The sequence below is a fragment of the Hyphomicrobium sp. genome, assembly GCF_019753045.1.
Taxonomy (GTDB): Bacteria; Pseudomonadota; Alphaproteobacteria; order Rhizobiales; family Hyphomicrobiaceae; genus Hyphomicrobium_B.
This window is the reverse complement of record NZ_JAIELN010000002.1, coordinates 288,358-346,028: the sequence shown is the minus strand read 5'-3', so window position 1 is coordinate 346,028 and position 57,671 is coordinate 288,358. Positions and strand designations below refer to the sequence as shown.

Below are 57,671 nucleotides of genomic sequence, written 5' to 3'. Positions count from 1 at the left end.
CGACGAGAATGACGCCCGAACAGCCGACCGCATCCGCCGTGCGAATGATCGTGCCGAGGTTGCCCGGATCGCGCACTTCTTCGAGCGCGAGCCACGTCTCCTGGCCAAGCTTGGCGGGATCGGGAGGTTCGACAAAACGCTGACGGTAGACGCCGAGCAGCGTTTGCGGATTGTCCTTCGACGCAAGCTTGCCGAGCACGGCTTCGGAAACTTCGAGCACTTCAGCGCCCGCATCGAGCGCATGCCGGACAAGGCCGCGCGCGATGCCGCTCGCTGCGGTGCCCGATTGATAGACGAGCGTTTCCGGCACGAAGCCGTTGTCGCGAGCCGTCACCAGCAGCGACGTGCCTTCGGCGACGAAGAGCCCCGTCTCCTTGCGAACCTTGCGCATGTCGAGCGCGCGGATGGCTTTGATCCGGTCGTTCGTCAGGCTGGTGATGATCTTCGGCTCGTTCATGCGTTCTGTTTCCAGCGCACGAAGAGCGACGTCGGCACGAGCGGGCCGGCCTCTGAGCGGATCGCCAATTCACCGCTGTCGAATTCGCCCTTCCGTCCGTTCAATCGTTCGCGCATCAGCTGATCGAAGGCGAGCGACGATGCGCGGATGGCGTAGATCGTCAGCACCATCGCGGCATTCTGAGGCGCGAGGAGCTTCGCAAGATCACCGAGCAGCGCCGGCAGGTTCTGGAAGAGATCCCAGATTTCGCCTTCGGGGCCGCGCCCGAACTTCGGAGGGTCGACGATGATCATGTGGTAGGTCTTGCCGCGACGGACATCGCGCGCGGCGAACTTCGCGGCGTCATCAAGGAGCCAGCGAATTTTCGCGGCGCCGAGCTTCGACGCTTCCTGGTTTTCCTTGCCCCACTGGATGGCTTTTTTCGACGCGTCGACATGAGTGACCTCGGCTCCGGCTTCGGCGGCGAGGAGCGAAGCTGCGCCCGTATAGCCGAAGAGGTTGAGGACGCGGGGCGTCTCGCCCTTCACGCTCGCCAGGTGATCGAGCATCCAGCGCCAATGCGGCTCCTGCTCGGGGAAGAGCCCAAGGTGCCAAAGGCCTGCGAGCTTGCACAGCATCGTTACGCCGTGCGTTCCGCCTTTGGCGTTGTCCGATTTCGGCGAGCGCGGCAATGCGAGTCTGACAGGCCAAGCGTCGGGCACGGGCTTGTCGATCCGCCATTTGCCTTTCTCGTCGTCCTCGCCGGATGCGGAAAAGACGGCGTTCGCCTTGGCCCACTCAGATTTCCCGCGCTTGGGCTGCCAGAGCGCCTGCGGCTCCGGACGATCGACGACGATTTTTCCGAAGCGTTCGAGCTTCCGCCCCAGCCCGCTATCGAGCAGCGCGTAATCGGGAAATCCGTCGGACGTGATGAGGTGCAGGTTATGGAGCGGTGACATCGGGGGCGGTTTTCGAAGGAAACATCGGACCGCGCTTTAACACGAATGTCGCTTATGTCGAGAAATCAAACCAGGGTCAGGCGGAGATCGCTCGTATCTCCGCCCTTTGAGTTCATCATGCCGCGAGGCCGGCGATGGTCGATTGGGCGGCCTCGATGGACTTGGCGCGCTGGTCGGGACCAAGGGCAATGCCTTCGGCGCGAATGAAGGTCACGTCCGTGATCCCGAAGAAGCCGAAGATATTGCGCAGGTAGGTTTCCTGGTGATCGAGGAACGCAATCGGCGTCTGCGGGCCGTAGAATCCGCCGCGCGACGAAGCGATGATCACTTTCTTGCCCCCTGCCAGGCCTTCAGAGCCCTTGTCGGTGTAGCGGAAGGTTTTGCCCGCGACCGCAAGGCGGTCGATCCAGGCTTTCAGCTGGCTCGGAATGGCGAAGTTGTACATCGGAGCGCCAACTACGACGATGTCGGCCGCCAGGAACTCTTCGAGGGCCGCTTGACCGGCCGCGACGTCCTGACGAAGCGGCTGAGCTTCCGGGACAGCACCCTGGCCGGCAGCAAGATGGGCGCCCGAGAGATGCCCGACCGGCTCGCGTCCCAGGTCACGGTAGACGACTTCAAGGCCCTGATGCAGCCGGCTCTCGGCGGCGACGATCTCTGCCGAGAGCTGGCGGCTTACCGAGCCCGGGCCGAGAATGCTCGAATCGACATGCAAAAGCTTCATGTGTTGGATCTCCATCCTGCGGTTTGACGGAGACTGGGAGCGATGGTTGACACGCGCCTCAGCCAGTCACATTTTGTGACCAACGCTAAAATGTTCACTGGCGAAAGCCGCGCAAGGAGGCACTTTTTTGGAAGCCGGTATCAAAGAAGGAACCGAAAACTGCCGCGCCGTCGCGGACGTCCTGGCGCGGATCGGCGACAAATGGACGGTCTACGTGGTCGGCCTCTTGTCGAACGGGCCGATGCGTTTCAACGAGATCCGCCGGTCCGTCGGAAGTATTTCGCAGCGGATGCTGACGCTGACGCTTCGGGGCCTCGAACGCGATGGCCTCGTCACACGCACCGTCTATCCGACCATTCCGCCGCGCGTTGATTACGAATTGACCGACCTCGGCCGGACCCTCATCTGCATTCTCGGGCCGCTCAGTCAGTGGGCCATTGAAAATCGGGGGACAGTCGAGCAGGCACGAGCCGAATTCGATGCTCGGGCCGAGAACGGCAGCGCGACAAAGACCGCGATCAAACGACGGCTGCCGGGTCTTTGGCGCAGCGCATCCTGAAGATGCGCCTACGCATGACGTATGCATCGGTTAGTGTAGTACTGATGCAACACCGTTTCAAAAACAACAAGTTGGCCTAGATCCCTCCGCAAATTGCAGATAGCCGGAAACACTAGGGTGCGCGTCACGTGACGATGCTGGAGGGTTCTTAATGCGATTTGATCGAGGTATTGCGGCCGCGGTCTTTCTGTCGATGATCTTGTCCGCCGCCGGAGCGCAAGCTTTCGAAACGACGTCGATCGGCGGAACGAATGCTGATGGCTCAGCACGGTATCAGGATCCGGACGAGGCGTCCGCGCTGCTGTCTCCGTTCGCCTCCGGCTCCACTCAATCCAGCACTGATCCCAGTTCAAACTGGCGGGGCTCTCTCGGTGCTGGCGTCGGCTCTGGGTCTGCTTTTAATTTCTCGTCGTCGCAGAACTCGTCGAACGAGCCGGCCACACCTTTCAACACGCCGCTCCTTCGCGAACGCAACTAAGAGCTGAAACGCGCGACCCATCGACGAGTAGCCGCACCGGACGTTAGCGGCTACTCGAGATCTTCGACTGTGACAGCTTCTCCGCCGCCCTTGATGCGCTGCGAGAGAGCCGCCTCAATGAAGGGATCGATATCGCCGTCGAGAACTTCGTCCGGGTTCGTCGACTGGGCGCCGGTCCGCAAGTCCTTCACAAGCTGATACGGCTGCAGGACGTACGACCGGATCTGATGGCCCCAACCGATATCCGTCTTCGCGGCCTGCTCGGCGTTTGCCTTCGCTTCACGTCTCTTCAGCTCCATTTCGTACAGGCGAGCCTTGAGGCGCTTGAACGCGATATCCTTGTTCTGGTGCTGCGAACGCTGTTCCTGGGCAAAGATGACGATGCCCGACGGCTTATGGACGAGGCGGACGGCAGATTCCGTTCTGTTGACGTGCTGACCGCCGGCGCCGGACGAACGCGCGAATGAAATGTCGACGTCCGCCGGATTGACCTCAATGTCGATCGTGTCGTCGATCACCGGATAGACGGTGACGGAAGCAAAGCTCGTATGCCGGCGCGCGTTCGAGTCAAACGGCGAGATGCGCACAAGGCGATGGACGCCCGCTTCCGTCTTCAGCCAGCCGTAGGCGTTTTCGCCTTCGATCTCGAACGTTGCGGACTTGATGCCCGCTTCTTCACCGGGGCTCTCGTCGATCAGCTTCACCTTGTATCCGCGCCGTTCGGCCCAGCGGACGTACATGCGTGCGAGCATCGACGCCCAGTCTTGGCTTTCGGTGCCGCCCGCACCGGCGTGAACTTCGATGTAGGTATTCATCGCGTCGGCTTCGCCCGACAGCATCGCCTCGATCGACCGGCGCTGCGCCTCGTGATCGATGCGCTTCAACGCAGTTTCGCCTTCGCGCACGCTGTCTTCGTCGTTCTCGGTCTCTCCGAGCTCGATCAGAAACAGCGCATCTTCATAGTCGCGCTGGAGGCGCTTGAACTCAGTTACAGCGCGCTCGAGCGATTGCCGCTGGCGCATGACCTTCTGAGCGTTCTTCGCGTCAGTCCAGAGATTGGGGTCTTCAGCTTTCGCGTTCAGCGAGGCGAGACGGTCTTCGGCCGTCTCCCAGTCAAAGAGACCTCCTCAGGAGGGCAAACGCCTCCTCGATGCCATCGGAAAGTTTTTGCGCTTCAGCGCGCATAGCGGCCTCCGGGACCGGCTCGCGCCGGCGAAAAGTGATGGATCGAAAAACAGGTGCGGACCTATAGAGATGTGCGGCGGCGCTGTAAACGATGGCGGACGCTGCGCGGCAATCGGCGCAACGTTTAACTACCACATTCCATTCGGGGAAAGCGTTCCGCTATCCGGCCGGGAGGGAGACGGTGCGGGGCGCGCCATCCGATCCCCGAAAGGCGGCGGCGGAGCCGGCGGGGGCGAAGCGTCGGCAGTTGCATTCGCAATCCCGATCATAGCGTAAGCGTCGTCCGGCTCTTCGTCGGGCTTGAACGCTTCCATGATGGAACTTGGGTCGTCGGCCGAGGCTCGCAGTCCGGTTTTCGGATTGATGCGCACGAACTTGATGCCGGGCGGCACGCGGAACGGTGCGGCCGGGGTCGCCCCCAGCGCATCCTGCACGAACTCGCCGAACATCGGGGCCGCAATGGCACCGCCCGTGTTGCCTTTTCCGAGCGGCTTCGGTGTGTCGTAACCAACGAAAACGCCGACGACCATCGTCGGCGTATAGCCAAGGAACCACACATCCTTTTCTTCGTTGGTCGTGCCGGTCTTGCCGGCGATCGGACGATTGAGAGACTTCAGAACCGTTGCCGTGCCGCGCTGAACGACGCCTTCGAGGATGCTGGTCATTTGATACGCAGTGTGCGGATCGATGATCTGACGACGGCCATCGACCAGTTCCGGTTCGGGCTGTCCGGCCCACCGATCAGCCATGCAGCCCATGCACTGGCGCTCGTCATGCCGCCAAATCGTGCGGCCATAGCGATCCTGAATTCGGTCGATGAGGGTCGAGGTGACTTCCTTGCCGCCGTTCGCCAGCATGCAATAGGCCGTCGCCATGCGAAGGAGCGTGGTCTCGCCCGCGCCGAGCGACATGGAGAGCACCGGCAGAAGATCGTCGTAGATGCCGAAGCGTCTCGCGTATTCGGTGATGACGGGCATGCCGAGGTCTTGTGCGAGACGCGCGGTCATCTGGTTGCGCGAATGCTCGATACCGAAGCGAAGCGTTTCGGGGCCCGTTGTCGCGTTCGTCTCGTAGTTCTTCGGCCGCCAGACATCCTGGCCGGGGCCCTGATCGATTTCGATCGGCGCGTCCAGAATGATCGACGTCGGCTTATATCCGTTGTCAATTGCCGAGGCATAGACGAAGGGCTTGAACGACGATCCAGGCTGACGCTTCGCCTGAATGACCCGGTCGAACTGGCTCATGTCGTAGGAGAAGCCGCCCGCCACTGCGAGGACGCGTCCGGTGTAGGGGTCCATTGCGACGAGGCCGCCGCCGACCTCCGGAATTTGCATCAGCGACCAGGCGCCCTGGATGTTGTTGGGATCCTTTGGCGCAACATAGACGACGTCGCCGAGTTTCAAGATGTCGGCGGTTGATTTGGCGTCGATCTTCTTGGCGCCCGGACGCTTGGCCGCCCATTTCATCTCGTCCAGCGAGACTTCAACCGCCTCGCGGTCTTTGACGAGCGTCGCATCCTGCTGGCGCGCCGGCTTGAAGCCGATGATAGCCTTCGTCTTTTGCGTTTCCAGCACGACGCCGAGACGCCACGGCTGAATGTCGGACGGGCTCGGGATCTTGCCGAGCGCGACACCCCAGTCACCAGAGATATCGATCTTCGAGACGGGTCCGCGATAACCTTGAGTCCGGTCGAACTTCACGAGACCGTTGATCAGCGCCTTCTTGGCATATTGCTGCAGTTGCGGATCGAGCGTCGTGCGGACGGACAAGCCGCCACCGTAAAGCTTGTCCTCGCCGTACTTTGCGAGAAGCGAACGGCGCACTTCCTCGGCGAAGAATTCGGCCGTCGAGATATGCACCGCGTTCGGGCGCAGGTTGACGACGAGCGGCTTCTTTCGGGCAGCTTCGGCTTCTTCCTTGGTGATGTAGCCGTTCTCGGCCATCTGCCCGATGATCCAATTCCGCCGCTCGGTCGCCTTTTCCTTCTGGCGGAACGGGTGGTAATTGTTCGGGGCCTTGGGAAGCGCTGCGAGGTAGGCGGCTTCCTCGATATCGAGGTCTTTCAGCTCTTTGTTGAAATAGGTGAGCGCGGCGGCGCCGACGCCGTACGAGTTCATTCCGAGGAAGATCTCGTTCAGATAAAGTTCGAGAATGCGATCCTTCGAATAGGCGCCCTCGATGCGGACCGCGAGGATCGCCTCTTTGATTTTGCGCTCGATCGACCGCTCGTTGGTCAGCAGGAAGTTCTTTGCGACCTGCTGGGTGATCGTGGATGCGCCCTGGGCTCGCTTGTTGGAGCCGTGGACCTTGGATTCGATGGCCGCGTAGACCGCGCGCAGAATGCCCTGAAGGTCGACGCCGCCATGCTCATAGAAGCGGCGGTCCTCGGCCGAGAGGAAAGCACCCAGGACGCGCTTCGGGACGGTGTTGATCGGGACGAAGATGCGCCGCTCGCGGGCAAACTCCGATATCAGCGATCCGTCATGGGCGTGGATGCGCGTCATGACCGGGGGCTCGTACTTCGACAAGCTCTCGTAATCGGGCAGATCGCGCGAGGCTTGCCAAATCAAGAAGCCGGCACCTGCTGAGCCCGCCACGAATATCAGGACGAAGGTTCCAAATGCGAACCCAAGGAAGTTGAGCAGCAGGCTCCGCCGCCGCTTCTTTCTTCTCTTAGGCGCTGTTGGTGGCGGCAGCGTTGGCGCACGCATCAAATTCGTAATTCCGTCAGTCTGGCGCTGGCTTAGTTTTATCGATGGGTCGGGGGCTACGTCTATTGCCGCACCGCAACAATGACAATACCCTCAGAGGCTGCGCACATTAGCACGGAATGTGGCAGCACGTCGTCCGTTCCCCCGTCCCGGCGGCCTGTTGCCTCACGGCTTTGATGCCGTTCTCTTGTTGAAGTAAATTTGCACCGCGTCGGTGATGGCCACGGCCACCTTCGATTGCCATTCAGCCGTCAACATCTGCTGCTCATCCGTCTGGTTGCTGAGGTAGCCCAATTCCACAAGCACCGAGGGCGCGTGCGTTTGCTTCAGCACCTTGAACGCCGCGGACCGCCGGGGAATGCGCGACATCGCAATCGCCTTGCCCAACCGCTTCGCCAGGACGTGCGAAAAATCTGCCGAAAAGTTCGATGTCTCTCTCTTGAGCAGATCTATCAGGATGTTCTTGACCTGATCGCCGCCGCCACGATCGATGTTTTCAATGCCGGCGATGAGATCGGACGCGTTCTCTTTTTCGGCCATGATGCGCGCCTGCTCGTCGGACGCCTGGCTCGACAGCGTGTAAATTGTCGCGCCGCGGATCGTGTCCTTGGCGGTTTTTTCCTCGATTGAATCCGCGTGAAGCGAAATGAACAGGTCGGCGGCGTTATCTGAGGAAAACTTCAGCCGGTGATCGAGCGAGATGAAGACGTCGTCGGCGCGGGTCATTTTAACATCGTAAAGGCCCGATTTCGTGATTGCTTCCTTCAACTGAACCGCGACGGCGAGCACGATGGTCTTTTCGGTCACGTTGTTCGCGCCGATGGCGCCGGGATCGATGCCGCCATGTCCGGGGTCGATCACGATCACGGGCTTGCTGTGAGGTTTGCGCTTCGCTTCGGACTCGTCGGGCGTGGCAGGCTCGGCATCCGGCTCGTAGGCCGCAGAATGGGTCATCGCTCCCGTCCCCGCGCCGAATGTTTGGGCATCAATCGGCATCAGCGCGACCGCGAGCTTCACAGCGGACGTGCCCTTAAGCCTCGTCATGGTGGCGGAGTTGATCTTCACCGGCCCCTTGGTGTCGATGACGATCCGCGATTTGCTCTGAGCGAACTGGCCGTAGCGGAATGCGGAAACGAGCCCCGCCCCTTTTTGGCCGACCGATGGATCGAGGCGGAACGAAAGGTCCGGGAGATCGAGGACGACGCGGTAGGGATTGGCGAGGGTGAAGACTTCAGCGGTCAGCCCCTCGCTCATCGTCAATTCGAAGATCGTAGACCGCCCCGTAACGGTCAGATGCGCATCCAGCGCCTCGGCCGCGTACGCCGACACGCCGGCGAGCGTCCACAGTACGGCTAGTGCCGCCGCGAGGGCGTTCCGCAAAAGTTCTGCCGGGTGGCGCATCGCCGAATTGCTCTCCCTCGTCACCCCAATCGCCTCGTCCCCGGAGTATCGTTAAATCTTTGTTTTCATTCGTATTATAAAATGCTCATCGACACTACTCGGGGACGTTTCGGCTCTAGGTTTATAGCACTTGCCAGGGCGGGGGCGACCTCGTACAGTTTGAATTGTATTCGGTGGCGTTCGAGACACACGCCTAGATTGGTGTTTGTCGAATGGGCGCTTGCGATACCTGATCGGCCTGCTGCGGAGACAAAAAACTCTGCTTTCCCAGGTAATTAGGTGAGCACGGATGACACCTGCTTGAGGCTAGCGTACGGAAGTATCACGTCGCTCAGCAGGTTGTACGGCCTCGGCTTCGGGACCCCCGGCGGTCTCTTTGACGGGGCGTTAAGACTTTGTGCCGGTCGCCCCGATTTGTCAGTCGGGTAAAAGCGCGGATTGCCGGGCGACCATTGTTGATCCATCGCGATGCCGGAAGGCGTCGAATTTTTTCACCCGGTTGGCCGTCCCCCAATTCTGGACATGCAGCCGGGCAATACACGACAGGCCATGACGACAGCTTGCATCATCCACCACGGCGCTGCCCAACGGACCTCGGTCCACACGGCGCCCCTATGCGTTCCCGCGCGCGCTTCGCGCAGTGGCGGGACCGGGATGATGCAGAAAGCGGCGCGGTCCCCAATCACGTTTTCAGCGCCATCAACCAAAAGCACGCGCCGCCGCGCGAATCTCGCAATCCGCTCCGTTATTTGCGGTTCGAGATGCGAGCCGCCGCCCCGGCGCGCCAAGGAACATAAGCAATGTCCAACACGAAAATGCTCATCGATGCCACCCACCCCGAGGAGACTCGGGTCGTGGTTCAACGGAATGGCCGGGTAGAGGAATTCGACTTCGAAAGTGCAGCCCGCAAGCTGCTTCGCGGAAATATCTATCTCGCAAAGGTGACGCGCGTTGAGCCGTCGCTTCAGGCTGCATTCGTAGACTACGGCGGGAACCGTCACGGTTTTCTCGCCTTCAACGAAATCCATCCTGACTACTATCAGATCCCGGTTGCCGACCGGCAGGCGCTTCTCGACGAGGAAGCAGCTGCCGAAGCCGAACTCGAAGCTGCCGCCGACCGGCGCGCAGAAGCGCTTGCGCGGCGATCGGCATCGCGCGGCGGCTCGGAAGCCACCCGCGGGAGCGAAGGCGAGCCAAACGGCGACGAGGAATTCGGCGACAACGGCTCGGATGAATCCGGCGCCGAGACAGCGCATATCGTCGACGTCGAAGAAGACGAGCACATCGAAGAGATCGGCGGCGACGAAGACGAGGAACCGGTCACCACTGTTGCCGCGTCCGTCCAGACCTCAGAAGACGACGTTCGCTCCGAGCTTCCTGCCAAGGAACGCCAGGACGCGCCGCCTGCTGCCCGCAACGACAACGATGCCGACGATGCCCCGGCTGGCGCGAGCGAAAACGCTCATCAGGATGAGGCGTCCGGCGACGAGGACGATCAGCCCGATCATGACGAGAGCGACGCTGGCAGCGACGCCGACGACGAAGACCATATCGAGCACCATCATCACTCGGACCACGATCACTCCGACCACGACCATTCCGAGCAGCACGCCTTGCGCGACGAGCGCGGCGGAGACGCAGAGGAAGGCGGCTCGGGCCGGGAATATCGCGAGGAAGCTCCTCAGCGCCAGCGCCGCCGCCCGCGGAGCTACAAGATCCAGGAAGTCATCAAGCGCCGCCAGATCATCCTCGTCCAGGTCGTCAAGGAAGAGCGCGGCAACAAGGGCGCCGCTCTCACCACCTATCTGTCGCTTGCCGGCCGCTACACCGTTCTGATGCCGAACACTGCCCGTGGCGGCGGCATCTCGCGCAAGATCACCAACCCGCAGGATCGCCGCAGGCTCAAAGCCATCGCCCAGGAACTCGAGGTTCCGGAGGGCATGGGGCTCATCATCCGCACGGCGGGTGCTGCGCGGACGAAGCAAGAGATCAAGCGCGACTTCGAATATCTGCTCAGGCTCTGGGAAAGCGTTCGCGAACTGACGCTGCAGTCCACTGCCCCGAGCCTCGTTTATGAAGAAGGCGATCTGATCAAACGGTCGATCCGCGATCTTTATAACAAGGACGTGGAGGAGATCGTCGTCGCCGGTGAAGCGGGGCATCAGGAAGCCGCCGACTTCATGAAGATGCTGATGCCGAGCCACGCGAAGAATGTCGTTCCCTACCGGGACCCGACGCCCCTCTTCACGCGCTACGGTGTCGAGCGCCAGCTCAACGCCATGTTCCAGCCGCAGGTGACGTTGCGCTCCGGCGGGTACATCGTCATCAATCAGACGGAAGCGCTGGTCGCCATCGACGTCAACTCCGGTAAATCGACCCGCGAGTTCTCGATCGAAGAGACGGCACTCGCGACGAACCTCGAAGCCGCCGATGAAATCGCCCGGCAGTTGAAGCTCCGCGACCTTGCGGGCCTCATCGTCATCGACTTCATCGACATGGAAGAAAAGCGCAACAACCGCGCTGTAGAGCGACGCCTGAAGGACGCTCTTCGGTTCGATCGCGCGCGCATTCAGCTCGGCCGCATCTCGCACTTCGGGCTCATGGAAATGTCGCGGCAGCGGCTCCGAACGGGCGTGCTTGAGGGCTCGACCTCGCAGTGCCCGCATTGCCAAGGCACCGGCATCATCCGTTCGACTGAGAGCATCGCGCTTGCGGTGCTCCGCGGTCTCGAAGACGCAATTACTGCGGGAGCGACCGGACCGCTGACGGCAACAACGACGCCGGCCGTCGCGCTCTACATCCTGAACAGCAAACGTGCCTACGTCACCGATATGGAAGTCCGTCACGGCCACACGATCACCGTGCTCGGCAGCGACCGCGTCCAGGGCGCGAACTTCACGGTCGAACGTGGCGGCGCAGCTGCACCTGTGCGGCGCGTCGAGCGCGCGGCCGTCAATATGGATTGGGGCTTCGACGGCGAAGAAGATGCGCCATCCTTCGAGGGTGGCGAGATTGAAATTGCGCCCAGCGCCGATGACGGCGACGAAGAAGCCACCGGCCGCGAAGGCAGCGGCCGTGGTGAGGGCGACGAAAGTGGCGGACGGCGCGGCCGTCGCCGCCGTCGTCGTGGACGTGGCGGACGGGATCGCGGCGAAGGCCGTGAGCGCGAGTCTTTCGAGCCACGCGGCGGAGATGCCGAAGGTGCAATCGCTGCCGAGCCTCATTCCCGTGCGCAGCCCCATCCGCAGGGCGACGACGATGTCGATGCAGGTGGCGGCGACGACGAAGATCAAGATGGCCAGCCGTCGGTGGACGGCGCGAGCTTCGGAGAGCAAGGGAACGGCGACAAGCCGGGCCGGCGCCGTCGCAGAGGCCGCCGCGGTGGCCGTCGCGGCAGAGAACGTGGTCGCGAGGGCTCAAGCCCAAGGACCGAGGACAGCGAAGCCGTCGGCTACGGTGGAGAGCAGCCTGACATCGTCGATGTCGAGTCGTTCGAAGCTGACGTTGAGGACGGTACTGAGGCCGGCGAACCCGCTGAGGCAAGACAAGCCCCTCGCAGAGCAGAGGGCAGGACTGCCGGTTCGGGCGACAGATCCAGCGGTGGAGGCCATCGGCCGCGCCGTATCTGGGACGTTGCAGACCAGCCCTCGGGCGAAGGAGAAGGAGAACCGGTGGAAGCCGCGGCTTCTGCTCCGGCTGTCGCAGCGCCTGAGGTCATTGCTCCGGCTGTAGAAACGAAGATCGAGGCGCCTGTTGTCGAAGCTCCACGCGTCGCCGAAGAGAGCGCGCCCGCTGCTCCCGTGACTTCGCTGCGGCGCCGTCACGAAGTCGGATCGAGCGAGCCGCGCATCGAGCGCGTTGTCGTTCGGCCGGACCAAGAGACAGAGGGCACGGCTGCCGAAGCTCAAGCTGTTCCGCAGCGCAAGGGCTGGTGGCAGAGAAAGCTCAGCGGCGAATAATGATCGGGAGAGGTTGAAGCAGATGCTTCAGCCTCTTTCCTCATGCCGAGCGTCACTCTTGAGCGTCAGAGATCGATGGCTCTGAAAGCGTTGGATAATGTCCATTCGGGTTTCGCTATTCTCACTTGTCACGCGAATGCCCTAAAGTGATGACTGATGCGGTAATCGTTTGCGTCGTATTTGACCCCGCCGGGCTTGCTGCATAGTTTGACCGCGCGTGGCGTCTCGACAGGTTCATCGAGATCGGGGCACATCCAATGCCTGAACTTCCGAGGACATTTGTGGCGTTCTCGGCCGCCAAAGGCGGCTTGCTCATGGCTGCCGTGTTTTTCGGCTCGCTCCTGACGTCTACTGTGGGCGTTCGCGCTCAAGGCCTTCCGCTCATCCGCGACGCGGAGATCGAAGCCCTATTGCAGGACTATGCCAAACCCATTTTCCAAGCCGCAGGTTTCGGTGGCGGCCGAGTGACGGTCCGCATCGTCAACAACGATGCGTTCAACGCGTTCGTCCTCGATGGCGGCAACGTGTTCGTACACACGGGAACACTGATGCAGGCGAACACTCCGAACGAGGTCATCGGAGTTATCGCGCATGAAAGCGGTCATATCGCCGGCGGTCACATGGCGGCGCTCAGGGCGCGCATCGCGAAGGATCAGACGCGCGCGTTGCTCACGCAGGTTCTCGGCATCGGTGCCATGGTCGCGGGCGGCGTGTCAGGCGGTACCGGCGGCCGCGAGACAATGCAGGGCGGCCAAGCGCTGCTGCAGGGCGGCACCAGCGTCATCATGAAGGGACTGTTGGCGGAGCGCCGATCGCAAGAGTCGGCTGCGGACCAAGCCGGCATTCAATACCTCACGGCGACGAAGCAATCCGGTAAGGGGATGCTCGACACGTTCGAGCGATTCAAGGAACAGGAATATCTAACGGATCAGTTTCAGGATCCGTTCGTGCGATCTCACCCGCTTTCCGTCGACCGCTTGGCACGATTGAACCAACTCGCGACGACGAGCCCTTACTTCGCTCAGAAGGATCCGCCCTCTCTGCAGCTCCGCCATGATCTCATGCGGGCGAAGCTTTCGGGCTATCTCGAAAACCCTCAGACCGTGTTCAACCGATACCCCGAGAGCAACACGACGCTTCCGGCCCGCTATGCGCGGGCGATCGGGAAATTCTTCAAAGGTGGTCCTGGCGCTCTCGAAGCCGCTTTACAGGACACCGAAGCGATGATCCGCGAGAATCCGTCGTATCCCTATTTCCATGAGCTCAAGGCAGACTTCCTGATGAGGACTGGAAAAATGACCGCGGCGATCCCAAGTCTGCGACAATCTCTCAAGCTGGCGCCGAACAGCCCATTAATTCGCGTCGAACTCGCAACCGCGCTGCAAAGTAGCGACAGCGCCGAGGCGCAAAAGGAAGCAGTGGAGCTATTGCGTAAAGCCCTCGTAGACGATTCTGAAAACGGCCGCGCTTACAGGCTGCTCGCCAATGTATATTATAAGCAGGGCAAGTCCCCGGAAGCCGACGCCATGACGGCGCAAGCCTACTTCTACGAAGGAAACGTCAAGCAAGCGCAGCTCTTCGCGAAACGCGCGCAACTACAGCTACGGGCGGGTTCACCCGAGTGGCTGAAAAATGACGACATCATCAATTACAAACCGCAGACTTAAGCGGCTTTAAGTCTGCGCCAACGCGAGATTAGATCAAATGACCCTGAAGACCACATTCTGGAATTCCCTCAACTTGGCCTCGACCGGCAAAAGGTGCGCCGCAGCCTTGCTCGGATTGGCCCTGCTGGGATCGGCCTTTTCTCCTGCAGTCCCATTTGTGTCCGGAGCCGCGCGCGCCGATACGGTCGCTCCGACGGCGGGCGGAACCGCTTTCTCGGATGAGCAGAAAAAAGCGCTTGGCGACATCATCAAAGACTATCTCATCAAGAACCCGGAAATCATGCTCGAGGTTCAGAACGCCTACGATGAGAAGTCGGCGAAGGAGCAGGAGGCTCGGTCCAAGGCGTTCATGGCCGAAAATGCCAAATCGATCTTTCGCGCCCCGAACAGCTCGGTTGCGGGCAACCCCGATGGCGACATCACGGTTGTCGAATTCTTCGATTTCAACTGCGGCTACTGCAAGCACGGACTTCCTGAAGTGCAGAAGCTGATCGCCGGCGACAAGAATGTGCGCGTCGTCTTCAAAGAACTTCCCATCCTGTCGAAGGGCTCGGAAGAGGCCGCGAAGGCGGCACTCGCAGCCAAGCGGCAGGGCAAATATTGGGAATTCCACCAGGCCATGCTCGGCTCCAAGGGGCAGGCCAATGAGGCGTCGGCATTGAAGGTCGCGGAATCTCTTGGCCTCGACATGGGCAAGTTCAAAACCGACATGGCAAGCGATGAGGTGAAGAACGAGCTTTTGGAAATGTTGAAGTTGGCCAAGGCCATGGGCGTCAACGGCACACCGCACTTCCTCGTCGGCGACAAATCGATACCGGGTGCGCCGGAGGACCTGCACGAACAGCTCGAAACGCTTGTTACGGATTTCCGCAAGAACAAGTGCCCAACCTGCTGAGCCTGCCCGCTCGAAATATCGAGTTGTCGCAGCTAGTTACCATATTTTGCACGTCAAAGTGCGCGGCCACCGCCGCGCACTTTGCGCATTCGTAGAAAGCTGATAGACCCAGGGCTCCGCAATTGGCTCGGGCGTCAGTCCGGTGCCCGAACGGCCTCCAAAACATGACATCCCACGTTTACGTTCTGAACGGTCCCAATCTAAATATGCTCGGCGTCCGGGAACCAGAAGTCTATGGTACCGAGACGCTCGACGATCTTCGCGTTCGCACGGAAAAGGCGGCGGCGAAGAACGGGCTGTCGGTAGATTTCCGGCAGTCGAACATCGAGGGGGAAATCGTGAGCTGGGTGCAAGAGGCGCGCGGCAAAGCGAAGGGCATCATCATCAATGCGGGCGGGTACACGCACACGTCCGTCGCCATACTCGATGCCTTGCAGGCGGTCAGCCTTCCGGTCATCGAGGTTCATCTCTCGAACATCTTCCGGCGGGATCAGTTTCGCCAGCATTCCTACATTTCACTTGCAGCGACGGGCGTGATCTGCGGCCTTGGCGCCAAGGGCTACGAACTTGCCATCGAGGCGATGGCCAACATCGTGAACAAATCCACAAGCAAAGCGTGACGCCGAAACCCGAGCTTACGCTATAAGACGCACGCCAACAAAATCGAGGATACGGGACTGATGAGCGCAAAAGACCAAGGGCCGAAAGCAGGAAGCGCCGAAGGTCAGATGATCCGCGAGCTCGCCGAGCTTTTGAACGCTACGGGTCTGACGGAAATCGAGATCGAAAAGAGCGGTCTCAAGGTTCGCGTCGCGAAGACCATTTCGATTACGGCCGCGCCGCAGGCTTATGCCCCGGCTCCCGTCGCAGCTCCGTCGGCTGCACCAAGCGAAGCAAAACCGCCAGCCCCCGCTTCCGGCGATCTGTCGAAGCATCCCGGCGCCGTAAAGTCGCCGATGGTCGGCACCGCCTACCGCTCGCCGGAACCGGGCGCCGCCATGTTTTGTGAAGTCGGCAGCAAGGTCAATCAGGGCGATACGCTGTTGATCATCGAAGCCATGAAGACGATGAATCAGATTCCCGCTCCGCGCAGCGGCACCGTCAAAGCAATTCTCATCGAGAACGCTCAGCCCGTCGAGTATGGCGAGCCGCTGATCATCATAGAATAGAGCGCTACCGGTAGCCCCGGCAAAGACGCCCTGGAGTGCAAATGTTCGATAAGATACTGATTGCCAATCGAGGAGAGATCGCGCTGCGGATACAGCGCGCCTGCCGAGAACTTGGAATCGCAACAGTCGCCGTCCATTCAACCGCCGATGCCGACGCCATGCACGTCAGGCTCGCCGACGAAAGCGTTTGCATCGGGCCGCCCGCGGCGCGCGAGAGTTATCTCAACATTCCGGCGCTCGTCACGGCTTGCGAAATCACAGGCGCTGACGCCGTCCACCCCGGCTACGGGTTCCTATCGGAGAATGCGCGTTTCGCGGAGATTCTCGAAGAGCACAAGATCACCTTCATCGGTCCGACCTCCGAGCACATCCGGATCATGGGCGACAAGATCGAGGCGAAGGAAACGGCGAAGAAGCTAGGTATTCCGGTCGTACCTGGTTCAGCGGGTGCGGTGACTAGCGAAACCGAGGCGATGAAGATCGCCAAGGACATGGGCTTTCCCGTACTCATCAAAGCGGCGGCAGGCGGCGGCGGCCGCGGCATGAAAGTCGCGACATCGGCAGCAGACCTCGGCATGGCGCTATCGACGGCGCGGTCTGAAGCCAAGGCCGCCTTCAACGACGACGCCGTCTATATCGAGAAATATCTTCAGAAGCCCCGGCATATCGAAATTCAGGTTTTCGGAGACGGCAAAGGCGACGCCGTCCACCTCGGTGAGCGCGACTGCTCACTGCAGCGCCGACACCAGAAAGTCCTCGAGGAAAGCCCGTCGCCGGCTCTCAATGCGGCCCAGCGCCAGAAGATCGGCGCGACCGTGGCCGAGGCGATGAAGAAGCTCAAGTATCGCGGCGCCGGCACTGTCGAGTTTCTTTTCGAGGACGGCGAATTCTACTTCATCGAGATGAACACCCGCCTGCAGGTCGAGCATCCGGTTACCGAGATGGTCACCGGGACTGATCTCGTGCTCGAGCAGATCCGCGTGGCGGCCGGGTTGCCGTTAAGCTTCACGCAGGACGATATCGACCTCAAGGGGCACGCGATCGAGTGCCGTATCTGCGCGGAAAACCCGAAGGATTTTCGCCCGTCGCCGGGCCAGATCACGTACTGGCACCCGCCGGGCGGTCTTGGCGTCAGGGTCGACAGCGGCGTTTACCAGGGTTACCGAATTCCGCCCTTCTACGACAGCCTCATCGGAAAGCTCATTGTTACGGGCAAGACGCGCAATGACGCCCTGATGCGTTTGCGCCGCGCCCTGGCCGAGTTCGTCATAGACGGCATTGAAACGACGATCCCGCTGTTCCAGGATCTCGTTAAAGACCCTGACATCGTAAATGGCGTCTACGATATTCACTGGCTCGAAAAACATTTAGGGATGAAGTAGACTTTGCCTCTGCGCGATATGTTCCGCGCGCGTCCGAGAGTTCGCTTGGCAATTGGCAGCATGGCGTCGCGCGACGACCCAATGTTCGAGATCACGCCGCAGGTTCTTCTGAAAGCCTATAGCTGCGGCATTTTTCCAATGGCGGAAAGCGCGGACGATCCTGCGCTGTACTGGATCGAACCGCAGCAGCGGGGCGTCCTGCCCCTCGATGGGTTGCATATTCCCCGTCGCCTCCTCCGAACGGTCAGAACGACCCCTTTCAGGGTCACGGTCGACACCGACTACGAGCGTGTAATCGATGGTTGCGCAGCGCCGCGCGCCGGCCGGATGTCGACCTGGATCAACGCGCGCATCCGCTCGCTCTATCGCGAGCTGTTCGACATCGGCGCCTGCCACACCGTTGAGGTTTGGAACGGTGACGAGTTGGTTGGCGGACTTTACGGCGTAGCACTGAAGAGCGCGTTTTTCGGCGAGAGCATGTTCTCGACCGAGCGCGACGCTTCCAAGGTCGCGCTGGTCCATCTCGCCGCGCGGCTGATCAAGGGCGGCTTCACGCTGCTCGATACGCAGTTCGTGACCGATCACCTCCGCCAATTCGGGACGATCGAACTCGACCGGAGCGCATTCCAGCGGCAGCTCGAAAAGGCGCTCGAGAAGAACGCCGATTTCTACGCGTTACGCCCCGACGCTTCGGGTGCCGAGGTCGCCGCGATCTTCTCCTCCGAGCACTCGAGCCAGACGTAGTGGCCCGCGACTCCAGCCTTGCGCCGACCGCAGGTTTTAGACGCGGGAACAGCGCGATGGCTGAATATTGACGGTGATGGTCATGGGAGGCCGAGCCATTGCCCTGAAACCTCACCGGCATAAAGCTGGCCACCCGCTGCTCGCACGCGCGGATCTGCCGAGCGATACGGCCTCTCTTGCCCGCTATCTCATCGGCAAGATCGTGGTGCGTGAGCTGCCTGAGGGTGTCGTCAGCGGTCGGATTGTCGAGACCGAGGCATATATCGTTGGCGACGCCGCGGGGCATGCTTACCGGGGAATGACGCCGCGAAATGGTTCGCTCTTTCTCGAGCGCGGGCATGCCTATATTTATTTCGCCTATGGCAGCTCATACATGCTGAATGTCTCGAGCGAGACGCCGGGGATCGGAGCCGGCGTCCTCATCAGGGCGCTCGAGCCGCTCGAGGGCATCCCGATCATGCGGGTCAATCGCGGCATCGAGCGCTTGCGCGACTTGGCGCGGGGACCCGGAAGGCTGGCCGCAGCCCTGCTGATCGACCGTCGGCTCGACGGGCTCGATCTTTGCCGAAAGGGCCCCTTATGGCTCGGATATGGTGACCACGAACCCGGCGAAATCGGGCAAAGTATTCGGATCGGCATTTCGCGGGATGCGGACCGTCCCTTACGATTTTATCTTCGGAACAGTCCGTTTGTCAGCGGCTCAAGATCTCTGAATGAGTAAGAGGCAATGCTTAGCCGGCCTTCAATCTGACGAGGTCGATAGGTCCGCGCTGACCGTCTTGCAACGGGCGGATGTGAGCTAGAAATTCAATCTTGCCTGAATTGACGGCGACCCGGTCGCGGCCGTTCCGCTTGGCAGCATAGAGTGCGTTATCAGCATCGCGCAGCAGCGTTTCGAAATCGGTGGTGGCGTCCTCGGAACAGGAAACGCCAGCGCTGACGGTACTGTTGAATGAGACGCCATTTCCGGTGAAATGGCGTTTGGCGAGGCGCGTGCGCACGACATCCGCGAGAAGCGCCGCTGTGACGAGTGACGCGCCAGGTACCATGAGCGCGAACTCCTCGCCACCGAGCCGCGCCGCGAGACCTCGCGTCGGACAGGATCCCCTGAGGATCTCTCCGAAAGTTCTGAGCACCTCATCGCCGGTCAGATGCCCATGAGCATCGTTGATAATCTTAAAATTATCGATGTCGAAAATGACGAGCGCGGCGGGGCCTTCGATGTCGTCCGCGATACGACTGAGCAGTGCGCGCCGATTGAGCAAGCCGGTAAGGGGATCTGTTTCAGCGTCACGCTTGTGGCCGCGTGCCAACCGTACCTGGTTGAGCGCCAAGGAAAGGGCGCCGATGCCGGCAAGGGTAGTCAAGCATATGCCGATATTGAGGTCCTCTGCCCAGTTTGACGGGATCTGCGACAGTCGCCATTCGCCGGCATCCAGCAGCACGATTGCACAAGGAACGAAGGAGAGCCCTGTCAGGACATAAAGGGCTGTCAGCAGCGCAATGGCTAGTCGGGCTTCAGCGCGCCCGCGCCAGTAGTCCCAGGCCGTTACGAGCAAGATCACCGCCGCCGCAATATTGAGTACGACGATGGACGCACCGTTGTAGCCGGCCAGCATGGGGACTGTCATAGCGGTGGAAGAGGTGATTGCGATGATGCCCACACCGCGCCCGGGGAAAACGCCGGTGCGAAACTCCCGGCCGGCACCGAAAACGAAGGCGAGGCCAGTCAGCAAGATCGTGTATCCGGCCGCGCCGAGAACCGGAGACATGGTCTTCGCGTACCAGCTATAGATGAGCACGCCGAGTACCATGAAGGAAACGCCGAGGTACCAGGCGATCAGGAAGCGCTCCGTCCTGGAGACAAGCCAGCTGACGAAAAAGCTGATCGCCAATCCGCAGCCGGAAAGAACAAAAGCCGTCAGGAGCGAATGGTAGTCCAACGGCACGGCAGACTCTGAAACTGTTGGCGAAAGCGCGTGGACTATCTATCGGCTACCATTGCAAAAAGCTTAAGCTGGCAGCATCGAACCTGATCTATGGCACCGACAGGATGCCACTTGACTGCGTTACTCAACTTTAGCGCTTCCATTTCTCGGATTGTCCCGGCCGACCCGCGATCCTCAGATGCGGGCGGAGACCATTGGAATCAACGTCCGCGAGCATCAGTTGCTGGCGCACCCCGATAGCAACGCAAGAAAGTCAGGCGCTGCCGATCCGGCCCAGCGCTGTCGCGAACGATTTCATTCCCACTCGATCGTGCCGGGGGGCTTCGAGGTCACGTCGTAGACGACGCGATTGACGCCGCGGACTTCGTTGATGATCCGCGTCGCGACGCGGCCGAGGAATGCCATGTCGAAGTGGTAGAAGTCCGCCGTCATGCCGTCGACGGAGGTGACCGCTCGAAGGCCCAGCACGTGATCGTAGGTTCGGCCGTCGCCCATGACGCCGACGGTGCGCACTGGCAAGAGAACTGCGAAGGCTTGCCAGATGGCATCGTAGAGACCTGCTTGTCGGATCTCATCGAGATAGACGGCATCGGCCTTGCGAAGAATATCGAGCTTCTCGCGCGTGATCTCGCCCGGGATGCGGATCGCGAGGCCGGGTCCCGGGAAGGGGTGGCGTCCGACAAACGCTTCGGGCAATCCGAGTTCACGGCCCAGCGCGCGGACCTCGTCCTTGAAGAGCTCGCGCAGCGGCTCGACGAGCTTCATGTTCATGCGCTCCGGCAAGCCGCCGACGTTGTGGTGCGACTTGATCGTGACGGACGGGCCGCCCGTGAAAGAGACGCTTTCGATGACGTCGGGGTAGAGCGTACCTTGAGCCAAGAATTCGGCGCCGCCGATCTTCTTCGCTTCCGCCTCGAAGACGTCGATGAAGTGCTTGCCGATCGTCTTCCGCTTCGTCTCGGGATCGGAGACGCCTTCGAGCGCAGTCAGGAACTGCTCGGAAGCGTCCACATGGACGAGCGGAATGTTGTAGTGGTCGCGGAAGAGACCGACGACCTCGTTCGCCTCGCCGAGCCGCATCAAGCCATGATCGACGAAGACGCAGGTGAGCTGATCGCCGATCGCCTCGTGGATGAGGACAGCCGCGACGGCGCTATCGACGCCGCCCGACAATCCGCAGATGACGCGGCCCTTGCCGACCTGGCGACGGATCTTGGCGATCATCTCGCGGCGGTAGGCCGACATCGTCCAGTCAGACTTCAGGCCCGCGATATTGTGCACGAAGTTGGAGATGAGCTTGGCGCCGTCTGGCGTGTGAACCACCTCGGGGTGGAACTGCACGGCGTAGAAGTGGCGCTTCTCGTCGGCGACGGCTGCGAAGGGCGCGTTCTCGCTCGTCGCGATCACCTCGAAGCCTTCGGGCAAACGCGTGACGCGGTCGCCGTGGCTCATCCAGACTTGATGGCGCTCGCCGGGTGCCCACACCCCTTCGAACAGCGGGCTCGTCGTTCCGATCGACAGGAAGGCGCGGCCGAATTCGCGGTCGTGGCCAGTCTCGACCTTGCCGCCGAGCTGCTCGGCCATCGTCTGCTGGCCGTAGCAGATGCCGAAGACCGGGACGCCCGAGGAGAAAACAGCCTGAGGTGCGCGCGGCGAGTTCTCTTCGGTCACGGACGCGGGTCCGCCCGACAGGATCACAGCCTTGGGCTTCAGCTTGGCGAACGCTTCGGCTGCATTCTGGAATGGGTGGATTTCGGAATAGACCCCTGCTTCGCGCACGCGTCGCGCGATGAGCTGCGTCACCTGGCTTCCAAAATCGATGATGAGAACGGCGTCGGTCAAAGTCGGGGCGAGCCTCTGTTCAGGGCCATCCCCTACGCGAAGACGGCGGTTGCCGCAACGCCTCACGCTGCGACAGTGAGGCCCGCGGGTGCGGACGGTGCCATCAACCCCGAAAGCCGTTTCAATTCAATTGCCAAACCGCGAAATTAAGATATGCGGCGAACGAGACCCAGGCGAGATACGGCAGGAACAGGTAGCTCGCTCGCCGATCGATGGGCCATGCCAGGGCTATGAAGGCTGCGATCGCGAGCCAGAGCGCGGCGATATCCACAAGTGCCAGCAAAATGTCGTGGCGACCGAACATCACGTACGACCAGAGAGCGTTGAGGATCAGGCCGGAGCCCCAGACGACGAGAGCCGGGCTGATGCCGGCGGCTCTCCACGTCAGCCACCCTGCGAGGGCGATCGCAATGTAGAGTATGGTCCACGCCACCGGGAAAACCCAGTTGGGCGGGGTCAACGCGGGTTTTGCGAGCGCCGCGTACCATTCGCCCGGCATGAAGGACGCGCCGGACGATGCCGCGGCAAACACGATGACCGCAAAAATTATCAGTGACCCGATGTCCCGCAACAGCCCGGCTCCCAATTTGTTCTGATCTCTCGCGACGGCAGGCGGCGAATTCTTTTGCCTCTACCATTGAACGCAGAACTCCACTGTCTGGATGCGCTGAGAAACTTCAAGACGGAGGGACTAGCGGCGTCTCGTCTAGGTCAGGAAATTTGATGAACCGCTCCAAAAGCTCAGCGCCAAACTGATTGACGTGGCTGCCGTTCTTGTAAAGCAGGACCCCGTCCATCATGGGGGAGCATCGTTCCCCCTGACACATGAAATCGGATGGCAGGGAAACGCTTACGCGAGGGTTGGCGGCTGCGACCCGGAGCAATGCTGCGTTCGACAGCTTCAGTTCTTGCAGGGCCTCCCCCTTCGGCTTGCCGCACGTTGCAGCGTCCCGGTGATTTTCAATCGCTCCAATGATGCAGCGAACCGGCAGCGGATCGTAAATCGGAATTTGACCGATCATCACGACCTTGATGCCGCGATCGGTGAATGTCCGCACCGTTTTATCCAGGGCGGCGTCGAAGTCGATCCGCCCGTCGCGAGCGGCCGCAGTGTTCACGAGCCGCAGCCACTTTTCCCAATAGGCCGAGATGACTGCGACCTTGAGCTTCGGATTGCGGTCAATGAACTTCTTTGCCTCGGTCTGGTAAGCGGCGCATTCGGCAGTCTTGTCCTCGGTTTCGGCGGGGATTGGAACGTCGAACAGCAATGGGCAGCCGCCGTTCGTAACTTGCCGTCCGGCGAGATTGCGATTTTCGGCGTACCTGGCGACGAGCCGCGCCCAATGATCTCCCATCGAGTCGCCGAAAAGCGCGAGTTCATAGGAGCCGCCGGTGTCGCGCTTTTTTCCAAAATTGCAGACGTCGTCGTTCGCGAAAACGTTCTCGAAGTTATCGCATTCCATGCGAACGGGGTTACCCGCCACGAGCTGGGTCAATATACGCTGGGACTCTGCCGCGTACCGGTTTGGGAACCCCTTCATGCCTTTGATGGCGCCGGCGGCCGCAGCCATGATGGCGACACACGACAGGGCGGCGACGACGAACTTTCCATCGGATAATGCCCATGAGGTCCCGCCGCCCAACGACGCATTCGACGTCCGGTTCGAACTGCGGAACGGCCGTTCGACCCAGCGCCAGGAAATAACAGCAAGAGCCACGCTGATAAGGACGATGAGCGATGCCTCGCCGGCGTCTAGCGGCCGCTCGAGGCGATAGCTCGCGAGCGCGAGGAGCGGCCAATGCCACAGGTAAAGCGAGTAGGAAATCAGCCCCACGAACACCAACGGGCGGTAGCTGAGCAGGCGCGTCAACAGCACATTCTGCGACATGCAGCCGGCAATGATGGCGGCGGTGCCGAAGCAGGCCGGCGCGGCGTGCAGCCCGGGGAAATTCGAATGTGGGTTGAGCAGGAAAAAGCTCGAAAGAACGGCGACGATGCCGGCGATGCTCAGGGCTTCGCTTGCCGCTCGTCCGAGTTTCATTTCAGACGCCATCAGGGCCAGAGCCGCGCCAGTGAGAAGCTCCCAGACGCGGGCGGGCAGCATGAAGAATGCGAATTCGTGATCGACCGAAACCTTAGCTTCTGCGAACCACAGCGACGCGCCCAGGGACAACAGCACTAAGCCGAGGATGGTGCGTTTCGATAGGAACGGCGAAGCCAGCATCAAGATGAGCGGCCACGTGAGGTAGAACTGGTCTTCGACGGCGAGCGACCAGGTGTGCAGGAGCGGCTTCTCAAGGGCGGGGGCCGAGAAATATCCGCCCGTCAGGTAGAAGAAGACGTTGGAGAAGAGGCCGATGAAGGCCAGAAGACTGCGCCCATAGTACCAGAACGCATCCGGCAGCAGGATGAATGCCGAGAGCAACGTCACGACGACAACGCAGGCAAATGCCGCCGGCAAGAGCCTCCGGGCCCGACGGACGAAAAAGCGATAAAGGGAAAAGGTGCCGTCTGATATTTCGGTGACGACGAGCGATGTGATCAGGAATCCCGAGATAACGAAAAAAACATCGACGCCGGCGAAGCCACCCGTGATGACCCCCGGAAAAGCGTGGTACGCGACGACGGCGATTATCGCCAGCGCCCGCAACCCATCGACAAACGGCAGATAGATCATCCCCCCGATCCCGCTCCGATGAAAGACTTCCCCAATTCCTCGCGCGATAAGAGCGGGCCGGTTCCAGTCCGTCAACCGAATGACTTTTGATCAGAACGAGCCCCTCGGGACTGGTGACTTTTTAGCGAGGGGTAAGGGAGTTGGAGAGCTGAGCGATGCTAATGGTCAAAACACGATTAGGTCCCAGCGCTATTGCCGGTATAGGCCTTTTCGCGGATCAAGATATCCCCAAAGGCACTGAAACGTGGCGGTTCATGCGCGATTTCGACCGACTGCTGACGGCGCGCGATATCGATAGCCTGCCGGAGCCCGCGCGATCGAGCATTCTCGATCATACCTATCTCGATGCCACAAGCGGCTTGTTCGTGCTCTGTGCCGACAATGCGCGCTTCATGAACCATGCGGACGAGCCCAACACGGCGGGCGTCCACGAGAAGGGGGCGATAGAGGGCTACGACATCGCCATTCGCGATATTCGCGCGGGTGAAGAAATGACCTGCGACTACCGAACGTTTGATGCGCACGTCGAACAGAAGCTCGGCGGAAAATAGCGGGATTTTGTCCCGCTTATTCGCCCGGAATGACGGCGGGCTCGATGGATTTCCGCGCGGAACGCCGGCGCTTGGCAGCGAGCGCCCGCATCGCTTCGGCAGCCAAAATGCGACGCTGCAGGTAAGGCGAGAAATAGCCCGCGTAGCGGCGCCAAAGATCCGACCGCATCCAGTCGTCTCCCGAGACATGGCCACGACAGTGAGGCGAGCCGCAGGAGCACGGGAACTCGTCGTAGGGAGATCCGTCGCTCGTCGCGTAGTCGTAGGTGATTTCCTCGCCGGGCCCGATATCGCGCATGGCGACGAGCGCAATCTGGCCGGAGAGACCGGAATTCGGATCACAGCTGTGATTGACGTAATCCGGCGGCTCGCAGTCAGAAAGCGAGACGAGGTACTGGTTTTCCTCGACTTGCAGCGAATAGCGCCGGACCGTCTGAGGCATCTCGTTCAATTCCTCGCCAGTCACGAGCGTACCACTCCAGACGACGATCAGTTCGCCCTTGGCGATCGCGTCCCGTGCGACGACGGTGTGGCCGCCGCGATCGGGTGTCGGATGAACTTCGCATTTGGGAGTGAGGAAAGAGTGGGGCCTGTCGCTCATTCAATGACCTCAATTGGCCTCACGAGCGTGGGCACGGCGCAACCGCGGAAAGCGAACCATGACACCTGTCCCTCGATTTGCTGCTAGCCGTCAGCAAACGTCGCATCAGATAGTTTCGTCGCGCGCGATGTCAACGGCGAAAAGTGGGCATTTGCATGATGAAAGCACGCCGACATTTATGTCTTGAGCGCGCGAGCGGAAAAAATGTTCCGAGAAGAGCTGAATACTGACGATATTCGGCAATCGGCGGCAAAGGGCGCGGCTGTTGCCCTCCGCGATCAATCCACAGGAACTTCGCTCACGCCTTGCGCGACAGGACGGCAATGAAGAAGCCGTCGGTCCCGTGGCGGCCCGGAGTCAGCAGCAGCGAATCGGACCGGCCGTCGGCCGACGGCGGAAGTTCGCCCGAGGCCGTGTCCCAAAGTCTTGCGGCTGGGACGGCTGTGAAAGCGGGATTTTCCTCGAGAAAACGCGCAATCTGCCCGGTGTTCTCCTCGGGAAGAACCGAGCACGTGACGTAAACCAGCCGGCCGCCGGGCTTCACCAATGCTGCCGCGCGCTTCAGAACTGTCCGCTGTTCATCCGTCCGCGCCTTCAGCGCTTCGGGCTTAACGCGCCACTTGGCGTCCGGACGCCGCCGCCACGTGCCGGTACCCGTGCACGGCGCATCCGCGAGGACGACATCGAAGCGGGGGCCGAGGCCGTCGACCGCGGCTTCGTCGCCAGCCCTCAGCACCTGCAGATTACGTACGCCCGCGCGCTTCACCCGTTCGAAGATGGGCTTCAGCTGGTTGCGATCGTGATCGTAGGCATAGAGCTGACCGGTGTTCTGCATCAGCGCCGCAAGCGCCATCGTCTTGCCGCCAGCACCGGCGCAAAGATCGAGCACCTGCTTCCTCGGTCCGGCGCCGGAGAGGAGAGCGGCGATCTGTGAACCCTCGTCCTGAATTTCGAACCAGCCCGCCTGGAACGCCGCTTCGGCTTGCAGGTTAGGTGTGCGCTGCGCGCCGACGGGCGGCGGTACTCGGACGCCGATGGGAGAAATGGGGCACGGCTCGGCGCCGAAGCTTGCGAGCGCTTTCAAGACCTTTTCGCGCGTGGACTTCAGGGTGTTCACCCGGAGGTCGGCCGGCGCGCGGCGGGCCATTGCCTGGCCTTCGGCGACGGCGCGATCTCCGAATTGGGCGGAAAACTCGGGCCACAGCCATTCGGGAATGTCGGCTTTGACGTGGTCGGGAGCCTCGTCGAGCGGACGCGTCAGGCCGAGCCGCTCGGCCTCGGTTAAAGGTTCGGGCGAATGATCCGCGCCATCGCAAGCGGCGATGACAGCCTCCGGCGTCAGATCCAACGCCGAGGAGGCAGCGCCGATGGCGAGCGCGCGCGGCGTGTCCGATCCCAGCGCCCAGGCAATCGACGAGCGGCGGCGCAGGGCGTCATAGACCATTCCGCCGATGGCGTTGCGGTCGCCGGAACCGGCAAAGCGGTGCGCCTTACCCCAGTCGGTCAAGGCCATGGAAACGGGTTGATAGCGATTGAGGATCTGTTCGAGAACCTCGATCGCGGCCGCGATACGTGCGCCGGGCTTCATGCAGAGATCATTTCAAGTGCCAGTTTCGGATGCCGGTCTCAGGTTCCGGTCAGGATTTTTATCGCGAAGACGATCCACATCGCGATCAGCGCCGCCGCTCCGAGGCCGAAAATGCCTCCGCGATGGCTGACGTTGTTGTACGTCACGTGGATGTAGGCGTGGATGATGCGCGTGATGACGAAAACCCACGCTAGCGTGAGCAGCAGCACGTCGCCGGTCTTGGTGATCAAGATGAAGGCGACGAGGGCGTAAAAGAGCACCGGCAGTTCGAACTGGTTCCTGAAGGCGTTGGCATACTGCGTCACCTTCTTCGGCCACGCCGGCTCACCGAGCGCGATGGCGTCGGAGCGTACTTCGCCGCTGCTCAGAGATCTGGTACGCGTGACCGCCATCATGATGAGGACCACGAAAGTCAGCCCCGCTTGGACGAATACCGGCAGCAGGAAATCAGTGACTGTCATCTTTGTCCCCCTCGCCGGCTTTGCGCGAACGTCCTTCTCATTATCTCAGCTGCCGACGCCCGGATAGTTCGGACTTTCGCGTGTGATCATGACGCCGTGGGCATGGCTTTCGCGAATTGCGGCCGGAGAAATGCGAACGAACTTCGCGCGCTTCTGCAGCTCGGGGATCGTCTTGGCGCCGAGATACCCCATGCCGGCGCGCAATCCGCCGACGAGCTGGTGAACGACGGCTTCCATCGGCCCCTTGTAAGGAACCTGACCCTCGATGCCTTCCGGGACGAGCTTCAGCGTGTCGCGCACTTCGGCCTGGAAGTAGCGGTCTGCCGAACCGCGCGCCATCGCGCCGACCGAGCCCATGCCACGGTAGGATTTGTAGGTTCGGCCTTGATAAAGGTACGTCTCGCCCGGCGCTTCGTCGGTGCCGCCGAGAAGCGATCCGATCATGACGCAGGATGCGCCCGCTGCAATCGCCTTCGCGATATCGCCGGAAAAGCGGATGCCGCCGTCCGCGATGACGGGAACGCCCGAGCGTGCGGCTTCCTTCGCGCAATCCATAACGGCGGTCAGCTGCGGAACGCCGACACCCGCCACGATGCGCGTCGTGCAGATCGAGCCCGGGCCAATACCGACTTTGATCGCGTCGGCGCCCGCGGCGATCAGAGCTTTGGTTGCATCGGCCGTCGCGACGTTGCCGGCGATGACCTGGACGCTGTTCGATTGGTGCTTGATGCGCGCGACGGCCTCGATGACCTTCGCGGAGTGGCCGTGCGCGGTGTCGACGACAATCACGTCGCAACCGGCGGCGATAAGGCGCTCGGTGCGCTCGAAGCCATCTTCGCCGACCGTCGTTGCGGCAGCGACGCGCAGGCGTCCCTGAGCATCCTTCGACGCGTTGGGGTGCTTGGTCGCCTTCTCGATGTCCTTGACGGTGATGAGGCCGATGCAATTGCCGGCGTCATCGACGACAATCAGCTTTTCAATGCGGTTCTGATGGAGCAGGCGCTTCGCTTCTTCCTGGGAAACGCTGCGCTTGACGGTCACCAGATTTTGCTGGGTCATCAACTCCGAGACCGGCTGATCCAGTCTCGTTGCAAACCGGACGTCGCGGTTCGTCAGGATGCCGACGAGCTTGCCCTTCCCGGCGCTGCCGTCGGGTGCTTCCGTTCCGCCCGAAACGACCGGAACACCCGTGACGCCCTTATCAGCCATCAGCTTCAGGGCTTGGCGCAGCGTCTTTTGGGGTGCGATCGTCACCGGGTCGAGGACGATGCCGCTTTCGTAGCGCTTCACCAGACCGACGTGGCGCGCCTGCTCTTCGATGGTGAGGTTGCGGTGGATCACGCCGATGCCACCCTCCTGGGCCATCGCGATCGCCAGCCTTGCCTCGGTGACGGTGTCCATCGCCGACGACAGAAGGGGAATGTTCAGGCGGATGGACTTGGTCAATTGGGTCGAGACGTCCGCCTGTCCCGGCATCACGTCGGACGGCCCGGGGACGAGCAGCACGTCATCAAAGGTAAGCGCGATCCCCGAATCGAGCGCCGATAGGCTCGAAGTCATGCGGACTTCTCCAAATTTGGGGGGGCGACACGTTCGGGCCCCCTGGGGCGGAACATTGTCGCGGGGTCTATAGCACCAAGGTTCCGCGCTTGGAAGCGCCCTTAGCCGCGTCAAATGGGGATTGCGCTCACCAATTAACAGAGAGCGTAAACGCCAACCGTCATTGCGGTGTCGCAGGATGCTGCCAGATTGCTCTCACGGGGTTCAAAGCCCCCATGAGATTCGCTTCGAATTCGGGCTGTTGGCGGGCGCTTTGCGCGTAATCCCGCCTCCGGCCTGAGGTGAGCAAGCCAGCGTGCAGCCGTTAGCCGGCCTCTGGCTCCGTCCGTCCCCGAAAGCCCGTTGCCAGCACGTAAAGTTCCGAGCTTTCGGCTCGGCTTGCCGGCGGCTTGACGTGGCGCACCGTCTTGAAGTCGCGCTTCAAGGCGTCGAGCAGGTCACGCTCGGTGCCTCCTTGAAAGACCTTGCAGAGGAAGACGCCGCCGGGTTCCAGCACGTCGGCCGCGAAGGCGGCGGCGGCTTCGGCGAGCCCCATGATGCGCATGTGATCGGTTTTGGCGTGGCCGACCGTTGGCGCGGCCATATCCGACAGGACGACATCGGCCCGGCCACCCCGCAGATGCGATTTCAGAAGGTCTTCGGCGTTCGGATCGGTGAAATCCATTTCGATGATCTCGACGCCAGTGATCGGCTCGAAATTCAAGTAGTCGATCGCGACGACCTGGCCTTTGCCCTCCGCAGCCTTGACGCGCTCGGCTGCCTCTTGCGACCAGCCGCCAGGAGCCGCCCCAAGGTCGATGATCCGCTGACCGGATTTCAGAAAATGGTATCGCGCATCGATCTCGCGCAGCTTGTAGGCCGCGCGCGAACGCAGCCCTTCCCGCTTCGACGCCGTTACGTACGGATCGTTCAACTGACGTTCGAGCCAGCGCGCAGACGAAACGGAGCGTTTGCGCGCCGTTTTGACGGTCGTGCGCATCTGGCGCTGACCGCCGCTCAGGCTGCTCGCGCGATTGCCGCTGCCGCCCTTTCTGTTGCCTTTGTCTGCCACGATTATCTAGCGCCGTTTGACTGCTTCGAACGTCCACGCCGGCGGCGTCCTGCACGCCAGACACCGTCTTCCATCATCAGTCGCATCAAAATGCCTTCTCTAAGTCCGCGGTCGGCTACCCGCAGGCGCTCCGCGGGCCATTGCTTCAATATCGCGTCGAGGATCGCGCACCCGGCAAGAACGAGATCGGCCCGTTCCCGTCCGATGCAGGGTTGCATAACGCGCTCTTCGTAGGTTTGTCCGAGAAGCGTCGACGTTACGTCGTCGATGTCGGAGACGTCCAACCAGATTCCATCGACGCGCTTGCGATCGTAGCGTTCCAGCCCGAGCTTCACGCCCGCGATCGTCGTAACCGTTCCGGATGTGCCGAGGAAGTGGACAGACTTGCCGGCCATCTGCTCGGAAAATCGATGCTTCGCTTCGAAGGGCACGAGCAGCTCGGTCACGGCACGCGACATCGCCTTGAACGTTCTCGGGGTGACGTCACGGCCGCCATAGTGCTCAGCCAATGTCACGACGCCCACCGGAAGAGATTCCCAAGCGACGATCGCATCGTTGACGTCGGAGCGTCCGGTTAGCACATCGCGGCGGGTCCCGAGCCGCGTCATATCAAGCCAGATGATCTCCGACGAGCCGCCACCGATATCGAACACCAGAACATAATCCGCGGCGGCATCGATCAGCGTCGCGCAACCCGCGACAGCCAAATGCGCTTCGAGTTCCGGCGTCAGTATCTCGATGTCGAGATCGAAGATGTCTTTGACCTTATTGACGAAGGCTGGTCCGTTGTCGGCGACCCGGCAGGCTTGCGTCGCGACAAGGCGTGTCCGCGCAACATGATGACGTTGCAATTTGCCGGCGCAGATCTTCAGCGCATCCAGCGTGCGGTTCATCGCCAGCTCGGAAAGACGACCCGTCTGGCTGACGCCTTCGCCGAGACGAATGATGCGCGAAAAAGCGTCCACCACGCGAAAGCCGCGCCGCGACGGTCGCGCCAGAAGCAGGCGGCAATTATTGGTGCCGAGGTCGAGAGCGCCGTAGATCTGTTCGCCGGGATGGTCGGGTCCGGCGGTGAAGGCCCGTTCATCGAAGCTCTGGCGCTGCCACGCGTTCGGGCTGTCACGCCATGGTGACGACCCCACACGGTTCGACAGCACGCCGGGCGCCGCACGGTTTCTTTGGCGAAACTGGCGCTCGCCGCCATTGATGACGCGAGTCACCGGCGCTAACTTTTCTTGCCCCGGGGCAATGCCGACGTTGTCGTCAGAGCTATCTGGGGGTCCTGCGCCGTCAGACCGGTCAGGACCTGAGTGTTCAGGCTTCAACGTCGTTCTCCAGGACCTGGTATAGCATCAGCTTGCCGCGGTGCAGCCGAGCTCGTCAGGCCGTTTAATCTGGACCTCTGTTGAGGCGAGTGTAGCAGGTCGCGCCCCGCCGTAAAGCTCTGGCGGGGCATTGCTTAACGATGCGAAGCGAGCGGAGCGTATTTTGGCTGAACTGGCCGCGTTTTATCGATGCTGAGGCGAAAGAGAATTTTGCTCGCTGCATTTGCCGCGGCGGGACTTTTCCGAGTTGCCTCGCCGACCTTGGCGGACAACGTCGGCAATGGTGAAATCGCGTCTCGTCTGCAATCGGCGTATCCCGCATTCGTATCGGGCGTCGAAGGGAACGAGGTCGTCTTTAAAGATGGCTCGAGGCTTCCGCTTTCCGACGGCCGGGATAAGCCGTTCGACGCGTGGCTCGCCGATCCCGATATAAGAGACATGTTTCGATTTAAGTATCCACGCGGCGCACCGGCTCTTCCTCCAGCTCGCGACTTCGATCCCGGCCGCGCACGCAACGCTCAGTTCTTTTCGAAGATCTATGGCGACTGCCGAAAGCCGGGATTCGCTTCATCGCTGACGACGATCACGTGGCTCCCTTCGAAGGCCGCACAACATATCCAGATTTCCAGATTGAACGGCGTTGCGGAACATCTGCGCGCGGTCAGCCGCGAGCTTGACGCTCTTCCGGCAAAATTCGACGTGTTTCTCGTTCCGGCCGCCGGAGCTTACGTGTGCCGGCCGATCGCGGGGACCGAACGGCGCTCGGGTCACGGCTATGGCATCGCGATCGATATTGCGACGAGACGCTCTCACTACTGGCGGTGGGCAAGTGGCGGTCCGGGCGCCAGCCGCTACCGCAACGACATTCCGATGGAGATCGTCGACATCTTCGAGAAGCACGGGTTCATTTGGGGCGGTCGGTGGTTCCATTACGATACGATGCACTTCGAATACCGGCCCGAACTGCTTCCCCCACAAAAGTAGTTTCGGCTTCGCCTGCACCACTCCCGGCGAGCCTCGCTTTTCCACCGCCGAAAAGTTGGCGCTCAAACCGTGCGTCGCCACCTTCACCCGCCAAATTGCGGGCTTTGACGCCGATTGGTCGCCTGCGATCTTCGAAAGCCTGCCCCGCGACGGCAAGACCATGGATCGCGAGCTTGCAGTCATCGGAGGCTGCTGCTATGACCCGCGCTCCGGCGGCCAACGTGCCGTCCGATCCCGGCTTTGGGGGATCGTCTAATGGTAGGACTGCAGACTCTGACTCTGCCTGTCTAGGTTCGAATCCTAGTCCCCCAGCCAGCCAGTCTTGCCCGAAATTCCGTCTCTACCCTCAGCAAACCGCGGGCCGGAAAAGTGGCGATATATCCATGGGTTACGCTAACACCTACAGCTACTGCGGCGCATTAGCCGTCCTCCACCTGACTAGTTTTGAGCCCCTAGGGAGCCCTCGTCTCCGTTGGTGGAATCGCGGCTAGCAGTTTGAAAGGGGCAGCCGCAAAGCCAATAAGCCCGGGGCCCACAATCAGCGATCGAATCCCAGCTGGCGACGTTGTTGTGCCCAGTCGAGAGCCAAATCCGTCCGGTACATGAGCTGCTTGAGACTCAGATCCGCAGGCTGTCGGCCCTCAAGAATAGCCGAGATGATGCTCGGTGCCAAAAACGCCAATGGCCAATGAGAGCGCACATAAGATGAAGGCAATCCGTGCCGATGGGCGATCTCGTTCAAATTACAGACCCGGCCCATCTTCAACTCCTCGACCCAGACATGTGCCCGCGCGATCGCGGTCAAAAGAGTTTCGTCGGGGACGCCCGGAGCCATGAAACTAGCTCCAACAATAAGCTTCTGCTCGACACCACGTTTCGCAATCTGGAGCGGAACCACGATCTTATGGTTTCCTAGCTCATGGTCGGTCGCATCTTTGAGATGGAATGTTTTGGCGAGCGAATCCAGCGAAACGGTGATCGCAATCGACTTCTCAGCGATCTCGATTTCTTGAATAATTTTGTGAAGTTCGTTCCGAAGCTTGTGCGGATGATCGATACTGAACGTATCACCAAGCGCGGCAGCGGCCACGAGTACACTCTTAGCATTAGCTGGAGCCATCCGATGCAAGCCAACAAGGCTGCTCAAGCGACTCTCGTCTTGCAAAAGCGATCTCAGAGCGTCGACGATGATCTGTTCAAGTTCTGTTGCCGGAATTCGCCAGCGCTTGTCATCGTTGGACGGCCTGCCACGGACAGACGATTGTGAGACGTAATACCGGTACCGAAGACCTCTCTTGCTTGTGTGGGTTGGAGTTAACCGCTCGCCGGCACCGTCGAAAACAAGTCCAGCAAGAGGACTGGGTACGCGCGATCGTTCTTTACGGCGATAGATAACGCGATTTCCATTGAGCAACCTCTGAGCACGATCCCACATCTCTCGCTCGATAATGGGTTCATGTAGTCCCGGATAAACCTTTCCGTTATGTGTTATCTGGCCGATGTGAACGGGATTCCGAAGGATCAAATAGAGGCTGCCGCGTGAGATCGGATGACCGCCGATGATCCTGCCGTCTAAAGTGGTTCGACGGTGAGAACAGACACGGCGTACTCGGAGTTCGTCAGCAAGTAGATGCACGGATCCCAGTTTGAGATATCGATCAAAGATCGACCGTACTTTTTCAGCCTCACCAGTATTGATCTTGAGCGAACGATCCTTGGCCTCATAGCCGAGCGGCACATTCCCTCCCATCCACATGCCTTTGGCTTTAGATGCCGCGATCTTGTCTCGGATACGCTCGCCCGCGATTTCTCGCTCGAACTGGGCAAAAGACAATAGGACGTTCAGAGTCAAACGGCCCATGGACGTTGTCGTGTTGAACTGCTGCGTGACGGCAACGAATGAGATTGCCTGTGCGTCAAGGATCTCGACGATTTTGGCGAAGTCTGCGAGAGACCGTGTGAGGCGATCGACTTTGTAGACGACGATTACGTCGACGCGCTTCCCCTGGACATTGGCTAATAGTTGCTTCAGGCCGGGGCGCTCCATAGTGCCACCCGAGAATCCACCGTCGTCGTAGCGGTCGGGCAGCTCGACCCAACCTTCGTGCTTCTGGCTGGCAACATAGGCTGCGCAAGCTTCCCGCTGCGCGTCGAGTGAATTGAAGTCTTGGTCCAACCCCTCGTCTGACGACTTGCGCGTGTAGATCGCGCAACGGATGATCTTGCGTTCAGCCATTCGTGGTATTCCGCTCCTTCGCAATTCCGAAGAAACGGGGCCCATTCCATTTTGCTCCGCTTATGGCTTGTGCCACCGCCGATAGGCTCTTGTAGGTATGTCCCTCCCAAACGTAGCCATTGTCGGTGACGATTACCTCGTGGGTTATTCCATGCCATTCGCGCAGCAGCCTCACACCGGGTTTGATGTGAACCAAGCCGACTGGGTTTGTTAGCGTCTTTCCTCGCGCGGCCGCATGGAGTTGCCGCTTTAAAGACTGGGGAGGACCTCCCAACTCGCGCTCCTGCATCGCATATGCGGCTGCCCGGCGAAGAAATTCCATGCTCGCATAACGAGGAGGCTCACGTTTCGTGAGCCTTCTCCAGTGCCCGATGAGTTCATCTCTTGATGCGCCAGCGAGGTCGATCAGCTCGCGTTGTAGTTTGTTTTCCGACATGATCACGCTCAGCGCAGGCGGTAACGTCGAGGACCGTCTTCTGGTTTTTCCGATATAGCCTCGAGGCCGTGACGCTTTTTTAACGTGCCTGCAAGGAAGCCACGCACGGAATGCTGCTGCCAGCCAGTCGCCTTCATCATTTCGGGAAGCGTCGCGCCGCGCTTCGTTTTAAGCAACGCGATCAGGCTTGCACTTTTCGTAACGCGTGGAGCTGGCGGTACTGCTTTTGCCGCGCTTACAGTTTGCGCCAATGTGATAGCTCTGGATTTAGATTGGGCTATGCGGGCCATGGGGGTTTTTTCCTTGGAATATCGGCCTAATTGCCGATGTTCCCACTGCCCAAAGCCCCGGTACTTCGCCGAGGAAATGCCGGCAGACGCGCGTGCGCCGCGACGACGGCACTACTGCTTCCTTTGCCTTGGAAGTCCAGTCGAATTCCGCGAAAAGTCCAGTACAGTTAAGAGGTCGTTTGCTCATTGCTCGACGAGCCATGAGCCGAATCTGGCCCGCTCTTTGGGCGCGTGAAGTGCGCCGACAAGAAATTCCATCAAAAGATTTCAAAAATCATCGCTTACGCACTTGGGATTTACACATGATGTCTGCATAGAGAGAAATCTATCAGGCGATAGTGCCTGGCGAACGGGCCCTCACACATCCTGCAGCACAACACTCAGGCGAATCTCAGCTGATGGGGGTTCCCTGCCTATTCGCAAGATTATCATGCGCCGCGCCGTCTGGAGCGCCTGTTCGGATTGCAGATAGTGGCAGCCGCCAAGTTACATGATAGTGTTTATTGCCTACGGCGAACAGTGTGGCGGGTGCGATGGAAGACGAAGTTCCCAGTGGCGAGTCAGAAAGCGAAATAACTCGCGCCTATGTCGAGAAGCGGATTGACGACTGGTTGCAGCGCGTAAATGCCCTGCTAGCGAGCATAAAAATATGGGCCGCCGATCACCGGTGGGCTGTCGAACAAGGCGCACCCGCACCAATGCTCGAAGACCTCATGGTCCGCTTCAATTTGGAACCGCGAGACCAACCTACGCTCTCACTGCAAAGCCCTCAGGGATATATGATCTGGATTAAGCCCAAAGGGCTTTGGGTGATAGGCGCAAACGGTCGAGTCGATATCTATTCGCCGTTGGGCGCGTTTGTGCTGTTGGATACGGCCGACAAATTTGAACCGGCACATTGGGAACTATTCACACCCGGCAAAACGCCGTTACCGTCAAAGAAGAAAAGTAAGAAGGCATCTAACAGGAGGACCAAGTTTACGCCAGCGCAGCTCGCGGAGTTGGTCTAGTCATGCACAAGGTGCCGGAAATAAAAGCTGCGTATGATTGGGCGATAAAGGCATACTCTGCTGAGGTAGCAACTGCCATGGCAGCGGGAAATAGATTGGCTGTAGAAAGGTTGGACGGTACCCGCGACCTATTGGAAAGGGGATTTTTTGTCCTACTGTTTGGTCAGTTTGAGGCGGAGGTTACACAACTGTTTGAGCGAGTAAGGGACAAACGGAGCGCCGTAGCCAACTGGGTTACCAGAAGAGGGTGGGATGTCCCCGAATATATAGGAAAGCGGGTGCCATTTGAAACCAAACTGGCGCTGGTGCTGGATCGACGCGATGCCGCGCATGGCAAGGTACTAAGAGCATACGCCACGCGAAATCATTGTGCTCACGGCGGTCACACGGAGCCCGTTGGGTCTATCGATCAGTTTGTGAATGACCTTTACGCATGGCAATCTCGTTTAACAAAATAGCATGCGCGTGAATCGCGTCTTCTGTTGCGAGCGGCTTAGCATCTCCTCCTTTCTGGGCATCGGCATTATGCGATAAAGCTGCAAGATTTTATTGGCGGACCTCGCCACTTCTCCGTTGCCGAGTAACGTCTCGAACTTTTCGCAGTCAGCTAAAGGGGACAGTGCTGAAGTTTAAGGGCCATAGTTGATGACCCCAGCGGACTCGCTGCCTTCAGAAACTATCAGGCAGTTTGGCCATCAGCCGAGCCTGCCACTCGCTATAACGTGGCTTGTACGCGGGAAGGCTTCTACATTCGAGTGCTCGCTCGATCCCGATCAACTCAACTACTTGGTCACACCGAGGCTCGCCGATGCGCATCCGTGCCTCGCGGAGAGCCCGGTACACAGCCTGGGAAAGTTCGGCAGAGTTGAGCCCAGCCCTTACGAGAGGATGCAGGAACAGATCGAGTGTCCAACCCGGCTCCTCGAACGTCAAAAGTACTGCTCGCGAGCGTCCTTTCCTTTCGTCGATGATGGGAAAGAGCCTCCGGCTGGATGCAATCGCGATCGTCGAGGCTTCGCCGTCATCAAGAGACGGCGCGCGGCCAACGAGGTCGGTAAACACTTCGCGCTCTTCATCTGTCATAGCGACAATTTCCACGAGCCCGAGGGCAATGAGCCCTTGAAGGAAGCCATGCTCCCCGTTCTCCTGGCTAGTCTCGTTTTCTAATTCCTGGGCAACAATTTCCGGCACGATAAAGCCGTTCGGAATGGTCTGGAGAATCCGCTCGCCACATCGTGAAGCATGCAGATTAATGAGCACGCTCGTGTCGAGCACTAGTGATCGATCTTCTTCAATCAGAAAGCTTGAGCCGGTCATTCGCCTCGCTGTCCTCAAGCTCAATTTGATCGACGATTTTTCGGATCTTCACCCGACTAACCTTGAGTAGACCTGCTAGCTGTCCTTCTGACATCAATTCACGCTTCCAGGCAGCATGGGCCATCAGACTCATACGGTGCGAAATCAGAAGATCTGCATCGAGCTATTAAGGAAAATTCCGTACTTCACGGCGACGGTTTGAAGGACGCCCTGATCTGACGAGAGCTTATTGAGCTGATCTTTGGAAAGCTCTTTGAGGCCCCGCGCCCGACGGATGTCCAACACCAATTCTTGGGTGCGCGCCCACCCCAGTGGTACTTTGCCGTCGATCGGATCCCAATCGGTTAGGACACTGTAGGGGAGAGAAAGCAGCTCGGCCATCCTGACGTAGGGCGCGAAATTGATCCCATCAACGCTGCAGATCGTCAGGCCACGTTCGTCGAGATTGTGTCCGGCTGCCGCCGCGAATCCGGGTAACAACACCTCTGCAGCCGGGCCTTCAACAAAGATCACGCCGCGAGAAAACAGTAGCTCCGCGCGCGTTGCGTCTAGATAGCCTTCCAAATCCTCTCGGTCCGCCTTGGATAGGCTGAGCGCCGCGAGAGAGTGCCCTTGGGAGCCCCCTTGGGGATGGTCCGGCAAGGGGCGGTTCGCTCGGCGTCTGGCAGATCGGATCAGCTCGCTCACACCGCCCAAGTACATCGCCGATGCGGTCAATCACGTTGTCGAGAAGCTCGCATGAACTCGAAGCGTCGGCTCCAGGCCTGCCTGCAATCGCTTGAAAAGAACAAAGAACAAGCTGCTGCGGCCCGTATGAAGACCAATGCCGTCGTGCTCGCCGGGCCCGGAAGTGGAAAGACGAAGACACTCACGACTGCTATGGCTCGTACGCTCATTGAGGATGTGGAGGAACCGCGTGGTGTTGCTTGCATCACATATAACAACGAGTGCGCCTACGAGTTGGAAGACCGCCTTAACGCGCTTGGAATTGAGCGCGACGATCGCACCTTCATCGGAACTCTTCATAGCTTTGCTCTCACTCAAATCATTCTCCCTTACGGCCGCTGTGTGTTGCCTGATTGGGTCAACGGCTTAAGCGTCGCAACAGAGGAGGAACGAGCGGAAGCGATTGCGATCGCCCATGCCAACACTATCGGTGGCAACGACGATCCGAAAAAGCGTTGGGAGTTTGCTTCAGACAAGCGCAAAAGGATTATTGACCGTGAGGCTCCAGATTGGAGGGGGCGCAATCCAGAACTCGCGGATTTCATCGAGGCCTACGAAGCCGAGCTACGTTCTCGCAAGAAGATCGATTTCGACGACATGCCCTTACTCGCGTACGACATGGTCGCCCATCATGCATGGATCCGCGATTCTATTCGCGCCAAGTACCCTGTTCTCTTCATTGATGAGTACCAGGATCTTGGCCGCGCTCTCCATCTCCTAGTGCTGAAGCTCTGCTTTGAGAGCGGTATCCGACTATTCGCTGTCGGAGATGCCGACCAGTCCATCTATGGCTTCAATGGCGCAGAGCCTTCGCTCCTGGACGAATTGTCGATGCGTGCAGATGTCAGTACGATACAGCTCAAGTTTAACTATCGATGCGGCACGCGAATTATCCGCGCTTCAATGGCCGCGCTTGGCGAGGAGCGCGATTACAAAGGACCAGATGGGGCGCATCAAGGTCTCATCAGCTTCCACCCCATAAAGGGCGGCCGCGCCGCTCAAGCGACGTTTGTGCTAAATACCCTGGTTTCCCAGCTGCAGGACGCGGGCTACAGCCTGAACGAAATCGGTGTTCTATACCGATGGGCGAAACATGGCAAAGACCTGGTCGAACTCGCCGAGGCCAAAGGAATTCCTTTTGTTCGCGCGGACAACCAAGCTTTGATCAAACGAAATTCTCCAGTCGCCCGCTTCGTGGAACGTTGCGCTCGTTGGGCGATCGGCGGCTGGAGGCTCGCGGACCCCAAATTCGCGCATCTGCTGCGCGAAGCCACATCGCTGGTATTCGGTACGACTGCAAAGGAGCAGGAGCGAAAGCAACTAGAATCTGAACTAGTCAAATTCCTGAAGCCTGTCGATCCCCAATCACCGGTCCATGACTGGCTCCGACAATTTCGAGACGAGGTTGTCGCTCCGTGGTCTGCACGGGCTCGGACCATAGGCGAGAATTGGACCGATCTCGATGAGATGATCGAGCGAACTACGCCGAACGGAAAGGGAAGCGCGCTTGGCATGGGTGTCTTTTGTGGTGACACATCGGGCTCGGGGGCGCTGAACTTGTCGACGTTTCACAGCGCGAAGGGACGAGAGTTTCGAGCTGTTATTCTCTTGGAGATGAATGATGACGTCATTCCCAATCACAAGAGCAGGTCGAACAAGATGAGAAGATTTAAGGCTATTTGCCTGAACTTGAGTACTGCTTCACTCCCCCTTCGTTCACCCCCGGATGCTCAAAAGCATCATGTCGCCGGTGCTGCTAGGCCAACTCGACGGCGACTTTCCGATCGACTGTCTTCAAGAGAGCGACGAACTGCGAGACGGCGAGATCGATCCGCTCTTTCACGACGGGATCGATGATCACGCCGTCGATAAAATTGCTGTCCGCGGCATAAACGGCAGTCGGGACCGTCAAAGCCGAGAAGAATCCAAACAGCGGCCTCAATTGATGCTCGATGACCAGGGCGTGACGCAAACCGCCGCCTACAGCAGCGAGCAGGACGGGCTTGCCTACAAGGGCTGTCGGGTCCACGAAGTCGAAAAGATGCTTGAGCAGCCCCGGATACGAGCCCTTGTAAACCGGAGCCGAGACGATAAGCGCTTCAGCGTTTTCGATAGCCTCTAGAACTTTCCGAGCATCCGGAGAAAGCCCTGTTCGCACGAACGCGCCTAAGCCCGGCCCCGCATCGACGAGGTCGAAAGAGCGCACATCAATTCGCGCACGCGCAGCGATTGCCTCGCTCACGTGAGCCGCGAGCGCCCTCGATTTGGACGGACGATGCATATTGCCACTGACGGCGACAACGTTAAGCGGAACTGTTGGCAGTGCTGACATGTCTCTGGTTCTCGATAGGAGCCGCCTCAATGGAGTAGAGCGCTTTCCATTCAGCGAAACGTTGGCGATCAGTGGACGCGGTAGACGATGGCGCCGGAGCTTCCGACACCAACTCAATAGCCCCGATGTGGATCGACAATGTCGGGCAACGGCCGTCGTTCGCGATAGCGATTGATATTGTCGACGAGCTTGTCGATGAGCTTGTCGAAAGCTCCCTCAGTTATCATGGAAATATGCGGCGAGAGCTGCACGCGAGGATGCGTGTAGAAGGGATGCCCCTCCGGCAGCGGCTCCGGGTCTGTGACATCCAGGCTCGCGAGACCGATCACCTCACGATTCAAGGCATCGAGCAGAGCCTCTTGATCGATAAGCGAGCCGCGCGCGACATTGATGAAGTGCAGCCCGCGCTTGGCTTGCGCCAGAACGTCTTTATCGATGATGCGATAGGTTTGCGGTGTCGCGGGAAGCGCGAGAACGGCATAATCGGACTGCGCCAACAGCGCGCCGATGTCAGGCGCGCGTTCGACACCGTCGATCCCAAGTGGCGCGTCGGTGCGTCGGTGTGCCACGACGCGAAAGCCAAAGGGCAGGGCGAGTTCGGCGATCCTCCGCCCGATCGCGCCGAAACCGATCAGGCCGAGCGTGGCGCCGGCGACATCGCGCGTCCGCAATTTATTTCTTTCCCATTCTTCGGGACTATGCGCCCAGAGCTCGGGCAGCCGGCGGGCAGCGTTTAAAATCGTGGCGAACACATACTCGGCGATCGGCTGCGCCGAGGGACCTCGAGCGCAAGTGACGAGCGGTGCGTCGAATACCCAGCGGGGATAGCCGTCAGAGCCCGCCGAGAACAATTGAACCCAGCGGATGGCTCCAGGCCATGCCGCAGGTGTCTCACTCAATGCCCGGACTTCCGCCGCACGCAATGGCATGGCGAGGAGCACTTCAGCATCGCTCGCCGCGATATCGAAGTCTCCCCGCGCCAGATCGACAAACGCAAGCCCCGGGACACGTTGGGCAATCCTCTCGTTGAAGGCTTTGCCCAATTGGCTCGCGATAACGAGAGGCCGCACCTTGGCATCGATAATTTGGTTCATCCGGCCTTGGCTTCCACTCTGGGCGCAGCGGCCTCACGTTCGGCCACGGCCTTGCGGACAAGCGGAATAAGCTCGCGACCATATTCGATCGTATCCTCAAGCGGATTGAAGCCGCGGATCAGAAAGGTCGTGATGCCGAGATCATAATATTCGAGCAGTGATTCAGCGACCTGTTCGGGCGTGCCGACCAGCGACGTGGAATTGCCCTTAGCACCGGTCAGCGCGGCGATTTCAGTCCACAGTCGCTTATCGACGACACGGCCGGTCGCAGCGGTTTCAAGCAGCCGTAGCGAGCCGACATTTACCGGCGGATTGCTGCGTTGATAAAAGGAATTTTGCGCGACCGCGGCTTTGGCCTTGGTCAAAATCTCGTCCGCCTTTTCCCAGGCCTTGGCTTCGGTCGCGCCGAGAACGGGACGTAGGGACAGACTGAATTTGATCTGATTGGCGCGGCCGAAGGGCGCGGCGGCGGCGCGGACACGCGCGATGGTCTCACGCACCTGGGCGAGCGATTCACCCCATAGGGCATAAACATCGGCAAAGCGCCCTGCCACCTTGATCGCCACGTCAGAAGCGCCGCCGAAATAGATCGGAATATGCGGCTTCTGCGTCGGCTTGATCGATGAGAACGCACCTTTGAACTTGTAATAGGTGCCTTCGTGATCGATCGGCTGATCGTTGGTCCAGATCTCCTTGAGGATCTGGATATATTCCTCGCTTCGCGCATAGCGCTGATCGTGATCGAGATAATCGCCGTCGCGCTGCTGCTCCTGATCGTCTCCGCCGCTGATGATGTGAATAGCGAGTCGGCCGTCACTGAACTGATCCAGCGTCGCGAACGCCCGCGCCGCGTATGTCGGAGAGATGAAGCCCGGCCTGTTGGCGAGCAGGACCGCAATGCGATCGGATTGATGGATGATGTCCGCCGCGATTTGCAAGCCATCGACAGAGGCGCTCGAATGAGCGATCAGGATCCGGTCGAAGCCGCTGGCATCGTGCGCCTTCACGAGGGCACGAAGATATTTCTTGTCGAGAGCCGGTCCCTTCGGCGCGATGCTCTCCGAAGTTTCCTGCGCGACGACCATTCCAATGAATTGCACAGACATGAGACACCCCCGGGGAACTTTTGTGCGGCAACGGCTGCCACAAGAACTCTATCGGCAGGGACGCCTGGAAAACATTTCATATCCTTCAAGCCGTGCATTGAAGAAACTCACGGGGGGGGCCTGGTTTCTCCCCCCTGCCCTGACCGGAGGGCTGTCCAATATTCCCGGCGGCACGCTCCCCCATTCGCCGTCCTCCCCGCGTCCATGATGCGCAGCATGGCTCCCATGCATTTTGGGAGAGTTCCTCAGCGCCGGAGAGACTCTCTTCCATGACGGAGAACTGTGGGGTCTGCACGCGATCAAGAGATCGTTGAAGCACACATTTCATTTTTTCATTCTGACGTACCGCCGCCGGCGCTTAGAACATGACTTGTTCAGTAACGGAGGTTGTGATGACAGCCCTTGCCTTCCCTAGCCCTCAAGGCATCCCGCGGAATATCTCGCCGGAAGAATGGTCTGTCCGGGTTAATCTCGCAGCATTCTATCGGCTTGCAGCGATTTACCAGTGGGACGACCTTATCTTCACTCACATTTCCGCGCGCGTGCCGGGCAAGGAGGAACATTTCATCATCAATCCTTATGGCCTGATGTTCGAGGAAATCACCGCCTCCAGCCTGGTGAAGATCGATCTTGACGGCAATCTCGTCGAGGAAAACGATTACGGCATCAATTATGCCGGCTTCGTGATTCATTCCGCGATTCACGCCGCTCGGCCAGATGCGCTTTATATCGCGCATTTTCATTCCGCCGATGGAGTCGCCGTTTCCGCTCAGGCCGACGGTTTGCTGCCACTGAACCAGCGCGCGCTCGCTATCATTCCCTCGCTCGCCTATCACGATTACGAAGGCATAGCGTTGAACCTTGACGAACGGGCGCGGCTGATCGCCGATCTCGGCGACAATAACTATTTTCTTTTGCGCAATCACGGCACGCTCGCGCTTGGGTCATCGCCCGGCGCCGCGTGGACCCGAATCTATTCGCTCGAATCTGCGTGCACCGCGCAAGTACGGACGCTATCGATTGGACGCGATAAAGTTCTGATTGCTCCAGAGACAGCGCAAGTGGAAGTGCGTCAACAGATTAATCGCACCCGCAAGCCTGTCGAAGGTAGCAAGAGCGCCTATGAACTCGCCTGGGAAGCTTCCTTACGCAAGGCAACACGGCACTCGCCTGGTTTCGACCGATAAAATCGCCGCCATCAATTCTTATAGCGTGATCGGCCTCGCCATAAAAAAAGTAAACTGGAATGTCCTTCTCTCGCAAAATGAAACTCGGCCATATCCTTCATGGTGTCGGCCGTACCTGGGACGATTGGCGCCATCCCGACCGTGACGTTCATGCAAGCACCAGTTATCCCATTTACCTTCATCAGACGCGGCTCGCCGAAGAAGGTAAGTTCGATTTCGTCTTTGTTGCCGATTCACTCTCGATCAACGAAAAATCCAGTCCACATTATCTGAGCCGCTTCGAGCCGATCACCATTTTGTCGGCGCTTGCGGGAGCGACCCGCTACATCGGACTCGTCGGCACTGTGACAGTGAGCTACTCAGAGCCTTTCAACGTGGCCCGGCAATTTGCCTCGCTCGATCATATCAGCAGTGGCCGCACGGGCTGGAACGTCGTTACATCCTGGCTCGGCGAGACGGCGGCAAACTTCAGCCGCGACAAACATCCAGAACATGCCGAACGCTATCGCATCGCTGCGGAATATCTAGACGTCGTCCAGGGACTTTGGGACAGTTGGGAAGACGATGCGCTTGTCGGCGATAAGCAAAGCGGCACTTTCGTCGATCCTGCCAAACTGCATCGGCTCGATTACAGGGGTCAATACTTTCACGTCCGGGGGCCGCTTAACATCAGCCGTTCCCCCCAGGGTCAGCCGGTGATCTTCCAGGCCGGCGCCTCGGACACCGGCCGGAATTTCGCCGCCCGGCGCGCGGAAGTCATTTTTACTATCCCGCAAAATCTCGAAGAGGCGCAGGAATTTTATCGCGACGTCAAGCAACGGGCCCGCAATGCCGGACGTGGTGAGAAGCTGCCTTACGTATTCCCTGGTATCAATCCCGTCATCGGACTTACGCCGCAGGATGCCGAAGCGCGATACCAGGAGTTGGTTTCGCTTGGCTCGTTGAAAACGGGTCTCGGCATGATTTCTCGGATGTTCAGCGACCACGATTTTTCTCAGTATGACCTCGACGGTCCCTTTCCCGACGTCGAAGTCCTGGGTCGTGATTCGAGCCAAAGCAATTCACAACGCATCTTGAAAGCTGTGCGTGCCGGTAATCTGACCTTGCGCCAGATTGCCCAGCAAATCGCAACGCCGCGGAGCGAATTCGTGGGGGCGCCCGACGAGATTGTGGACCGGCTGAAATATTGGTTTGAGAACGAAGCCGCAGATGGTTTCATTTTCTTCGAAACTCTTCCAGGGCAACTCGAGATTTTTGTCCGTCATGTCGTTCCGCGCTTGCAGGAGCGAGGTCTGTTTCGCAATGATTACACGCACCACACATTGCGTGAAAATCTCGGGCTGGACATTCCCGTCAACCGCTATAGGGCACAACGCTTTGCCCGCAGCGGCGCCTGATCCGCGCCATGAGCCGTCTCGCTGCGAAAAAAGTTGGGATCGAATCTTTGACGACAAACTTGAATCTCACCGAGACGCTCGATCGCATCGTGACTGTTTTTGCGGATCGCGCTCCGCACTACGACCGCATTGGAGAGATCGCGTTCGACAATATCGCTGACCTTAAGACTGCCGGACTGTTGGCTGCAACCGTTCCCCGCGCTTATGGCGGCCATGGAATCGGATTGCGACAGGTTGTCGAGATCATCGGCCGGATCGGCGAAGGAGATCCCTCGACGGCCTTGATCCTCATCATGCAATATCTTCAATGCGGCGCGATCGGCCACTCGACGATCTGGCCGGAAGTCGTCAAAGACGAGGTTCTTTCAAGTATCGTACGCGACGGCGCATTGATCAATGCTTTGCGTGTCGAGCCGGAACTCGGGACACCCGCGCGGGGCGGTTTGCCGGCAACGACGGTTCGCCGTGAAGGCGACATCTGGCTCCTCAACGGACGTAAAATCTTCTCGACGGGCTCAAGCGCGTTGAGTTGGGGCGTCGTCTGGACGCGCACGGACGAAGACGAGCCGCGTGTCGGCCAGGTCATCGTGCCGCTCGATCTGCCAGGAACGCGTATCGAGAAAAGCTGGTTTCATCTTGGAATGCGTGCGACCGGCAGCGACACGATCATTTTCGAGAACGTGGCTTTGCCCGAGCGCTATCTTGTAAATTTGCAGCCGCCAGCCGAAGCAGCGGAGGAAGCCCTTGCGGGCTGGCATGCGGTCGCCGTCGCGGCACTTTATGACGGCATCGCGCGATCCGCCCGCACCTGGCTGATCTCCTTTCTGCAGGACCGTATCCCTTCCAATCTCGGCAAGTCCCTGGCAACGCAGCCGCGCTTTCAAGCGCTGCTCGGAGAAATAGAGGCGCTTTTGCTAGTGAACCGGTCCCTCATCGAGCATGCCGTCTCGCGTGAGGAAGCGGGCGAGAAGCCGACGACCGATGCAGGGCTCGTCAAGCATGTGGTGACGGAAAACGCCATAGCCGCAATAAGCAAAGGCGTGGCCGCCATTGGCAATCCTGCACTCACCCAGAGCAATCCGCTGGAACGGCACTATCGCGACGTGCTTTGCGGGCGCATTCACACGCCGCAGCAGGATGTGGTGCTGTCTGCCTCGGGGCGGGCCGCACTAGGCGTCTAAGCGACCTTGATTGCGAGAATTCAGTGCGTCGACGCATCTGACTGGGCATCGAAGACAACCGCGCGAGCAGCTTGAAATCTGCTAGCAAACAAGCAGTGTTATTCAAAGGCAGTGGTGATGACTTCTTCATCGCTTGAAGACCTATCGATAACGACCGACGTGCTGATCGTGGGTGGCGGAATGGCAGGCGCCTGGGCTGCGACATCCGCCGCGCAGGCCGGTGCGAAGGTCGTTCTGGCTGACAAGGGTTATTGCGGCACGAGTGGCGTCACAGCCACGGCAGGACCTGGTCATTGGTGGGTTCCGCCGAATCCTCCTGAAGCGCGCGACATCGCGGTGGCCAATCGCGTTGCCGCCGGCCTTGGCCTTGGTGAGGCCGAGTGGATGTATCGCATTATTGATCAGACTTGGCGCACGTTGCCGACACTTGCCCGCCACTACGCGTTCGGCATCGACGAGGCAGGTCGCGTGAACTACCGCGCCGTGCGTGGGCCCGAATATATGCGTGCCCTACGTCATCACGTTTTGAGCCTCGGCGTCACCATTCTCGATCATTCACCGGTCCTTGAGCTGCTGGCGAGATCGGATGGCTCGATCGGCGGAGCACGAGGCCTGCGACGGCGAGAAGGGGGCCGGCTGTTTCAGGTCAATGCCGGTGCGGTGATCCTCGCGGCTGGTGGAACCAGCTTCCTGTCTCATTTGCTCGGATCGGGAACGAACACTGGAGATGGCTACCTCATGGCGGCCGAGGCGGGTGCCGAGATGTCCGGAATGGAATTCACCGCCGTCTACACGATTGCACCGGCGCACTCCACGATGACGCGAAGCATGGCCTATTCGTTCGCGACTTACTACGGCGCCGACGGACACGAACTGGATTTGCCGAAGATGGGCCCGGATTTGACGGTTTCCCTGGCTCGCGCGCTGCAGCGGGGTCCCGTCTATTGTTCGCTGAACCGAATGCCGGACGACATCAAGGCGAGGCTGCATACAATCTCCCCGAACGTCCCGCTGGTATTTGACCGCTGGGGCATCGATCCCTACCGTGATCGGTTCGAGGTTACGCTGCACAATGACGGTACCATTCGAGGCGTCGGCGGCGTGCGCGTGCACGACGCCGATTGCGCGACATCCGTTTCAGGGTTGTTCGTCGCGGGCGACAATGCATCCCGCGAGAAGGTCGCGGGCGCGGTTACTGGTGGCGGCAATGTCAATTCGGCCTGGGCGCTTTCATCCGGTGTCCTTGCCGGACGTGCGGCAGCGCGTTTAGCACGCGGCACGCAGCGTGACGGCACGCATCTTCGGCCGCTCGGTCGTGCCGGACTTCGGCCACGTCGGCAGCCAAAAGCGGTCGATGCCGCCGCGGCGCGTAGCGGTGTGCGAGCCGAGATGCATCCGTTTGAGAAAACTCTCTTCCGTACCGAGGCCGGGCTCAAGGCATCCTCGCTCGTACTCGAAGATCTGTGGGCCGAGCTGGCGGATCACGCACACACAGGCACGCTTGCTGTGCGTGAGACGGCGGCTCTGCTCGCAACGGCACGCTGGTCGGTGGCCACGGCAACGACGCGTCGTGAGAGCAGAGGCATCCATCGCCGCGAGGATTTTCCCTTGCAGGATTCCGGATTTGCAGTGCGCCTTCTCAGCGGCGGATTGGACCAGGCCTGGGTGAGGATCGACGAGACGAGCACAAATGCCCGGCCCGGCCAATTCGAGGCAGCATCATGATCGAGCTCATTGTCGCGGATCGGTGCACTGATTGCGGAGCATGCGTCGAAGTCTGTCCGGCGAACGTGCTTGATCAGGGCGACGCTGGCCTGCCCGTTCTGGTGCGGGTGGAGGACTGTCAGACCTGCTTTATGTGCGAGCTCTATTGTCGCGCCGATGCGATTTACGTGGCGCCCGATTGCGACCGCCGGGTCGCTGTGAGCCCGGAGGAGGTGGTCGCGTCAGGTTGTCTTGGCCAATACCGGAAGCACTCCGGCTGGGACGAATGGGCGGATCGTTTTCCCAACGAGCAATGGCTGATGGATGTTGTATTCCGTCGCGCCACTGCGGCCGCTTCGGAGGAGGCGAAGTCGGGACCACACGCCGGAGCGGAAGAAAACCAGCTACCGAAATAGATAGCGTATCCCGGCAAAAAGCCGTCAATGACCTGCTTGTCAGTCAGGGCTGCACTTAGCGCCTAAGCCGGCGCATATACGAAGAAGCCATGCGTACCGTCACGATCGAGCTGCGCCACAAGGCCGAACTCCCAGTCGAGATAGGCTTGCATGGCCGCCGCGGCATTGTCTGTGCCCTCGTAGGGACGTTTGTAGACATCAATGGGCTCCGAGAGCGCCGCAGCTGAATCGAACCCCGTTTCGACCCGCAATCCTGCCGCAACCCAGGCTCGCGTTCCGCCCTCGATCACGAGCAGTCTGGCGCCCGTGGCGGCGGCGATTTCCGGCGCCACGATCCGCGCCGCCACGCCATCGGGCGAGGTGAGAACGATGTCCTTCGCGCCAGTGAGTCGCGGGTGACCGGAGAGATCGCCACGAATGGCAAACATTGCCCCCGGAACATGACCCTTGCGAAATTCCGGACTTGTCGCGAGATCGATCAGCAATCGATCGCCGCCCTTCTCGGATGCGAAATCCAGGGGAGCAACCGTTTCCACCTCCGGCAAGGAGCCCGCAAGGATCGGCGGCTCCGGTCCCCGCTGGGACGGTAGCCCAGACCGATCGTCCAGTACATAGACCTCCCGCCAGCCGAGCTGGCGCAGCCAGTGCGCCGTCATGCGTGCGCGCACCCCATCATCATCGGTCAGCACGATGGTGCCGTGCCGCACGCCGATCCATTCGTCTGTCGCCTGCACAAGCTGGCCGCCCGGCGCGGAGCGGAAACCCTCAAGATGACCGGACTCGTAGTCCTCGGGCGCGCGCACATCCAGTTTGTAGAGGGTACGGGCCGGATCGGCTTCAAGAGCTGAGAGCCCGGCGGCGTCGATCCCCCGAACCCCGGTTTGCGCGGCGAGTTCCACGGCCGCCGCCCGCGCCTTTGCGATATTCTCCGCGCCCGGCTCGCCAGCGCGATCCGAGGCGCCGCGCGCCAGATCGAAACCCGCGAGCGTCCAGCCGATCGTACCGTTGCGCAAGGCGAAAACCGGATTGGGAATGCCGGCGTTGAGCAGCGATTGCGCGCCGATGATCGACCGCGTGCGGCCAGCGCAATTCACGACCACAGTGGTTGCCGGCGAAGGCGCCAGGTCACGGACGCGCAGCGCCAGTTCCGCACCGGGCACCGAGCGACCTCCCGGAATTGACATGACATTGAATTCACTGAAGCGGCGCGCATCGAGAATGACCAGATCGTCGCCCCGCGCGATTCGCTCTTTGAGTTCGGGAGCCGGTAGCGACGGCGTATGTCGAACGTGCTCGACAAGCTCTCCAAACGCCTTGGACGGCACATTGACGTCGATGAAGATTTCGCCACCCGATTGCCGCCATCCCTCGAGGCCGCCATCGAGAAGCGATACGTTCCTATAGCCAAGCGCGGCGAGCACCGGCAACGCGCGGCCCACACGTCCCTCGCCATTGTCATAGATGACTAGCGGCGCAGTACGGCGCGGCACAAGGGCAGCAATGCGCTCTTCGATCCGGCCGAGCGGCAGATTGACCGCAAACAACGGATGCGCCTGCGCGAAAGGGGCTTCTTCACGCAAATCGAGAAACGCGATCTCCTCGCCGCCGCGGAGCCGGCGCCGCACCTCCTCCGAGGTGGAGGTTGTAATGGGGAGCGAAACCGGCACGTTCATGCAGCTTCCGCTGCACGCGAACGATCCCAAAGATTGGGAATCTCGGAACTCGAATAACCAGAGATGAACTTCTTCTCTCGACCGCTTTCCGGATCGTATGTCGCGCGCGACACCGCTCCGATATTGGCGCCATAGACGTGGATAGAGATTGACGCCTGGTCCGCCAACGCATTGGCAACCTGGTGATAATCGTTGACCTCGGGAGTAAGGATCGCAACCTCTCCAGGCGTGAGTACGGTTGTCTCCCGCGGCTCGAAGCGACCATTCGGTCCGCGCGCGAACTGCGTCTCAGCCTCGCGGCCACGCAATATTCCGATGAGACCCCACACACGGTGATCATGAAGTGGAGTCTTTTGTCCCGGTCCCCAGACGAAACTTACGACCGAGAATCTCTCCAGCGGATCGCAATGAAGCAGATACTGGGTGTAACGTTCCGGGTTCGGCTGCGCGAACGGCTCCGGCAACCAATTATCGTGCGCAACAAGTTCACGCAGCAAAACAGCGCCTTCTTTTTGCACGGCATCGACCGGCAAATCGCGCGCGAAAAGCCCGGTGAAGCGGACAACGAATTCCCGCAACGGAACGATGGAGGTCATGGGCTCAATCCAGATATCGCGGCACGTCCCGCGACAGAAAACTAAACGCACCGGCAGAGGGATGAGCAAGTTAAGAATGCTCAAGGCACATTTCATTTTTTATCATAACGAAATCGCACTTCCTCTCCGCGTCGGCATGGCACACGCGTAGCCGATTGCGCGGCACGCACGTAACGGATTGAATGCAGGCTTCGGGACCTGTAGCAGCCCTGGATGAATTCGCTTCGCTCAACTCCGCCAGCACGAGGGCCGCTGGCGTGGCAGCTTGGGCGCGCGAGCCTGCGGCGCACTCTCTCTCGATGACGCGAAAAGCACGGGCAGCTGCGCGCCAGACGGCCAACCTAATCACACAGTACCGACCACGCCTTCCTCGGCATTCAGTCGCACTTTTCCCTCCACGCAAGATCATGAGCAGCTGCTCGCGGCGCTGAGACTTCAGTTTTCTCAAACTGGCAGCTTTGCATTCCTCGCTTTTTTTGACGGCCCTGGAGGGTGTTCATCTGAGGATCGCATGGCCTGTGGTGGGGATCGCAAGGCCCGTAGGGATTAAAATCGGGGGACGTTTTAATGTTCGGTTCGCATCGCGTGTTCAGTAAGAAATCCATTCGGCAGCCGCTGGGATATAGCCTCGTGGCCGTATTGGCGGTCACAAATTTGGGCTTGTCGCGGGCCGATGCCCAGGAAGCCACAAAGCAACAAACAACGAAGCAGCAAGCAACGACACAGCCATCCACGGCACAGGGATCCACGACGCTGGAATCCACGTTACCGGGCACCACCATACAGGACGTCGTCGTATCGGCGCAGGACGATGCACTCCCGCCGCCGCCTGATCCAACATCGGCTGGCACAACATTGGGCGCCAAGACGGTCGATACGTTGGCACTCGGCAAACTCAGTGACATCGTCGCAGTCACGCCAGGCGTATTTATGCCGCAAACTGGCATCACGCCGTCACACGTCACCGTTTTTATGCGGGGATTCGGCGAGCTTCATCAGCAAGGCCGTCCGTCGATTCCGATCTATATCGATGATGTCTATATCCCGCGCACGCAAGGCGCGAATTTTAATTTTATCGATCTCGATACGATCGATATCTCCCGCGGTCCACAAGGCTTTACGTCCGGCCATAGTGCGGAGGCAGGAACCATCAGTGTTCACACGAAGGAGCCGACTGACACATTCACCGGAACTCTTCTCACCGGGTATGGCTCCTACAATGAAGTCAAGACGGGCGCTGCGCTCAGCGGTCCGATTCTGCCGGGATTGCTATACGGAAGTCTGGCTTTCCAACATCGTCAGCGTGATGGATACACCGATAACGTGAGCAACGGCCGCGAGGGTAACAACATCGACATAACGGATTTGCGAGGCAAGCTGCGCTTCACGCCCAACGAGAAACTCGAGATCATTACGAAGCTCGACTCCACGTTGGACAACAGCGACGCAACCTTGTGGAGCGATCGATCCCGCTCGACCGATCCGAACATCGCTTACAGCAATGTCGATCCTTGGAATAAATATCGCCAATTCGGCGCTTCGAACGTCGTGTCATATGCATTGACTGACGAATTGAAACTGAAATCAATCACCGCATATCGCGGCTACCGGTCCGATACCGTATTCGATAACACCGGAGATCCCTATGCGAGAGGCATAGGCGTGCTCTCTTACGACGATCGCTCGGTGACCCAGGAAACACGCCTCAGCGGACAATATGATCGCTTCAATTTCGTCGTCGGCAACTGGCTGTCAAAGGAAAACTGGCTGCGCCAGGGTGGGAACAACGGAAGCACGACGCTCGCTCCTGATCCAAATGCCTCAGTCTATTATCCAGTTTATAATCTCCTCAAGACGGACGAGAGGGAGCTTGCATTTTTTGGTCAAGGAACGCTCAAAGTGACGGACGCGCTGTCGCTGACTCTCGGCGGCCGCTGGAACTATAATTCGGCACATCAAACGGTAGAAAACTATTCGTTGGGCGGCTCAGCAGGATTCCGTACGTCGGACTGGCTTCTGGATCAGGCACTGCTCTATAGCACTGCGAACCAACCGATCGGTTCCGTGCCGGCAGGAACGTCATTGAACTGGATAGCCAACGCCAAGGATTCCTGGCAGATGTTCACGCCGAAGGCATCCATCGAATATCAATGGAGACCCGAATTTTCAACTTATGCGACCTTCTCAAAGGGTCAGAAAACTGGCGGATTTGACTTCGGCGGTTTGACGCCGTTTGCAAGCTCGCGGCTACAGAGCAGCCTGCCTTATGGTCCCGAGGTCGTTAAAAACTATGAGTTAGGTTTCCGTGCTTCGCTCCTGAACAACAAAGTCACGTTAAATGGCGCTGTCTTTTATGACGCCATCGATGACGTGCAATTGACGACGACGGATCCGGTTTCGCTGATCAGCCGCCGCTTTAATGCCGGTTCAGGTCATTCCAAGGGCGTTGAGCTGGAATCGTCGATTCTGGATATTCTCCCGGGTCTCGACGTCAATCTGAGTGGCGGCTATCTCGATGCGCAGCTCGATGATTTTGCGGGCATAGCAAAGACGGTCACCTATGCGAATGGTCTCGTTCTTAATTCGACGCCGTTTGACGGCGCCCGTTTGCCGAACGCTCCGACGTGGCAGGGCTTCCTGGGACTGACCTACACTGTTCCCGTCGATCTACCGGGCACGTATCGCGTCGGCGGCAACGTTCAATACAAGTCGGCCACCTTCAACGACGCATTGAACAACAGCGTCAACCAGATTCCGGACCAGACACTCATCAATGGGTTCCTTAGCTACACAACGGCGGACACTCATTGGACGTTTCGGATCGATCTGCGGAACGCTCTCGATGAACGTTATCCGCAGTGGGCGAACTATGTCGTGCAGCCCGGGACGGGGACGCTTCTCTACAGGGGCACATACTACAACGAGCCGCGCACGATATTTACGAGCTTGAAATATTCGTTCTAACTCGAAGGATCCAAGGACAGAAACCCGTCGATGGCGCAGCTTAAATCGGGACCGCAATGCTAGCGTTGCTCAAGAAAGCCTACCTCAACAATTCACTTGTTTCTGGAGCAACGCTGCTGTCGGTCCTCGCTGCGGTCATCATTGTCGCGCCATTTCTCTACCCCGGCGATCCGCAGAGCATGGTCGCACCCGCTCTCATTCGCCCCGGTGAGGACGCACGCTATATACTAGGCACTGACGGTTTGGGTCACGATTTGACAGCCGAGCTGATGCACGGGGCCGGCATATCGGTCATGATCGGAATTGGCTCGGTCACTGTGGGTGTTTTTGTCGGGACGATAATCGGCGCTATAGGCGGGTATTTTGGTGGTCTTGTTGATGATCTACTGACGCGATTGACCGAGCTGTTTCAGACGGTACCAACCTTTCTTCTCGTCATGGCGCTTGTCTGCGTCTTTGAACCGTCCCTCGTTGTTATCATCGCTGCCATTGCTGCAACATCGTGGGTATCTGTCGCGCGCATAACCAGGGCGCAGTTTCGCACCTTACGGCAACGTGATTACGTTCTCGCGGCGCGAACACTCGGATATAGCGATGCGCGGATAATCGTCGTCGAAATCCTGCCGAATGCGATAGCCCCTATCGTCGCCAACATCTCCCTTATGATTGCCTCCGCAATTCTGTTGGAATCGGCATTGTCATTCATCGGGCTTGGCGATCCGAATGTCGTGAGTTGGGGAAGCATGATCGCTGAAGGGCGCGATTACATGCGGTCTGACTGGTATCTGATCGCCATTCCCGGCGCCGCCATCGCGGCCACTGTTTTCGCATTCAATCTCGTTGGAGACGGCTTGAATCATGTCTTGAACGCGAGGGCGTCGTCGTGAGTCGGCTTATCGCAGATATTCGTGGACTGTCCGTGCACTTCGGTGAGCACCTGATCGTCGACGGAATCGATTTCTCCATTCAAGAGAATGAAATTCTCGCGCTCGTTGGTGAATCCGGCTGCGGAAAGTCCACGGTGGCACTGTCTCTGCTCCGTCTGCTGCCCGACAAGGGCTGCACCGTCGCCGGAAAAGTTCTTCTCGGAGGCCGGGACATCCTGACCGTGCCCGAGAACGAGCTCAATGATCTGCGCGGTAGCGCCGTATCAATTATATTCCAGGATCCCTCGACGGCGCTCAATCCAGTCTGGAGCATCGGCTCGCAGATCGTCGAGACCTTGCGCCGGCACCGCAATATCTCCGCAAAAGCTGCGCGGCGGCAAGCCATCGACCTTCTGGATCTGGTGGCCATCCCCGACCCACATCGGCGCATCGACGATTTTCCGCATCAGTTTTCTGGCGGAATGCGGCAGCGCGTGATGATCGCGATGGCGATTTCCTGCAATCCACGCCTGCTCGTGGCAGATGAGCCCACAACCGCACTGGACGTCACGACTCAGGCGCAGGTCCTAGAGCTACTGGACAAGCTGCGCCGGGATTTGTCGATGAGCATTCTGCTGATCACTCATGATCTCAGCCTTGTCGCCGATTGGGCGGATCGTGTTGTCGTCATGTATGGCGGCCAGATTTGCGAGTCCGCACCGACGCGATCGCTTTTCTCGGCTCCGTTTCATCCCTACACGCAGTGCCTGCTGGCGTCGATACCGCCGCTAAGCGGCGGTCCAACGCATCGCACCGGACGCCTATTCGAGGGGCCCTCTGCCGGGGTTGTGACAGCGTCAGCGGCTGGATGTCGTTATGCCGCGCGCTGCGACAGGGCCGAAGCGAGCTGCCTTTCGGCGAAGCCGGCCATTTTCTCCGTTGGGGCAGGATCGCATCTTGCCGCATGTCCTGTCGTCAAGCCCAGTGTGTCCCTTGCCGCTACTGTCATTTGAAAATGTCGAGGTCGTCTATGGGCAGGCCCGAGAACGGCGTAAGGCGCTCGATCGCGTGTCCTTTGCGATAGAGGCAGGAGAAACCCTCGCGCTGGTTGGAGAGTCAGGCTCAGGCAAATCGACGCTCGCCAAAGCCGCGATCGGGCTTGTGCCAATATCCTCGGGCACGATCCGTCTCGATGGTGTCGATCTTGCGCAGCGGCACCGCTCCGTCAGGGCGCTGAGATCCCGTATGCAAATGGTCTTTCAGGATTCAGGATCCGCCCTCAATCCTTTGCAAACGATCCAGCGTATCCTCGAAACACCGCTGAAAATTCGGGGTGTGCCGCGTCCTGAGCGTCTGGCCCGCATCGCCGAAGCGCTAGAACAGGTCAATTTACCAACCAGTATTCTCACTCGCTATCCGCACGCCCTCTCGGGCGGCCAAAAACAGCGTGTCGGAATTGCGCGCGTGCTTCTTTTGAAACCCGAAATCCTGGTTCTCGACGAGCCGGTTTCGTCACTCGATATTTCGATGCAGGCGCAAGTTCTCAATCTGCTCGCCGACCTTCAGGATCGCCACCGGTTCGCCTATCTTTTTATTTCGCATGACATGCGCAGCGTCAATTTCCTGTCGGACCGCGTCGCGGTCTTGTATCTCGGACGCATCGTCGAGCTGGCCGACCGTGCAGCATTGCAGGCGAACCCGCTTCATCCCTATACGCGGCTCTTGTTCGAATCGATTCCGGGACAGGGGCGCAGGCACATCGAGCTACCCTCCACCGAAGCCTCAGGCACCGAAACCGCGAATACCGGATGCAGGTTCCATAAGCGTTGTCCGCTGGTCACTAGCCTTTGCCGTGAAATCGAGCCGAATCTGCATGTGACCGGTCACGATCATTTTGTCGCTTGTCATCATGCGCAGACAGAGCAGGTTGCTTCCGCACGAGTGTCGCGTCGTGCCGTCAACGATCTGAGAGCGATATGATCATGACTGGAATCTCGCGCCGGACATTCAACCTCGGGGCCACTGCCGGCATGGCCGGCTTACTGTCTGCGAAGCGAGTGTTGGCGACCCCGGCGCGCGGCGGCGTTCTGACGATGCTTCTGGCCGGCGAACCTATTGCGCTGAGCGCTATCGCTTATTCAGGGCCGACACGCAACGTGAGCCCAAAGATTCAGGAGGGATTGGTTGCATTCGATCTTGAGGGAAATCCCAAGCCGCAGCTCGCAACGAGCTGGTGGATAAGTCCGGATCGCAAGACTTATGGCTTCACATTACGTCCGAA

General features: G+C 59.8%; 51 protein-coding genes and 1 tRNA gene (2 of these 52 only partly in view). 26 read left to right on the top strand and 26 right to left on the bottom strand.

Features of this window, described 5'->3' with window-relative positions; all coding sequences use genetic code 11:
• From K2Q04_RS02060 to K2Q04_RS02050, 3 genes are all read right to left on the bottom strand, one after another.
• A protein-coding gene (locus tag K2Q04_RS02060; protein WP_291158555.1) for an RNA methyltransferase crosses the window boundary here: on the bottom strand, window positions 1-457 show its 5' portion. Its footprint begins 353 nt before the window's first position; only the first 457 of its 810 coding nucleotides appear in the window; it begins with the start codon at window positions 455-457; the stop codon falls past the left edge of the window.
• The gene (locus K2Q04_RS02055) at window positions 454-1,395 is read right to left on the bottom strand and encodes a class I SAM-dependent methyltransferase (protein ID WP_291158553.1); all 942 of its coding nucleotides are present in this window, start codon (window positions 1,393-1,395) and stop codon (window positions 454-456) included. The genes K2Q04_RS02060 and K2Q04_RS02055 overlap by 4 nt, the downstream gene beginning before the upstream one ends.
• Before the next feature lie 115 nt (window positions 1,396-1,510).
• Window positions 1,511-2,119, bottom strand: coding sequence for an FMN-dependent NADH-azoreductase (locus tag K2Q04_RS02050; protein ID WP_291158551.1), 609 nt, complete (start codon window positions 2,117-2,119; stop codon window positions 1,511-1,513).
• Between the two features lie 127 nt (window positions 2,120-2,246).
• Here K2Q04_RS02050 and K2Q04_RS02045 point away from each other — a divergent pair, with 127 nt between their 5' ends.
• A complete protein-coding gene (locus K2Q04_RS02045) occupies window positions 2,247-2,678 on the top strand; it encodes a helix-turn-helix domain-containing protein (RefSeq protein ID WP_291158549.1) in 432 nt (143 codons plus the stop codon).
• A 151-nt stretch (window positions 2,679-2,829) separates the two neighbouring features.
• Entirely contained in the window at window positions 2,830-3,156 is a 327-nt protein-coding gene (locus tag K2Q04_RS02040) for a hypothetical protein (RefSeq protein ID WP_291158547.1), read from the top strand.
• 50 nt (window positions 3,157-3,206) lie between these two features.
• Here the strand turns inward: K2Q04_RS02040 and prfB are convergent.
• From prfB to K2Q04_RS02025, 3 genes are all read right to left on the bottom strand, one after another.
• A protein-coding gene (gene prfB, locus K2Q04_RS02035) for a peptide chain release factor 2 (protein ID WP_291158545.1) occupies window positions 3,207-4,341 on the bottom strand; the annotation gives its coding sequence in 2 pieces (ribosomal slippage) (window positions 3,207-4,271 and window positions 4,273-4,341; 1,134 coding nt in all).
• A 128-nt stretch (window positions 4,342-4,469) separates the two neighbouring features.
• Window positions 4,470-7,052 carry a penicillin-binding protein 1A gene (locus tag K2Q04_RS02030; protein ID WP_291158544.1) on the bottom strand — a complete coding sequence of 861 codons (2,583 nt, stop codon included), beginning with the start codon at window positions 7,050-7,052 and terminating at the stop codon, window positions 4,470-4,472.
• A gap of 165 nt (window positions 7,053-7,217) precedes the next feature.
• A complete protein-coding gene (locus tag K2Q04_RS02025; protein WP_291158542.1) occupies window positions 7,218-8,453 on the bottom strand; it encodes an N-acetylmuramoyl-L-alanine amidase in 1,236 nt (411 codons plus the stop codon).
• Between the two features lie 800 nt (window positions 8,454-9,253).
• Here K2Q04_RS02025 and K2Q04_RS02020 point away from each other — a divergent pair.
• From K2Q04_RS02020 to K2Q04_RS01985, 8 genes are all read left to right on the top strand, one after another.
• Window positions 9,254-12,412: a ribonuclease E/G gene (locus K2Q04_RS02020; protein ID WP_291158540.1), complete on the top strand. Its 3,159-nt coding sequence runs from the start codon at window positions 9,254-9,256 to the stop codon at window positions 12,410-12,412.
• A gap of 257 nt (window positions 12,413-12,669) precedes the next feature.
• Entirely contained in the window at window positions 12,670-14,079 is a 1,410-nt protein-coding gene (locus tag K2Q04_RS02015; RefSeq protein ID WP_291158538.1) for a M48 family metalloprotease, read from the top strand.
• Window positions 14,080-14,116: 37 nt separating this feature from the next.
• Complete coding sequence (locus K2Q04_RS02010; RefSeq protein ID WP_291158536.1) at window positions 14,117-14,974, top strand: DsbA family protein; 858 nt, start codon at window positions 14,117-14,119, stop codon at window positions 14,972-14,974.
• Between the two features lie 164 nt (window positions 14,975-15,138).
• A complete protein-coding gene (gene aroQ / locus K2Q04_RS02005) occupies window positions 15,139-15,594 on the top strand; it encodes a type II 3-dehydroquinate dehydratase (RefSeq protein WP_291158534.1) in 456 nt (151 codons plus the stop codon).
• Between the two features lie 60 nt (window positions 15,595-15,654).
• Window positions 15,655-16,143, top strand: a complete 489-nt coding sequence (gene accB, locus K2Q04_RS02000) for an acetyl-CoA carboxylase biotin carboxyl carrier protein (protein ID WP_291158533.1) — start codon at window positions 15,655-15,657, stop codon at window positions 16,141-16,143.
• 41 nt (window positions 16,144-16,184) lie between these two features.
• Window positions 16,185-17,525 (top strand): acetyl-CoA carboxylase biotin carboxylase subunit, encoded by a 1,341-nt coding sequence (accC, locus tag K2Q04_RS01995; RefSeq protein WP_291158530.1) that lies wholly within the window; start codon window positions 16,185-16,187, stop codon window positions 17,523-17,525.
• A gap of 60 nt (window positions 17,526-17,585) precedes the next feature.
• Complete coding sequence (aat, locus tag K2Q04_RS01990) at window positions 17,586-18,269, top strand: leucyl/phenylalanyl-tRNA--protein transferase (protein WP_291159109.1); 684 nt, start codon at window positions 17,586-17,588, stop codon at window positions 18,267-18,269.
• 82 nt (window positions 18,270-18,351) lie between these two features.
• Window positions 18,352-18,990 carry a DNA-3-methyladenine glycosylase gene (locus K2Q04_RS01985; protein WP_291159106.1) on the top strand — a complete coding sequence of 213 codons (639 nt, stop codon included), beginning with the start codon at window positions 18,352-18,354 and terminating at the stop codon, window positions 18,988-18,990.
• A 10-nt stretch (window positions 18,991-19,000) separates the two neighbouring features.
• Here K2Q04_RS01985 and K2Q04_RS01980 read toward each other — a convergent pair whose 3' ends face one another.
• The 4 genes from K2Q04_RS01980 to K2Q04_RS01965 form a co-directional block, all read right to left on the bottom strand.
• Window positions 19,001-20,218: a diguanylate cyclase gene (locus K2Q04_RS01980; protein ID WP_291158528.1), complete on the bottom strand. Its 1,218-nt coding sequence runs from the start codon at window positions 20,216-20,218 to the stop codon at window positions 19,001-19,003.
• Window positions 20,219-20,512: 294 nt separating this feature from the next.
• Window positions 20,513-22,060 carry a glutamine-hydrolyzing GMP synthase gene (guaA, locus tag K2Q04_RS01975; RefSeq protein WP_291158526.1) on the bottom strand — a complete coding sequence of 516 codons (1,548 nt, stop codon included), beginning with the start codon at window positions 22,058-22,060 and terminating at the stop codon, window positions 20,513-20,515.
• Window positions 22,061-22,181: 121 nt separating this feature from the next.
• On the bottom strand, window positions 22,182-22,631 hold the full coding sequence (locus K2Q04_RS01970) for a TspO/MBR family protein (RefSeq protein WP_291158524.1): 450 nt from the start codon (window positions 22,629-22,631) through the stop codon (window positions 22,182-22,184).
• 106 nt (window positions 22,632-22,737) lie between these two features.
• Window positions 22,738-24,738 carry an acyltransferase family protein gene (locus K2Q04_RS01965; RefSeq protein WP_291158523.1) on the bottom strand — a complete coding sequence of 667 codons (2,001 nt, stop codon included), beginning with the start codon at window positions 24,736-24,738 and terminating at the stop codon, window positions 22,738-22,740.
• A 155-nt stretch (window positions 24,739-24,893) separates the two neighbouring features.
• Between K2Q04_RS01965 and K2Q04_RS01960 the strand changes: the two genes are divergently transcribed.
• Window positions 24,894-25,289, top strand: coding sequence for an SET domain-containing protein (locus K2Q04_RS01960; RefSeq protein ID WP_291158521.1), 396 nt, complete (start codon window positions 24,894-24,896; stop codon window positions 25,287-25,289).
• A 16-nt stretch (window positions 25,290-25,305) separates the two neighbouring features.
• Here K2Q04_RS01960 and K2Q04_RS01955 read toward each other — a convergent pair whose 3' ends face one another.
• The 6 genes from K2Q04_RS01955 to K2Q04_RS01930 form a co-directional block, all read right to left on the bottom strand.
• Complete coding sequence (locus K2Q04_RS01955; RefSeq protein ID WP_291158518.1) at window positions 25,306-25,890, bottom strand: SET domain-containing protein-lysine N-methyltransferase; 585 nt, start codon at window positions 25,888-25,890, stop codon at window positions 25,306-25,308.
• Between the two features lie 298 nt (window positions 25,891-26,188).
• Window positions 26,189-27,478 carry an RsmB/NOP family class I SAM-dependent RNA methyltransferase gene (locus K2Q04_RS01950; protein WP_291158516.1) on the bottom strand — a complete coding sequence of 430 codons (1,290 nt, stop codon included), beginning with the start codon at window positions 27,476-27,478 and terminating at the stop codon, window positions 26,189-26,191.
• A 38-nt stretch (window positions 27,479-27,516) separates the two neighbouring features.
• Window positions 27,517-27,939, bottom strand: coding sequence for an MAPEG family protein (locus K2Q04_RS01945; protein WP_291158514.1), 423 nt, complete (start codon window positions 27,937-27,939; stop codon window positions 27,517-27,519).
• A 45-nt stretch (window positions 27,940-27,984) separates the two neighbouring features.
• A complete protein-coding gene (guaB, locus tag K2Q04_RS01940; protein ID WP_291158512.1) occupies window positions 27,985-29,499 on the bottom strand; it encodes an IMP dehydrogenase in 1,515 nt (504 codons plus the stop codon).
• 304 nt (window positions 29,500-29,803) lie between these two features.
• Entirely contained in the window at window positions 29,804-30,478 is a 675-nt protein-coding gene (locus tag K2Q04_RS01935; protein WP_291159104.1) for an RlmE family RNA methyltransferase, read from the bottom strand.
• 74 nt (window positions 30,479-30,552) lie between these two features.
• Window positions 30,553-31,875: a Ppx/GppA phosphatase family protein gene (locus K2Q04_RS01930; protein ID WP_291158510.1), complete on the bottom strand. Its 1,323-nt coding sequence runs from the start codon at window positions 31,873-31,875 to the stop codon at window positions 30,553-30,555.
• Between the two features lie 210 nt (window positions 31,876-32,085).
• Between K2Q04_RS01930 and K2Q04_RS01925 the strand changes: the two genes are divergently transcribed.
• Together K2Q04_RS01925 and K2Q04_RS01920 are read left to right on the top strand one after the other, a co-directional pair.
• Window positions 32,086-32,859 (top strand): M15 family metallopeptidase, encoded by a 774-nt coding sequence (locus K2Q04_RS01925; protein ID WP_291158508.1) that lies wholly within the window; start codon window positions 32,086-32,088, stop codon window positions 32,857-32,859.
• Window positions 32,860-33,100: 241 nt separating this feature from the next.
• Window positions 33,101-33,174 (top strand) — tRNA-Gln (locus K2Q04_RS01920).
• A 223-nt stretch (window positions 33,175-33,397) separates the two neighbouring features.
• On the opposite strand, the gene K2Q04_RS01915 is transcribed toward K2Q04_RS01920, so the two are convergent.
• From K2Q04_RS01915 to K2Q04_RS01905, 3 genes are read right to left on the bottom strand one after another with little or no spacing between them, the layout of a single operon-like run.
• Complete coding sequence (locus tag K2Q04_RS01915) at window positions 33,398-35,095, bottom strand: recombinase family protein (RefSeq protein ID WP_291158506.1); 1,698 nt, start codon at window positions 35,093-35,095, stop codon at window positions 33,398-33,400.
• Window positions 35,088-35,531 carry a DUF2924 domain-containing protein gene (locus K2Q04_RS01910; RefSeq protein ID WP_291158504.1) on the bottom strand — a complete coding sequence of 148 codons (444 nt, stop codon included), beginning with the start codon at window positions 35,529-35,531 and terminating at the stop codon, window positions 35,088-35,090. Before K2Q04_RS01910 ends, K2Q04_RS01915 begins: the two co-directional genes overlap by 8 nt.
• An 8-nt stretch (window positions 35,532-35,539) precedes the next feature.
• Window positions 35,540-35,821 (bottom strand): DUF3489 domain-containing protein, encoded by a 282-nt coding sequence (locus K2Q04_RS01905; protein ID WP_291158502.1) that lies wholly within the window; start codon window positions 35,819-35,821, stop codon window positions 35,540-35,542.
• A 533-nt stretch (window positions 35,822-36,354) separates the two neighbouring features.
• Between K2Q04_RS01905 and K2Q04_RS01900 the strand changes: the two genes are divergently transcribed.
• Together K2Q04_RS01900 and K2Q04_RS01895 are read left to right on the top strand one after the other, a co-directional pair.
• On the top strand, window positions 36,355-36,831 hold the full coding sequence (locus K2Q04_RS01900) for a hypothetical protein (RefSeq protein WP_291158500.1): 477 nt from the start codon (window positions 36,355-36,357) through the stop codon (window positions 36,829-36,831).
• Window positions 36,832-36,833: 2 nt separating this feature from the next.
• Window positions 36,834-37,289, top strand: a complete 456-nt coding sequence (locus tag K2Q04_RS01895) for a hypothetical protein (RefSeq protein WP_291158498.1) — start codon at window positions 36,834-36,836, stop codon at window positions 37,287-37,289.
• A 211-nt stretch (window positions 37,290-37,500) separates the two neighbouring features.
• Here the strand turns inward: K2Q04_RS01895 and K2Q04_RS01890 are convergent, their stop codons facing one another.
• Together K2Q04_RS01890 and K2Q04_RS01885 are read right to left on the bottom strand one after the other, a co-directional pair.
• Window positions 37,501-38,148, bottom strand: coding sequence for a DNA-binding protein (locus K2Q04_RS01890; protein ID WP_291158496.1), 648 nt, complete (start codon window positions 38,146-38,148; stop codon window positions 37,501-37,503).
• A gap of 144 nt (window positions 38,149-38,292) precedes the next feature.
• Entirely contained in the window at window positions 38,293-38,712 is a 420-nt protein-coding gene (locus tag K2Q04_RS01885) for an ATP-dependent endonuclease (protein WP_291158494.1), read from the bottom strand.
• Window positions 38,713-38,886: 174 nt separating this feature from the next.
• Between K2Q04_RS01885 and K2Q04_RS01880 the strand changes: the two genes are divergently transcribed.
• A complete protein-coding gene (locus K2Q04_RS01880) occupies window positions 38,887-40,731 on the top strand; it encodes an ATP-dependent helicase (protein ID WP_291158492.1) in 1,845 nt (614 codons plus the stop codon).
• Here K2Q04_RS01880 and msuE read toward each other — a convergent pair.
• The 3 genes from msuE to K2Q04_RS01865 all read right to left on the bottom strand — a co-directional run bounded on the left by msuE (window position 40,631) and on the right by K2Q04_RS01865 (window position 43,406).
• Window positions 40,631-41,206 (bottom strand): FMN reductase, encoded by a 576-nt coding sequence (msuE, locus tag K2Q04_RS01875; RefSeq protein WP_291158490.1) that lies wholly within the window; start codon window positions 41,204-41,206, stop codon window positions 40,631-40,633. The genes K2Q04_RS01880 and msuE overlap by 101 nt on opposite strands.
• A 113-nt stretch (window positions 41,207-41,319) precedes the next feature.
• Window positions 41,320-42,300 (bottom strand): D-isomer specific 2-hydroxyacid dehydrogenase family protein, encoded by a 981-nt coding sequence (locus K2Q04_RS01870; protein WP_291158488.1) that lies wholly within the window; start codon window positions 42,298-42,300, stop codon window positions 41,320-41,322.
• Window positions 42,297-43,406 (bottom strand): LLM class flavin-dependent oxidoreductase, encoded by a 1,110-nt coding sequence (locus K2Q04_RS01865; protein WP_291158486.1) that lies wholly within the window; start codon window positions 43,404-43,406, stop codon window positions 42,297-42,299. The genes K2Q04_RS01870 and K2Q04_RS01865 overlap by 4 nt, the downstream gene beginning before the upstream one ends.
• 392 nt (window positions 43,407-43,798) lie before the next feature.
• On the opposite strand from K2Q04_RS01865, the gene K2Q04_RS01860 reads away from it, so the two are divergent.
• From K2Q04_RS01860 to K2Q04_RS01840, 5 genes are all read left to right on the top strand, one after another.
• On the top strand, window positions 43,799-44,593 hold the full coding sequence (locus K2Q04_RS01860; RefSeq protein WP_291158484.1) for a class II aldolase/adducin family protein: 795 nt from the start codon (window positions 43,799-43,801) through the stop codon (window positions 44,591-44,593).
• Between the two features lie 59 nt (window positions 44,594-44,652).
• A complete protein-coding gene (locus K2Q04_RS01855) occupies window positions 44,653-45,990 on the top strand; it encodes an LLM class flavin-dependent oxidoreductase (RefSeq protein ID WP_291158482.1) in 1,338 nt (445 codons plus the stop codon).
• A 47-nt stretch (window positions 45,991-46,037) separates the two neighbouring features.
• Window positions 46,038-47,171: an acyl-CoA dehydrogenase family protein gene (locus K2Q04_RS01850; RefSeq protein ID WP_291158480.1), complete on the top strand. Its 1,134-nt coding sequence runs from the start codon at window positions 46,038-46,040 to the stop codon at window positions 47,169-47,171.
• A gap of 117 nt (window positions 47,172-47,288) precedes the next feature.
• Window positions 47,289-48,896, top strand: coding sequence for an FAD-binding protein (locus K2Q04_RS01845; RefSeq protein ID WP_291158478.1), 1,608 nt, complete (start codon window positions 47,289-47,291; stop codon window positions 48,894-48,896).
• Window positions 48,893-49,291 carry a ferredoxin family protein gene (locus tag K2Q04_RS01840; protein WP_291158476.1) on the top strand — a complete coding sequence of 133 codons (399 nt, stop codon included), beginning with the start codon at window positions 48,893-48,895 and terminating at the stop codon, window positions 49,289-49,291. The genes K2Q04_RS01845 and K2Q04_RS01840 overlap by 4 nt, the downstream gene beginning before the upstream one ends.
• A gap of 62 nt (window positions 49,292-49,353) precedes the next feature.
• Here K2Q04_RS01840 and K2Q04_RS01835 read toward each other — a convergent pair whose 3' ends face one another.
• Entirely contained in the window at window positions 49,354-50,964 is a 1,611-nt protein-coding gene (locus K2Q04_RS01835) for a rhodanese-like domain-containing protein (RefSeq protein WP_291158474.1), read from the bottom strand.
• Window positions 50,961-51,560: a cysteine dioxygenase gene (locus K2Q04_RS01830; RefSeq protein ID WP_291158472.1), complete on the bottom strand. Its 600-nt coding sequence runs from the start codon at window positions 51,558-51,560 to the stop codon at window positions 50,961-50,963. The genes K2Q04_RS01835 and K2Q04_RS01830 overlap by 4 nt, the downstream gene beginning before the upstream one ends.
• Window positions 51,561-52,127: 567 nt before the next feature.
• On the opposite strand from K2Q04_RS01830, the gene K2Q04_RS01825 reads away from it, so the two are divergent.
• The 5 genes in view from K2Q04_RS01825 to K2Q04_RS01805 are tightly spaced (at most 56 nt apart) and all read left to right on the top strand, a layout consistent with a single transcriptional unit that may run on beyond the window.
• Entirely contained in the window at window positions 52,128-54,524 is a 2,397-nt protein-coding gene (locus tag K2Q04_RS01825; RefSeq protein WP_291158470.1) for a TonB-dependent receptor, read from the top strand.
• 56 nt (window positions 54,525-54,580) lie between these two features.
• Entirely contained in the window at window positions 54,581-55,411 is an 831-nt protein-coding gene (locus tag K2Q04_RS01820) for an ABC transporter permease (RefSeq protein WP_291158467.1), read from the top strand.
• Window positions 55,408-56,403, top strand: coding sequence for an ABC transporter ATP-binding protein (locus K2Q04_RS01815; RefSeq protein ID WP_291158464.1), 996 nt, complete (start codon window positions 55,408-55,410; stop codon window positions 56,401-56,403). The genes K2Q04_RS01820 and K2Q04_RS01815 overlap by 4 nt, the downstream gene beginning before the upstream one ends.
• 55 nt (window positions 56,404-56,458) lie before the next feature.
• The gene (locus K2Q04_RS01810; RefSeq protein ID WP_291158461.1) at window positions 56,459-57,370 is read left to right on the top strand and encodes an oligopeptide/dipeptide ABC transporter ATP-binding protein; all 912 of its coding nucleotides are present in this window, start codon (window positions 56,459-56,461) and stop codon (window positions 57,368-57,370) included.
• Between the two features lie 2 nt (window positions 57,371-57,372).
• Window positions 57,373-57,671, top strand: partial view of an ABC transporter substrate-binding protein gene (locus tag K2Q04_RS01805; protein WP_291158458.1) — the 5' end (the start) only. 1,294 nt of this gene lie beyond the right edge of the window; only the first 299 of its 1,593 coding nucleotides appear in the window; it begins with the start codon at window positions 57,373-57,375; its stop codon lies beyond the right edge, outside the window.

Excerpts from the sequence above, each read along its gene's own strand:
- K2Q04_RS02055 (WP_291158553.1), bottom strand. The coding sequence starts at position 1,395 with ATGTCACCGCTCCATAACCTGCACCTCATCACGTCCGACGGATTTCCC.
- K2Q04_RS02050 (WP_291158551.1), bottom strand. The coding sequence starts at position 2,119 with ATGAAGCTTTTGCATGTCGATTCGAGCATTCTCGGCCCGGGCTCGGTA.
- K2Q04_RS02040 (WP_291158547.1), top strand. The coding sequence starts at position 2,830 with ATGCGATTTGATCGAGGTATTGCGGCCGCGGTCTTTCTGTCGATGATC.
- K2Q04_RS02030 (WP_291158544.1), bottom strand. The coding sequence starts at position 7,052 with ATGCGTGCGCCAACGCTGCCGCCACCAACAGCGCCTAAGAGAAGAAAG.
- K2Q04_RS02025 (WP_291158542.1), bottom strand. The coding sequence starts at position 8,453 with ATGCGCCACCCGGCAGAACTTTTGCGGAACGCCCTCGCGGCGGCACTA.
- K2Q04_RS02020 (WP_291158540.1), top strand. The coding sequence starts at position 9,254 with ATGTCCAACACGAAAATGCTCATCGATGCCACCCACCCCGAGGAGACT.
- K2Q04_RS02015 (WP_291158538.1), top strand. The coding sequence starts at position 12,670 with ATGCCTGAACTTCCGAGGACATTTGTGGCGTTCTCGGCCGCCAAAGGC.
- K2Q04_RS02010 (WP_291158536.1), top strand. The coding sequence starts at position 14,117 with ATGACCCTGAAGACCACATTCTGGAATTCCCTCAACTTGGCCTCGACC.
- aroQ (WP_291158534.1), top strand. The coding sequence starts at position 15,139 with ATGACATCCCACGTTTACGTTCTGAACGGTCCCAATCTAAATATGCTC.
- accB (WP_291158533.1), top strand. The coding sequence starts at position 15,655 with ATGAGCGCAAAAGACCAAGGGCCGAAAGCAGGAAGCGCCGAAGGTCAG.
- accC (WP_291158530.1), top strand. The coding sequence starts at position 16,185 with ATGTTCGATAAGATACTGATTGCCAATCGAGGAGAGATCGCGCTGCGG.
- aat (WP_291159109.1), top strand. The coding sequence starts at position 17,586 with ATGGCGTCGCGCGACGACCCAATGTTCGAGATCACGCCGCAGGTTCTT.
- K2Q04_RS01985 (WP_291159106.1), top strand. The coding sequence starts at position 18,352 with ATGGGAGGCCGAGCCATTGCCCTGAAACCTCACCGGCATAAAGCTGGC.
- K2Q04_RS01965 (WP_291158523.1), bottom strand. The coding sequence starts at position 24,738 with ATGATCTATCTGCCGTTTGTCGATGGGTTGCGGGCGCTGGCGATAATC.
- K2Q04_RS01960 (WP_291158521.1), top strand. The coding sequence starts at position 24,894 with ATGCTAATGGTCAAAACACGATTAGGTCCCAGCGCTATTGCCGGTATA.
- K2Q04_RS01955 (WP_291158518.1), bottom strand. The coding sequence starts at position 25,890 with ATGAGCGACAGGCCCCACTCTTTCCTCACTCCCAAATGCGAAGTTCAT.
- K2Q04_RS01950 (WP_291158516.1), bottom strand. The coding sequence starts at position 27,478 with ATGAAGCCCGGCGCACGTATCGCGGCCGCGATCGAGGTTCTCGAACAG.
- K2Q04_RS01945 (WP_291158514.1), bottom strand. The coding sequence starts at position 27,939 with ATGACAGTCACTGATTTCCTGCTGCCGGTATTCGTCCAAGCGGGGCTG.
- guaB (WP_291158512.1), bottom strand. The coding sequence starts at position 29,499 with ATGACTTCGAGCCTATCGGCGCTCGATTCGGGGATCGCGCTTACCTTT.
- K2Q04_RS01935 (WP_291159104.1), bottom strand. The coding sequence starts at position 30,478 with ATGCGCACGACCGTCAAAACGGCGCGCAAACGCTCCGTTTCGTCTGCG.
- K2Q04_RS01915 (WP_291158506.1), bottom strand. The coding sequence starts at position 35,095 with ATGGCTGAACGCAAGATCATCCGTTGCGCGATCTACACGCGCAAGTCG.
- K2Q04_RS01910 (WP_291158504.1), bottom strand. The coding sequence starts at position 35,531 with ATGTCGGAAAACAAACTACAACGCGAGCTGATCGACCTCGCTGGCGCA.
- K2Q04_RS01905 (WP_291158502.1), bottom strand. The coding sequence starts at position 35,821 with ATGGCCCGCATAGCCCAATCTAAATCCAGAGCTATCACATTGGCGCAA.
- K2Q04_RS01900 (WP_291158500.1), top strand. The coding sequence starts at position 36,355 with ATGGAAGACGAAGTTCCCAGTGGCGAGTCAGAAAGCGAAATAACTCGC.
- K2Q04_RS01895 (WP_291158498.1), top strand. The coding sequence starts at position 36,834 with ATGCACAAGGTGCCGGAAATAAAAGCTGCGTATGATTGGGCGATAAAG.
- K2Q04_RS01890 (WP_291158496.1), bottom strand. The coding sequence starts at position 38,148 with ATGACCGGCTCAAGCTTTCTGATTGAAGAAGATCGATCACTAGTGCTC.
- K2Q04_RS01880 (WP_291158492.1), top strand. The coding sequence starts at position 38,887 with ATGAACTCGAAGCGTCGGCTCCAGGCCTGCCTGCAATCGCTTGAAAAG.
- msuE (WP_291158490.1), bottom strand. The coding sequence starts at position 41,206 with ATGTCAGCACTGCCAACAGTTCCGCTTAACGTTGTCGCCGTCAGTGGC.
- K2Q04_RS01870 (WP_291158488.1), bottom strand. The coding sequence starts at position 42,300 with ATGAACCAAATTATCGATGCCAAGGTGCGGCCTCTCGTTATCGCGAGC.
- K2Q04_RS01865 (WP_291158486.1), bottom strand. The coding sequence starts at position 43,406 with ATGTCTGTGCAATTCATTGGAATGGTCGTCGCGCAGGAAACTTCGGAG.
- K2Q04_RS01860 (WP_291158484.1), top strand. The coding sequence starts at position 43,799 with ATGACAGCCCTTGCCTTCCCTAGCCCTCAAGGCATCCCGCGGAATATC.
- K2Q04_RS01855 (WP_291158482.1), top strand. The coding sequence starts at position 44,653 with ATGTCCTTCTCTCGCAAAATGAAACTCGGCCATATCCTTCATGGTGTC.
- K2Q04_RS01845 (WP_291158478.1), top strand. The coding sequence starts at position 47,289 with ATGACTTCTTCATCGCTTGAAGACCTATCGATAACGACCGACGTGCTG.
- K2Q04_RS01840 (WP_291158476.1), top strand. The coding sequence starts at position 48,893 with ATGATCGAGCTCATTGTCGCGGATCGGTGCACTGATTGCGGAGCATGC.
- K2Q04_RS01835 (WP_291158474.1), bottom strand. The coding sequence starts at position 50,964 with ATGAACGTGCCGGTTTCGCTCCCCATTACAACCTCCACCTCGGAGGAG.
- K2Q04_RS01830 (WP_291158472.1), bottom strand. The coding sequence starts at position 51,560 with ATGACCTCCATCGTTCCGTTGCGGGAATTCGTTGTCCGCTTCACCGGG.
- K2Q04_RS01825 (WP_291158470.1), top strand. The coding sequence starts at position 52,128 with ATGTTCGGTTCGCATCGCGTGTTCAGTAAGAAATCCATTCGGCAGCCG.
- K2Q04_RS01820 (WP_291158467.1), top strand. The coding sequence starts at position 54,581 with ATGCTAGCGTTGCTCAAGAAAGCCTACCTCAACAATTCACTTGTTTCT.